Source organism: Paratractidigestivibacter sp., assembly GCF_963660155.1.
GTDB lineage: Bacteria > Actinomycetota > Coriobacteriia > Coriobacteriales > Atopobiaceae > Paratractidigestivibacter.
On record NZ_CAVKWG010000048.1, the window covers coordinates 1 to 52,835 of the forward strand.

General features: G+C 65.2%; 48 protein-coding genes and 1 tRNA gene. 13 read left to right on the forward strand and 36 right to left on the reverse strand.

All coding sequences use genetic code 11. The features are described from left to right. Window positions 1–54 precede the first annotated feature (54 nt). The 29 genes from U5709_RS09125 to U5709_RS09265 all read right to left on the reverse strand — a co-directional run bounded on the left by U5709_RS09125 (window position 55) and on the right by U5709_RS09265 (window position 31,551). Window positions 55–2,433 carry a ComEC/Rec2 family competence protein gene (locus U5709_RS09125; RefSeq protein WP_321973254.1) on the reverse strand — a complete coding sequence of 793 codons (2,379 nt, stop codon included), beginning with the start codon at window positions 2,431–2,433 and terminating at the stop codon, window positions 55–57. Next, window positions 2,426–3,028, reverse strand: a complete 603-nt coding sequence (locus U5709_RS09130; RefSeq protein WP_321970867.1) for a ComEA family DNA-binding protein — start codon at window positions 3,026–3,028, stop codon at window positions 2,426–2,428. Before U5709_RS09130 ends, U5709_RS09125 begins: the two co-directional genes overlap by 8 nt. A gap of 343 nt (window positions 3,029–3,371) precedes the next feature. Then, a complete protein-coding gene (gene thiI / locus U5709_RS09135; RefSeq protein ID WP_321970866.1) occupies window positions 3,372–4,631 on the reverse strand; it encodes a tRNA uracil 4-sulfurtransferase ThiI in 1,260 nt (419 codons plus the stop codon). A gap of 2 nt (window positions 4,632–4,633) precedes the next feature. After that, the gene (locus tag U5709_RS09140; RefSeq protein ID WP_321970865.1) at window positions 4,634–4,918 is read right to left on the reverse strand and encodes a DNA-directed RNA polymerase subunit omega; all 285 of its coding nucleotides are present in this window, start codon (window positions 4,916–4,918) and stop codon (window positions 4,634–4,636) included. After that, on the reverse strand, window positions 4,919–5,497 hold the full coding sequence (gene gmk, locus U5709_RS09145) for a guanylate kinase (protein ID WP_321970864.1): 579 nt from the start codon (window positions 5,495–5,497) through the stop codon (window positions 4,919–4,921). Between the two features lie 2 nt (window positions 5,498–5,499). Beyond that, window positions 5,500–5,808, reverse strand: a complete 309-nt coding sequence (mihF, locus tag U5709_RS09150; protein ID WP_321970863.1) for an integration host factor, actinobacterial type — start codon at window positions 5,806–5,808, stop codon at window positions 5,500–5,502. A 247-nt stretch (window positions 5,809–6,055) separates the two neighbouring features. Continuing rightward, window positions 6,056–6,778 (reverse strand): orotidine-5'-phosphate decarboxylase, encoded by a 723-nt coding sequence (pyrF, locus tag U5709_RS09155; RefSeq protein WP_321973255.1) that lies wholly within the window; start codon window positions 6,776–6,778, stop codon window positions 6,056–6,058. Continuing rightward, complete coding sequence (locus tag U5709_RS09160; protein ID WP_321970861.1) at window positions 6,772–7,698, reverse strand: dihydroorotate dehydrogenase; 927 nt, start codon at window positions 7,696–7,698, stop codon at window positions 6,772–6,774. The genes pyrF and U5709_RS09160 overlap by 7 nt, the downstream gene beginning before the upstream one ends. Further along, a complete protein-coding gene (locus U5709_RS09165) occupies window positions 7,698–8,489 on the reverse strand; it encodes a dihydroorotate dehydrogenase electron transfer subunit (protein WP_321970860.1) in 792 nt (263 codons plus the stop codon). The genes U5709_RS09160 and U5709_RS09165 overlap by 1 nt, the downstream gene beginning before the upstream one ends. A gap of 10 nt (window positions 8,490–8,499) precedes the next feature. Then, window positions 8,500–9,798 carry a dihydroorotase gene (locus U5709_RS09170; protein WP_321970859.1) on the reverse strand — a complete coding sequence of 433 codons (1,299 nt, stop codon included), beginning with the start codon at window positions 9,796–9,798 and terminating at the stop codon, window positions 8,500–8,502. Further along, entirely contained in the window at window positions 9,782–10,717 is a 936-nt protein-coding gene (locus tag U5709_RS09175) for an aspartate carbamoyltransferase catalytic subunit (protein ID WP_321970858.1), read from the reverse strand. Before U5709_RS09175 ends, U5709_RS09170 begins: the two co-directional genes overlap by 17 nt. Then, entirely contained in the window at window positions 10,717–11,286 is a 570-nt protein-coding gene (gene pyrR, locus U5709_RS09180) for a bifunctional pyr operon transcriptional regulator/uracil phosphoribosyltransferase PyrR (RefSeq protein WP_321973256.1), read from the reverse strand. Before pyrR ends, U5709_RS09175 begins: the two co-directional genes overlap by 1 nt. 205 nt (window positions 11,287–11,491) lie before the next feature. After that, complete coding sequence (locus U5709_RS09185) at window positions 11,492–12,262, reverse strand: ABC transporter ATP-binding protein (protein WP_321970856.1); 771 nt, start codon at window positions 12,260–12,262, stop codon at window positions 11,492–11,494. A 16-nt stretch (window positions 12,263–12,278) separates the two neighbouring features. Next, a complete protein-coding gene (locus U5709_RS09190) occupies window positions 12,279–13,112 on the reverse strand; it encodes an ABC transporter permease (RefSeq protein ID WP_321973257.1) in 834 nt (277 codons plus the stop codon). 140 nt (window positions 13,113–13,252) lie between these two features. After that, window positions 13,253–13,327: transfer RNA gene (locus U5709_RS09195), tRNA-Asn, on the reverse strand. 104 nt (window positions 13,328–13,431) lie between these two features. Beyond that, window positions 13,432–14,016, reverse strand: coding sequence for a hypothetical protein (locus U5709_RS09200; RefSeq protein WP_321970854.1), 585 nt, complete (start codon window positions 14,014–14,016; stop codon window positions 13,432–13,434). Next, a complete protein-coding gene (locus U5709_RS09205; RefSeq protein ID WP_321970853.1) occupies window positions 14,013–14,960 on the reverse strand; it encodes an amidohydrolase family protein in 948 nt (315 codons plus the stop codon). Before U5709_RS09205 ends, U5709_RS09200 begins: the two co-directional genes overlap by 4 nt. A gap of 31 nt (window positions 14,961–14,991) precedes the next feature. After that, complete coding sequence (locus tag U5709_RS09210; RefSeq protein ID WP_321970852.1) at window positions 14,992–15,525, reverse strand: hypothetical protein; 534 nt, start codon at window positions 15,523–15,525, stop codon at window positions 14,992–14,994. A 135-nt stretch (window positions 15,526–15,660) separates the two neighbouring features. Beyond that, window positions 15,661–17,037 carry an RNA polymerase sigma factor RpoD gene (rpoD, locus tag U5709_RS09215; RefSeq protein ID WP_321970851.1) on the reverse strand — a complete coding sequence of 459 codons (1,377 nt, stop codon included), beginning with the start codon at window positions 17,035–17,037 and terminating at the stop codon, window positions 15,661–15,663. A 48-nt stretch (window positions 17,038–17,085) separates the two neighbouring features. Next, the gene (gene dnaG / locus U5709_RS09220) at window positions 17,086–19,095 is read right to left on the reverse strand and encodes a DNA primase (RefSeq protein WP_321970850.1); all 2,010 of its coding nucleotides are present in this window, start codon (window positions 19,093–19,095) and stop codon (window positions 17,086–17,088) included. Next, on the reverse strand, window positions 19,092–20,222 hold the full coding sequence (gene ribF / locus U5709_RS09225; protein ID WP_321970849.1) for a bifunctional riboflavin kinase/FMN adenylyltransferase: 1,131 nt from the start codon (window positions 20,220–20,222) through the stop codon (window positions 19,092–19,094). Before ribF ends, dnaG begins: the two co-directional genes overlap by 4 nt. Next, the gene (gene truB, locus U5709_RS09230; protein WP_321973258.1) at window positions 20,222–21,178 is read right to left on the reverse strand and encodes a tRNA pseudouridine(55) synthase TruB; all 957 of its coding nucleotides are present in this window, start codon (window positions 21,176–21,178) and stop codon (window positions 20,222–20,224) included. The genes ribF and truB overlap by 1 nt, the downstream gene beginning before the upstream one ends. Beyond that, the gene (locus tag U5709_RS09235; RefSeq protein WP_321970847.1) at window positions 21,175–22,206 is read right to left on the reverse strand and encodes a DHH family phosphoesterase; all 1,032 of its coding nucleotides are present in this window, start codon (window positions 22,204–22,206) and stop codon (window positions 21,175–21,177) included. Before U5709_RS09235 ends, truB begins: the two co-directional genes overlap by 4 nt. A gap of 28 nt (window positions 22,207–22,234) precedes the next feature. After that, window positions 22,235–22,672, reverse strand: a complete 438-nt coding sequence (gene rbfA, locus U5709_RS09240; RefSeq protein WP_321970846.1) for a 30S ribosome-binding factor RbfA — start codon at window positions 22,670–22,672, stop codon at window positions 22,235–22,237. A gap of 3 nt (window positions 22,673–22,675) precedes the next feature. Next, window positions 22,676–25,342: a translation initiation factor IF-2 gene (infB, locus tag U5709_RS09245; protein WP_321970845.1), complete on the reverse strand. Its 2,667-nt coding sequence runs from the start codon at window positions 25,340–25,342 to the stop codon at window positions 22,676–22,678. 65 nt (window positions 25,343–25,407) lie between these two features. After that, the gene (gene nusA, locus U5709_RS09250) at window positions 25,408–26,649 is read right to left on the reverse strand and encodes a transcription termination factor NusA (protein WP_321970844.1); all 1,242 of its coding nucleotides are present in this window, start codon (window positions 26,647–26,649) and stop codon (window positions 25,408–25,410) included. Between the two features lie 15 nt (window positions 26,650–26,664). Next, a complete protein-coding gene (gene rimP / locus U5709_RS09255; protein ID WP_321970843.1) occupies window positions 26,665–27,147 on the reverse strand; it encodes a ribosome maturation factor RimP in 483 nt (160 codons plus the stop codon). Window positions 27,148–27,367: 220 nt separating this feature from the next. After that, complete coding sequence (locus tag U5709_RS09260) at window positions 27,368–30,646, reverse strand: ABC transporter ATP-binding protein/permease (RefSeq protein ID WP_321973259.1); 3,279 nt, start codon at window positions 30,644–30,646, stop codon at window positions 27,368–27,370. Between the two features lie 386 nt (window positions 30,647–31,032). After that, complete coding sequence (locus tag U5709_RS09265; RefSeq protein ID WP_321973260.1) at window positions 31,033–31,551, reverse strand: hypothetical protein; 519 nt, start codon at window positions 31,549–31,551, stop codon at window positions 31,033–31,035. Window positions 31,552–31,619: 68 nt separating this feature from the next. Here U5709_RS09265 and U5709_RS09270 point away from each other — a divergent pair, with 68 nt between their 5' ends. Beyond that, a complete protein-coding gene (locus U5709_RS09270; RefSeq protein ID WP_321970840.1) occupies window positions 31,620–32,237 on the forward strand; it encodes a SprT family zinc-dependent metalloprotease in 618 nt (205 codons plus the stop codon). A 99-nt stretch (window positions 32,238–32,336) separates the two neighbouring features. On the opposite strand, the gene U5709_RS09275 is transcribed toward U5709_RS09270, so the two are convergent. Next, window positions 32,337–33,371 carry a hypothetical protein gene (locus U5709_RS09275; RefSeq protein ID WP_321973261.1) on the reverse strand — a complete coding sequence of 345 codons (1,035 nt, stop codon included), beginning with the start codon at window positions 33,369–33,371 and terminating at the stop codon, window positions 32,337–32,339. A 288-nt stretch (window positions 33,372–33,659) separates the two neighbouring features. Here U5709_RS09275 and U5709_RS09280 point away from each other — a divergent pair, with 288 nt between their 5' ends. The 6 genes from U5709_RS09280 (at window position 33,660) to U5709_RS09305 (ending at window position 40,703) form a co-directional block, all read left to right on the forward strand. Next, window positions 33,660–34,988, forward strand: coding sequence for a circularly permuted type 2 ATP-grasp protein (locus U5709_RS09280; RefSeq protein WP_321973262.1), 1,329 nt, complete (start codon window positions 33,660–33,662; stop codon window positions 34,986–34,988). Further along, window positions 34,973–35,704, forward strand: a complete 732-nt coding sequence (locus U5709_RS09285) for an alpha-E domain-containing protein (RefSeq protein ID WP_321970837.1) — start codon at window positions 34,973–34,975, stop codon at window positions 35,702–35,704. Before U5709_RS09280 ends, U5709_RS09285 begins: the two co-directional genes overlap by 16 nt. 8 nt (window positions 35,705–35,712) lie before the next feature. Beyond that, window positions 35,713–36,525, forward strand: a complete 813-nt coding sequence (locus U5709_RS09290; RefSeq protein ID WP_321973263.1) for a transglutaminase family protein — start codon at window positions 35,713–35,715, stop codon at window positions 36,523–36,525. A 347-nt stretch (window positions 36,526–36,872) separates the two neighbouring features. After that, window positions 36,873–37,835, forward strand: a complete 963-nt coding sequence (locus U5709_RS09295; RefSeq protein WP_321973264.1) for a M14 family metallopeptidase — start codon at window positions 36,873–36,875, stop codon at window positions 37,833–37,835. Continuing rightward, entirely contained in the window at window positions 37,835–38,800 is a 966-nt protein-coding gene (locus tag U5709_RS09300) for a M14 family metallopeptidase (protein WP_321970834.1), read from the forward strand. The genes U5709_RS09295 and U5709_RS09300 overlap by 1 nt, the downstream gene beginning before the upstream one ends. A 136-nt stretch (window positions 38,801–38,936) precedes the next feature. Then, window positions 38,937–40,703, forward strand: coding sequence for a 1-deoxy-D-xylulose-5-phosphate synthase (locus tag U5709_RS09305; RefSeq protein WP_321970833.1), 1,767 nt, complete (start codon window positions 38,937–38,939; stop codon window positions 40,701–40,703). A gap of 795 nt (window positions 40,704–41,498) precedes the next feature. On the opposite strand, the gene U5709_RS09310 is transcribed toward U5709_RS09305, so the two are convergent. Then, window positions 41,499–43,337 carry a carbon starvation protein A gene (locus U5709_RS09310; RefSeq protein ID WP_321970832.1) on the reverse strand — a complete coding sequence of 613 codons (1,839 nt, stop codon included), beginning with the start codon at window positions 43,335–43,337 and terminating at the stop codon, window positions 41,499–41,501. Between the two features lie 192 nt (window positions 43,338–43,529). Here U5709_RS09310 and U5709_RS09315 point away from each other — a divergent pair, with 192 nt between their 5' ends. After that, window positions 43,530–44,069, forward strand: a complete 540-nt coding sequence (locus U5709_RS09315) for a nitroreductase family protein (protein WP_321970831.1) — start codon at window positions 43,530–43,532, stop codon at window positions 44,067–44,069. Window positions 44,070–44,126: 57 nt separating this feature from the next. On the opposite strand, the gene U5709_RS09320 is transcribed toward U5709_RS09315, so the two are convergent. Then, window positions 44,127–44,939 carry a zinc metallopeptidase gene (locus U5709_RS09320; protein WP_321970830.1) on the reverse strand — a complete coding sequence of 271 codons (813 nt, stop codon included), beginning with the start codon at window positions 44,937–44,939 and terminating at the stop codon, window positions 44,127–44,129. 168 nt (window positions 44,940–45,107) lie between these two features. Between U5709_RS09320 and U5709_RS09325 the strand changes: the two genes are divergently transcribed. Then, entirely contained in the window at window positions 45,108–46,343 is a 1,236-nt protein-coding gene (locus U5709_RS09325) for an iron-containing alcohol dehydrogenase (RefSeq protein ID WP_321970829.1), read from the forward strand. Window positions 46,344–46,577: 234 nt separating this feature from the next. Further along, window positions 46,578–47,063, forward strand: coding sequence for a DUF188 domain-containing protein (locus U5709_RS09330; protein ID WP_321973265.1), 486 nt, complete (start codon window positions 46,578–46,580; stop codon window positions 47,061–47,063). A 54-nt stretch (window positions 47,064–47,117) separates the two neighbouring features. On the opposite strand, the gene U5709_RS09335 is transcribed toward U5709_RS09330, so the two are convergent. Together U5709_RS09335 and U5709_RS09340 are read right to left on the reverse strand one after the other, a co-directional pair. After that, on the reverse strand, window positions 47,118–48,314 hold the full coding sequence (locus U5709_RS09335) for an MFS transporter (RefSeq protein ID WP_321970827.1): 1,197 nt from the start codon (window positions 48,312–48,314) through the stop codon (window positions 47,118–47,120). Window positions 48,315–48,398: 84 nt separating this feature from the next. Beyond that, a complete protein-coding gene (locus U5709_RS09340; RefSeq protein WP_321973266.1) occupies window positions 48,399–48,632 on the reverse strand; it encodes a metal-sensing transcriptional repressor in 234 nt (77 codons plus the stop codon). Between the two features lie 95 nt (window positions 48,633–48,727). On the opposite strand from U5709_RS09340, the gene U5709_RS09345 reads away from it, so the two are divergent. Further along, a complete protein-coding gene (locus tag U5709_RS09345) occupies window positions 48,728–49,282 on the forward strand; it encodes a GNAT family N-acetyltransferase (RefSeq protein ID WP_321970825.1) in 555 nt (184 codons plus the stop codon). Between the two features lie 183 nt (window positions 49,283–49,465). Here U5709_RS09345 and U5709_RS09350 read toward each other — a convergent pair whose 3' ends face one another. Beyond that, window positions 49,466–51,139 (reverse strand): acetolactate synthase large subunit, encoded by a 1,674-nt coding sequence (locus tag U5709_RS09350; protein ID WP_321973267.1) that lies wholly within the window; start codon window positions 51,137–51,139, stop codon window positions 49,466–49,468. Between the two features lie 133 nt (window positions 51,140–51,272). Further along, a complete protein-coding gene (locus U5709_RS09355) occupies window positions 51,273–51,548 on the reverse strand; it encodes an iron-containing alcohol dehydrogenase (RefSeq protein ID WP_321970823.1) in 276 nt (91 codons plus the stop codon). Between the two features lie 68 nt (window positions 51,549–51,616). On the opposite strand from U5709_RS09355, the gene U5709_RS09360 reads away from it, so the two are divergent. Continuing rightward, window positions 51,617–52,186 (forward strand): hypothetical protein, encoded by a 570-nt coding sequence (locus U5709_RS09360; protein WP_321970822.1) that lies wholly within the window; start codon window positions 51,617–51,619, stop codon window positions 52,184–52,186. 311 nt (window positions 52,187–52,497) lie between these two features. Next, on the forward strand, window positions 52,498–52,835 hold a 338-nt coding region (locus U5709_RS09365; protein ID WP_321973268.1), incomplete at its 3' end, for an ATP-binding cassette domain-containing protein.

Genomic DNA, 52,835 nt, shown 5'->3' on the forward strand with positions numbered 1-52,835 from the left:
TGCGAAAAGGGGACTGTCCCCAAACCGCAGGCCGCCTGCCCTGAGCCGCAGCGTCTATTCAGTTGTCAAAGTACGTTTAGTGCACTTGACCTGCGGCCCGTTTAAGCCTGGACTCACGGTCACGTCGCCTACGTCCTTGGTGCACAAGAAGAGCGCGCCCGCCGACTCGACCGCGTCGATGCACTCCTGCCTCGGGTGCTTGTAGCGGTTGTTCTCGCCGGCGCTCGCCACGGCCACCTCCGGGAGCAGCACAGAGGCCTCCTGTTCGGTTATCGACGCAGCCGAGCCGTGGTGGCCGACTTTAAGAAAATCGATGTCCCCCACCGCCCCGGACGAGATGACCTGCTCGAGCTGATCGCTCTCGGCGTCCCCGGTGAGAAGCGCCGTCAGTCTCCCCTGCGCCCGCTCGTAGGAAACCTTGAGCACGACGGAATCGGCGTTCTCGTCGCCTTGCACCGGCTCCTCGGGCCAGACGGCACGGGCCCTGAAGGCGCCGATACTCAAAGCCTGCCCGAACGAGATCTCCGTCGCCTCCTTGCCGGTAAGTTTGCGAATCGCAACGGAGAGGTCAGAGGGGATGTTCTTCTTGACGCCCTTTGCGACGTAAACCTGATCGCAGCCGAGCACCCCGACGAGGTCATCGAGACCGCCGACGTGGTCGTCATCGAGGTGTGTGAGGACAATGGCGTCGAGGTGAAGCACGTGGTTTCTTGCCAGAGCCGTCGCGACCGCGGAGTCGACACCCGCGTCCACCATGAGCGATGAGGCGCCGTCGCGAACCAGGACGGCGTCTGCCTGCCCCACGTCCATGACGCAGATCGATGCAGGGACAAAATACCTCCAGTGCACGAGGTAAACGAACATCGCGACAACTATCGCGGAAAGAAACCCAAGGAGTGCCCGTCTTCTTGCCTTTGGCCAAAAGACGAGCAGCAAAGTTGCGCAGGCCACGAACACGGCCCAGCACACCGTGGCGTCGCAATCCACGGACACGCAGGCGAGGGGCACCCCGGCAAAGAGGTGAATCACCTGGATGAAAACAGAACCCAGCACCGTGGCGGGGCTGAGCGCAAAGTCGCCGAACGGAAGCAGCGAGCAGCCTGCCGCTATAACGCCTGCCCCAAGCAACGGCGAGAACAGCGCCCCCAGCGCGATATTCGCGATAGGTGCGATGAGCGACAGCTTGCCGAACGCCGGAAGGCACACGGGGGCCGAGGCGAGCTGGCAGACAATCGAGGTGGCAACCGATTGAAACATGTAGTTTTTGATTCTGCGTACATGAGGCCGCGCCCACTCGGGGGCGCGAAGGACCGGCTGATCCACGCTGGTAAGGCACATGACCTGGTGCTCGGCGTACTTGCCAAAGAGGCAGATCCCCCCGACGCAAAGAAGCGAGAGAAGAAAGCCCATCTGGCCCGTTGAGCTCGGGTCCAAAAGCACAATGAGGCAGCCCATAACGCTCATGGCGGACAAGGGATGCCCACGCCTCCCGGCAAGCTCCGATGCGCCGGCTGCCATCGACATGAGCCAGCTGCGCACCGCCGAGAGCGGGCTTCCGCAGAACACGACGAAAACTCCCGTGGCCAAAATGAGCACGACCAGGCGCGCGACCTTGCCTAAGCGCGTCCGCTTTATCGCGCGCGCGAGCAGCGACGACACGAGCGCGAGGTGGCTCCCCGACACCGCGATCAGGTGCGAGGCCCCGCAAACGGCGAAGTCGTCATCGAGCCCGAGCTCTTTGAGAGGGACCGAGTAGCCGCAGACCAGACCTGCCATCAGGGCGCCAGCGGGCGTCTCTTTCCCCTCCGGGCAAAACGATTCGATGACAGCAAGGCGAAGTTTGAGAAGCTCGCCGTAGAGCCCCGCAGCCAGTTCATGCCTCGTCACGCGAACCAGCGAAACGGTGCCGCAGATGCCTTGGCCGGCCGAGCTTCTTCCCCAGTCGTCCGCAGCGTTGGCTTTATAGCGGCCCACCGCGCGCAACGTCTCGCCTCGTCCGAATTCCTCGGGGCAAGAAACCCACACGAAGCCATGCTCGCCATCTGGGCCCACGGCCCGTGCCCGTCCACGCCATGACGAAGCGCCGTGCGTCATGTCCGACACGAGTTCAAACGACCAGGAAGAGACCGCGGAGGAGCCGAGGGCGGAGCCGCACGCCTCGGTGCGCGCGGCAGCGAGCGACGCCGCGCCGCAGGATAGGAGACCAACGAAGGAGACGATGGTCAACACAGGCCCAAGGGCGCAGAGCCGGCCGCGCGCCATGACGATTCCCGCAACAGCCACGAAGGCCGTGACGCACGCGAAGGCGATGGCAACGCCGCGCCAATCCCCCTGAGCTCGCATGATCAACTGCGACACCGCGATGGCGCCGGCGAGCCCGTAAGCCGCGGCAGGTATCGCGGGGCGAGGCGGCATGGGCGGCAACTTAGACACAGATATGGCCCTTGATCTTTGCGAACTTCTTCTCGCCGATGCCCGAGACGCGCATAAGGTCCTCCGGCGACGAGAACGGCCCGTTGGCATCCCGATCATCGATAATGGCCTGCGCCGTGGCCTCCCCCACCCCCGATAGCGTCTGGAGGTCGGCTGAGGTGGCCGTGTTGATGTTGACGAGCCCGTTGCTCGCGGCGGTCGATGAGGAGGTGCCGGATGAATCGCTCGTGGCCGTCGATGGGGCCGAGCCTAGCTCCTCTGTAGTCGGGACATGCACCTTGGCTCCGTCCTCTAAAGGCGCGGCGAGGTTGATGGTCGAGGTGTCGGCCCCCTCCGTCATGCCCCCCGCGGCAAGAACCGCGTCGTTCACGCGGGCGCCCTCGACCAAGGTGAAGACGCCCGGAGCCGCCACAGCGCCGTCTACGTGGACGACTATCTGGGCTTTTACCTCTTCCCTCTTGGCAGCGCCCTCATCTGCGGCAGCAGTCTCCGCCGTTCCGGAGCGCTCGATCGTGACGCCGCCGGTGCCGCCCGCAATCGCGACCCCAACTGCGACAGCGGCCACGAGCAGCACACAGAAAAGCCCGGCGGTCACCTTCCCGCCTGTGAGGCCATATCGCCGGCCGAGCCTTCGAGCCCTTGTGATTACCCCTGGTTTATGAGTCTGAGACACCGCGACCACCCCCAAACAATCGTTGCCGATTTAGGGTCCAGCCATTGGCACGAAGACAAAAATGGTTAAATTTGTCTTGCAGAATTCTAACCGAATTCTTACCGAATTCTTACGGCGATTTGCGTTTACGCAGGTCAACAAGGAGTGTAAGAAACGTATTTTCAGAAAACATAATTGTGTTCTTCACACCTAATTCGCAAAACAAAAATGGCGCGCCCCGAAGGGCGTGCCATTTCAAACTAAGGCAAAATCGCAAGCCTAAAATCTACTGCGCCTCGCTCGCGCGCTTCTCGGGAGCGGGCCCGAGCTCGGAGTGATGGGTGCGCAGCCTACCCTTGGGCGCATGGTAGCTCGGGCACTGGCTGAAGTCCTTATACTCGATGTTGTCCACGAGCTCCTCGAGCATCGCCGCGTGATCGAAGCTGTCCCACGCCTCGAGGACCTGCTCCATGCGCGCGTGCGTCTCGGGACGGCGCGGCATAAAGAGTGTGCAGCAGTCGGGCGCCGTCTGGCAAGAGATGTCGTACGTGCCGATCTCCTGCGCGCGGCGGATGATCTCCTGCTTATCGGAGCCGATGAGCGGACGGAGAACCGGGATGTTCACGCACTCGTTGACCGCATGGATGTTCTCCAGCGTCTGAGAAGCGACCTGTCCGAGCGACTCGCCGGTTACGAGCGCCTTTGCCCCCTCGAGAGCAGCGATGCGCTCAGCGACCTGGAACATAAGCCGGCGATACATGATGATGCGCAGGCTCTGCGGCACGGCAAGCGAGATCTCGCGCTGCTTGTCGCCGATGGGACACACGTACATGCGCCCCACGACGCCGGACGGCGCCAAGGCGTCGACGATGTCTTGGCAGAGCCATTCGCTCATGTCGCTCGTCTGCGGGCGGCCCGAGAAGTGTATGGGCACGCAAACCGCGCCGCGGCGACCGACCATCCAAGTGGCCACCGGGGAGTCGAAGCCGCTCGAGAGCAGCGTGACGACCTTACCGGCCGTACCCACTGGAAGGCCGCCGACGCCGGGAGCGGAAGCGGCGTAGACATAGGTCGAGCCCTGGACGACGTGCACGACGACGGTAACGTCGGGGTTGTGCACGTCGACCTTCTTGTCGGGGAACGCCTCGCAAAGAGCCGAGCCGACGAGCTGGTTCATCTCGAGCGTGTGGCGCCCGTAGGTGGTGGAGCTGCGCCGCGCGTGCACCTTGAAGCTGTGGAACTCCCCCGCCTCGCCAAGGGCCTTGATGGCGGAGTCGATGAACTCGCCCTCATCAAGCCCCGTGCGATACGCCAAAGAGACGCGCGCCACGCCGGGCACGCGCCTAATAGCGTCGGCCATGGCCTCTGAGGCCTGGCGATCAACGGATTCCACGACCACATAGCCCGAGATGCGCTGGATATCGCGCACGTCGAACGACTTGAGTGCGCGGTGCAGGTTGGTGACGAGCTGGTTCTCGAAGGTCGAGCGATTCTTGCCCTTAAGGCCGATCTCGTGATAGTGAACCAGGCAGAGTCTCTCGGCCATCGCTAGTCGGCGATCGAGTTGGCGCCCTTGATGTCCCCGTCAAACTCTTCCTTGACGAAGCCCAAGGTACCGGACTCGACCTCCTCCATAGCGATGGAGACGGTGTCCTTGCCGGAGACGACGGTGGTGATGTCGTCGAATTCCTGGATCGCCGCGACGCGCAGGTGCTGGCCACGAATCATGTTGTTGATGTCGCAGGCGCGCTTGGAAGCGATGGAGCAAAGCAGGAACGGGTTGTGCTCGGTCTTCTCGAGCAGGGTATCGATGCTGGGCTTGGTGACGGACATCTAAAGAGACCTTTCCTTCGTCTCGTATGAATCTATCAGGTCGGCGAGCTCGCCGACGGCGCGGACGAGGTCGTCGTTGACGATGCGAACATCGTAATCGGCGGCGGCCTCAAGCTCGGACGCGGCGTTCGAGAGCCTGAGTCGAACAGTCTGCTCATCCTCGGTCCCACGGCCGCGGAGCCTTCTCTCGAGCTCCTCTGCGGAAGGGGGCTCGATGAAGACGAGCACGGTGTCGGGGCGCACCCGGCGAATATTGAGCCCGCCTTGCACGTCGATCTCGAGCACAACGGAGCGACCCTCGCCAAAAAACCTGTCGACCTCGCTCAAAAGCGTGCCGTACCGATTACCGTGGACGTTGGCCCACTCGAGGAACTCGCCCGCCTCGACGCGGCGCTCGAACTCCTCCTCGGAGAGGAAGTAGTAGGAGACGCCTTCCTTCTCCCCCGCGCGGGGAGTTCTCGTCGTCGCAGAAACCGTCAGGCCTAGGGAAGGAACACGCTGGCGCAACTCTGCGACCAGCGTGCCCTTACCTACGCCTGACGGTCCGGACACAACGAATAAATGCGGTGTCCTCGTCATTTTTACTTGGAGAGAACCTCGATGAGCTGCTCGCGCTGACGGGCGCCGAGGCCCTTGACGCGACGGGTGGCGGAGATGCCCAGCTCGTCCATGATCTTTGCGGCCTTGGCCTTGCCGTACCCCGGGAGAGACTCGATGAGGGCGGAGACCTTCATGCGGTTGGCGATGGAATCGTCGGAATCGAGGACGTCGGCAAGGGAGACCTTGCCGGACTTGATCTTCTCGCGGAGCTCAGCGCGCTCGTGGCGGGCCTGGGCGGCCTTCTCGAGGGCGGCCTTGCGCTGCTCGGGCGTAAGCTGGGGTAGAGCCATTGTGTCCTCCAAACATATAGCTGTTAAAAAGCCGTCTGCCGGCTAGAGGTGCCGGCTGGACTTGCCGTCAATTACTATGCCCATTTACCTGCCCAATTGCAAGAAGAAATCGAAAAAGCCCAGCTCAGCGGCTATAACTTTTTCACAACTGGTAGGTATTTGGACGTAAATAGCGCAAAAACCGCCGCTCACGGGACGTTTTGGGCCCCTTGACCGGCGGTTTCGCGAAAATTGTTGAACTTGTAGATTAGGCCATGAGCTCGGCGCAGATGGCGTCGAAGGCGGCCACGGGGTCGTCCGCGGCCGTGATCGGGCGGCCAATGACGAGCTTGGACGCGCCAGCCTCGATGGCGGCTGCGGGCGTGGCGATGCGCTTCTGATCGCCCACCTCGGCGCCCGCGGGGCGGACGCCCGGGGTGACGATCCACGCGTCAGGGCCGAGAAGCTCGCGCATCTCCGCGGCCTCCTGCGGGGAGCAGACGATGCCGTCGGCTCCAGCGCCGTAGGAGAGCTTGGCCAGGCGCGAGACCTCCTCGTTGATGGGGCAGGTAACGCCGATGGACTCGAGGGCGTCCTGGTCCATGCTGGTGAGGACCGAGATGGCAACCAGGCGGGTGCGCTCGCGGCCGGTCTTCTCGGCGGCCTCCTCGGCGCCCTTGCGAGCAGCCTCGATCATGGCGGCGGTGCCCAGGCCGTGGATGGACAGGATGTCCGCACCCGTCATGGATGCGGCGCGCACGGCGCCCTGGACCTGGAACGGGATGTCGTGGACCTTGAGGTCCAGGAACACCTTGAGGCCGCGCTCGTGCATGGCCTCGACGATGGCCGGGCCCTCGGCATAGAAAAGCGTCATGCCGACCTTCACCCAAGTGGCCTTCTCGCCGAGCATGTCGGCGAGCTCGAAGGCGCGCTCGCGGCTGCAGTCAAGTGCGATGATCACCTTGTCGGAAGCTTCTTCGTAGCTCAGCATTCCACAGCTCCAATCAGTTCGTTGATGTCGGATACGCCCTGCTCGGCGGCCCAAGCGGCAAGCCCGTCCACGATCTTTGAGGCCGCGGCGGGGTCATAGAAGTTGGCGGTGCCCACCGTGACGGAGGTGGCGCCTGCCAAAATCATCTCGGCCGCGTCCTCCCAGGTGGCGACGCCGCCCATGCCGTTGATCGCGATCTTTACGGCCTGCGCGGCCTCCCAGACCATGCGCACGGCGATGGCGTGGATGGCGGGGCCGGAGACGCCGCCGGTGGGCTTGGAGAGCATGCTCCTGCGCGTGCGGACGTTCAAGTGCATGCCGTTGATGGTGTTGATGAGGCAGAGGGCATCGGCGCCCTCTGCCTCGATGGCGCGGGCAATCTCGGGCACGCGCACCGGGGCCATCTTGACAAGGAGCGGGCGCTTGACGCGGGCGCGCACCGCTGCGACGACCTCGGCGGCAGACTCGGGCGTGCCGCCAACAAGGGCACCTCCGCGGGCGATGTTGGGGCAGGAGATGTTCATCTCGACGCCCGAGCACCACGGAGCGAGCTCCTCGATCTTCTCGACGGCGGCTACGTACTCCTCCACCGAGTGGCCGGCCGCCTGCAGGATGACGCGGCATCCGCGCTGCTCGAGGCCCTGCAGGTACTCCCCGCACTTGTCGAGCATGCCGGCGATGCCGGGGTTGGCGAGGCCGACGGTGTTCATCATGCCGGAGGGGACCTCGCACATGCGCGGCTCGGGGTTTCCGGTCCAGGGCTCGGCGGAGCAGCCCTTGGTAGTGATGGCCCCCAGGCGAGAAACGTCGAAGAAGCCCTCGAACTGCCAGCCAAAGCCAAAGGTGCCGGAAGCCGTGTTCACGGGGTTTTGCATCTTGACGCCGCCGAGGTCGACGGCCATGGAAACGTTGTTCTCCATTACCACGCCACCTCCTTGGCGTCAAAGACCGGGCCGTCCATGCAGCAGGACTTGTAGGTGCCGTCTGCCATGGAGACGTTGCAGGTGTTGCAGGCGCCGAACGTGCACGACATCATGCGCTCCATGGAGACCTGGCAGGAAACGCCAGCATCGGCGCACATCTTGGCGATGCCGCGCATCATGACCTGCGGCCCGCAGGTGTAGACGGTGTCGTAGATGCCGCCGGCGAGAAGCTCCGCGAGGGCGTCTGTGGTGAAGCCCTTGATGCCTGCCGTGCCGTCGTCGGTAGTGACGAGCGCCTGGCCGGCGCCGAGCTCGGAGAGGGCCTCCGCGCCCCAGAGCTTCTCGGCCGCCTGCGCGCCGAGGATGCCGTCGAACGCGACGCCGTTATCGGCCAGAAGCCGGGCGGCCGCGACCACGGGGGGAGCACCCACGCCGCCGCCGATGACGATGGAGCGGCCCTGGCCCTCGCGCACCGACCAGCCGTTGCCGGAGGGGCCGAGGACGCTGGACTTCTCGCCCGCAGCCATGCGGGAGAGGGCGCGGGTGGCCTCGCCCACAAGGGCGTAGATGATCTCGATGGTGCCGGCCTCGGCGTCCGCGTGCGCAAAGGAGAGCGGCACGCGCAGAATCTGCTTCGCACCCGGCACGAGGAAGTTCATGAACTGCCCCGGGCGGATAGCTGCCGCGAGCACAGGCGCCGAGAAGACCATGCGGTAGAGCCCCTCGGCTGCCGGCTCGTTTTCCACGACCGTGAACTCGTATTCGTGGACCTTTGAAGTGGGGGTCATGGCCTCTCCCCTACTGCGGGCTTACGACGCCGTCGGCCAGGGTGCGCTTGCCGGCGACGAAGACGTCGGTCGCGACGCCCGTGAGGGTCCGGCCGAGCCACGCGGAGTTCTTGGAGCGACTCTGGAGGTACTCGGGGGTGATCTCGACGGATGCCTTGGGGTCGATGAGGGTGAGGTCGGCCACGGAGCCCTCGGTCACGCTGACGGGGTCGAGGCGCAGCAGGCGGCGCGGGTTCACGGCCATGACCTCGACGAGGCGAGCCCAGCTCATCTTGCCGGTGGAGACGAGGTTCTGGACCATGAGCGGCAGCGAGGTTTCGAGGCCCACGATGCCGAAGAACGAGATCTCCCACTCGCAGTCCTTCTCGTGCTGGGCGTGGGGCGCGTGGTCGGTGACGATGCAGTCGACCGAGCCGTCCAGCACGCCCTCGCGAAGCGCCGCGGCATCGTCGGCGCGGCGCAGCGGCGGGTTCATCTTGAGGTTCGTGTCGTAGGCGTCGGTGATGTCGTCCTCGCAGAGGAACAGGTGGTGCGGGGTGACCTCGCAGGTGACGGGCAGGCCGTCCGCCTTGGCGGCGCGCACGAGGTCGAGGCCCTTGCGCGTGGAGATGTGGCAGATGTGCAGCGGGCACTTGGTGAGGCGAACGAGCTCGATATCGCGGTAGATCTCGAGCTCCTCGGCCAAGGCCGGCCAGCCGAACATGCCGAGGCGCGTGGAGGCGCGGCCCTCGTTGATGACGCCGTGGCCCGAGAGCGACTCGATCTCGCAGTGCGCGAGCGCAACGCGGTCGAACTGCGCGATGTACTCCATGCAGGTGCGCATCATGCCGGCGGACTGCACGCCGTGGCCGTCATCGGAGAAGGCGGCGGCGCCGGCGGAGACCATGTCGCCGATCTCGGCGAGCGACTCGCCCTTCTCGCCGCGCGTCATGGCGCCGATGGGGCGCACGTGGCAGAGGCCCGCCGCGTTTCCGCGCTCGATCTGGTAGCGGACCTCGGCGCCGGTATCGGTCACGGGGTCGGTGTTGGGCATCGTGGCGACGTCGGTGAAGCCGCCGTGGACGGCCGCGGCCGAGCCTGTCTCGATGGTCTCCTTGTACTCGAAGCCGGGGTCGCGGAAGTGGACGTGCATATCCACGAGGCCAGGGACGAGGTACTTGTCGTGCGCGTCGATGACGACGGCGCCCTCCGGAGCCTCGAGGGCCTCGGACACGGCCGCGATCTTCTCGCCGTCGATCAAAACGTCGCGGAAGCCGTCGAGGCCGACCTGCGGGTCGACGACGTGGGCGCCCTTAAGCAGAAATGCCATTGTTCTCTCCTCCCAGCAGCAGGTACATCTCGGCCATGCGGGTGAGCACGCCGGCGTTTACCTGGGTCAGAATCCTCGACTTCGCGCAATCGGCGACGTCCGCGTTGATCTCCATGCCGCGGTTCATCGGGCCGGGGTGGCAAATGATGGCCTCCGGGCGCATCTTGTTGACGCGGCTCATGTCGAGGCCCCACAGGCGGTTGTACTCGCGACGAGACGGGATGGAGGCGCCCTCCATGCGCTCGAGCTGAACACGCAGCATGTAGACGACGTCCATCTCGGGGATCACGGAATCGAAGTCGGCGGTCTGCGGCACGCCGTAGTAGTCGGGGTCGTCCACCTGGAAGGTCGGGGGGCCGACGAGCGTGACGTCTGCGCCGACCGTCTTGAGCGCGGGGACGAGCGAGCCGCAGACGCGGCTGTGAGAGAGGTCGCCAACGATGGCGACCTTCAGGCCGTCAAGGTGGCCGAAGTTCTTGCGGATGGTGTAGAGGTCGAGCATGGCCTGCGTGGGATGCTGGTGCTTGCCGTCACCGGCGTTGATCACGATGGCGTCGGTGTGCTCGGTAATCTTCTGCGGGGTACCGGCGAGCTTGGCGCGGCAGATGAACATATCGACGTTCATGGCGTCGATGGTCTGGATGGTGTCGGCCAGCGACTCGCCCTTGACGACCGACGACGTGGAGCCGCCCATGGAGAGCGAGTCGGCCGAGAGGCGCTTCTCGGCGAGCTCAAAGGAGCTCTTGGTGCGCGTGGAGGGCTCAAGGAACAGGTTCACGATGGTGCGGCCGCGAAGGGCGGGTACCTTCTTGATGGCGCGGCTGTTCACGTCCTCGAACGCGCGGGCCGTGTCGAGAATCTGGTAGATGTCGTCCTCGGTGAGGCTCGTGGTGTCGATCAGGTGCTTGACGGAAAGCATTACTTGGCACCTCCATTGTTTTTCTGGGGCTTGGTCCAAATCTCGACCGACGTGGTGTCGTCGCTGGGCTTGAGGTTGACGCGGACGTCCTCATCGCGGGAAGACGGGACGTTCTTGCCAACGTAATCGGCGCGGATGGGCAGCTCACGGTGCCCGCGGTCGACCATGACGGCAAGCTGTACGGTCTTGGGGCGGCCGTAGTCGATGAGCGCGTCGAGCGCAGAGCGGATGGTGCGCCCGGTGTAGAGGACGTCGTCGACCAAGATGATGTCGTGGTCGTCGACGTTAAACGGGATGTTCGTGCTGTGGAGCACAGGCGCGATCGCACGGCTCACGTCGTCGCGATAGAAGCTGATGTCGAGTGTGCCCACCGGCGGGCGGACCCCCTCGATCTTCTCGATCTCGTCTGCGAGCAGCGGGGCGATAACGGCTCCCCTGCTCACGATACCGACGATGCCGATGCCCCCGGCGCCCTCGTTTCGCTCGATGACCTCATGGGCAATGCGGGTGAGCGCGCGGCCCATCGCCCGCTCGTCCATGATCTGAGCCTTGAGCCTGGCCTCTTCCATGGGACTCCCTTCGACAAAAAAGATGCCCTGACCGAAGCGGTACAGGACATCCAGCATGTATATGGGTCGCCTCATGGGGCTTCTCAACCTTGCTGGTCTCTCGTACCGCGCTTAAAGGTTCTTGTTCACCTTACAACTGCGCGAGAGTCCGGGCAAGAAACAATCTGCGAAAGGACCTGCAGCCCTCTGACGGAGGGCGCGCGGCCTACTTGAACTGGTTCCCGTAAGCCTCGAGGACCTCCTTGGAGGGGCCGTCCATACGCTGCTGGCCCTTCTCGATCCAGACGCAGCGGTCGCAGATCTCGGCCACCTGCTCCATGGAGTGGCTGACAAAAAGAACCGTGACCTTACCGGAGTCGATGAAGGAACGGATGCGGTTCAAGCACTTCTCCTGGAAGAAGACGTCGCCAACCGAGAGGGTCTCGTCGACGATGAGCAGGTCGGGCTCGGTAACCGTGGCAATGGCGAAGGCGATGCGCGCGACCATGCCGCTGGAATAGTTCTTGAGCGGCATCTCGAGGAAGTCCTGGAGCTCAGCGAAGTCGACGATATCCTGCAGGTGCTCGTCGATGAAATCGTGACTGTAGCCCAGCAGGGCTCCGTTTAGGTAGATGTTCTCAAGAGCCGTCAGCTCTGCGTCAAAGCCGGCACCCAACTCGATGAGCGGCGCAATATTGCCTCGGACGGTAATATCGCCCTCAGAAGGATCGAGCACGCCGGCGATGCACTTGAGCATCGTGGACTTGCCGGAGCCGTTCGTGCCGACGAGACCGACGATCTCGCCGCGCTTGACCTTGAACGAGATGTGGTTGAGCGCGCGGAACTCCTTGAAGAAGAGCTCATGCTTCATTGCCTTGATGAAGTACTCCTTGAGGTTGGTTAGGACCTCGGAGGCCATATTGAAAATCATCGAGACGTCATTTACCTCAATGGCGTAGTCCTCGTCAGGAGAGGCCGGAAGAGAGTAATAACCCATGCTTAAAGGACCTTATCTAAATGTAGAGGATGAACTTGTGTTCGGTCTTCTTAAAAACGAGTATGCCAGCGATGAGGGCGACTAAGGCCCAGACAGCAGCGAGAAGCAGGCACATGCGCGAAGGCGTGGATTGATAAACAATAGCCGAGCGCATGATCTCAAGATAATTGAACATCGGATTGATCTTAACAACGGCAATAACAATAGCAGGGACCTGCGGGTTGTCGGTCAGTAGCTTCAGGCTCCAAAAGATTGGAGTGAGGTACATCCATGCGGTCAACATGACGCTCCAGAGGTGAATCATGTCGCGGAAAAACACGGCAAGAGAACCGATGAGCATGCCAATGCCAATGCAGAAAAGAATAAGAAAGAATAGGCCAACAAACATCCATAAAATGTGAATAGTAGGCGAGATTTGAAAGAAGAGCATGACAACGGCCACGGCAATGAGACTGAACGCGAAGTTGACCACGGCAGAGAAGACCTTCTGAACAGGAAAAACCCAGCGGTCGATCTTAACTTTTTTAAGCAGGGAAGATGCCATAATGATTGAGTTAAGTCCCCCGTTAGTAGCATCGTTCATAAGGGTGAAAGTGATGTTGCCTACGATGAGGTAAAGAGGGTAGTTAGCGATATCAGAACTCGTAAGAAAATAACTAAACACAAAGCTCATAATGATCATCATGAGCAGCGGGTTCAAAACGCTCCAAATGACGCCGAGGACACTTCGACGGTAACGAAGCTTAAAATCTTTACCGACGAGCTGCTGAAGAATAAAGAGGTCCTTAGCGAAACGACCTTTGGTGTGAGCCTTGCGCAACGTCTTTGCGTCTGCGGTACCGGAAACCAAAATTCCTCCCATATAGTCGTCGAGTCTACGCCTAATAATTCATCCCCAAAAGAATTTATCACAGGCTATCTATACCCACGTAAAAGCCGTAAACAGTGCTCAGCATATAAAAAAACCCGACAGAGCCGGGTTGAAAATTCTGGCTCCCCGGGCAGGATTCGAACCTGCGACACGCTGATTAACAGTCAGCTGCGCTACCACTGCGCCACCGGGGAATATGTTTTACGCTGTCTTTGCGCAAGAAAGTACTATACGCACATGTGACGCTCAATGCAACCCAAAATCTCAAAAAAGTTTGTGGTCAACAATAAAACGCTGCTCAGAACCCCATAAGAGCCGAAATGAGGGCATGGTTTCCGTTCTCGTCGACGATCCAGGAGCCGTCATTCTTTGTCAGCGTCACGTCAACCAAGCGCTTATCGAGCGACGCCGCGCGGATGCATTCGAGCAAGGACTTGCCGGCGGTGCCATAGAGCTCCGACTCATCGGGGTACCCCCCGTCCTCGAGCGCTTGCGCCGTGTAGGCCTCCTTGAGGGCATCGAGGACCTTTGAGAACGAGCGACAGGTCAGCGACACCTTTGCCGTGGCGATGGAGCCCTCGAAGCCCACCTCGTCGACCGTCCATCCGGCTCCGTCGAAGAGCGCGCGGACAAAATCGTCGCAGGAGACCTTGAGTTTCTCGACATCGGCCGCGCGCTCGCCGAGAAGCTCGGATCCGGAGAGCGTCGTGAGCTGGTTCAGCTGCGAGTCGACCGAGTCGCGCACGTTCTGCTCGTCCTCGCTCGTGGGGCCGCAACCGTAAAGCGAGGCCGTCGCTGCCGAGACGGCAGCGAGGCCGGCGAGGCGAAGGACGCCTCGCCGCGTGCAGACACGGCAGTTGGTCGAAGAAGCACCCGTCTTCATCGCTTCCCCGCCTCCGGAAGGCCGAGCAGGGCGCAAGCGTTGCCGTAAGCAACCGGCGCACGAAGGTCCTCGGGAAGAGCCGCATCGAGCAACTTGGCGAGCCGCACGTCCAGCGCAAGCGGCGTGAAGGGGTAATCCGATGCGTAGAGCAAACGCTCTTTCTCGGCAAGGTCAAGGATGCAGCCGAGCTGCTTTGGCACGACGGTGCCCGCGAGGTCGTAATAGAAACGCTTAAGCGAAGCCTCGACGTCGATGTCGCGCCCGCCTGCGACCATCTTCGACATGGGTGCGATGCGGTCGCAAATAATGGGCAGGTAGGCACCTGCGTGCGGCACGATCCACTTGATGTTCGGGTAGCGCTCCGGCAAGCTCTTGACCACCAGATTCACGACGGCGCGGCACGTGTCGAAGAAGAACTCCATCATCGGGAACGGCACGGTCTCGCAAACGCCCGAGGGCACGGCAGAGGGCTCCGTGGGGTGGATGAGGACAATCGCGCCGAGCTCGTCGAGCTTCGCCATAAGGGGGTCGAGACGGGCATCGCCGAGGTAGGTGCCGCGGGAGTTCGTCGGCAGGCAGAAGCCTTTGCATCCGGTGAGCTCGGCGCATCGCTGCGCCTCGGCCACGGCGGCATCCACGTCGGGCGTCGGCAGGCAGCCAAAAAACGCCAGCTTCTTTGGGCACTCGGTCGCGCACTCGCTCCCAAAATCGTTGCAGGCGCTCGCCACCTCGGCCGCCTCGGCATCGTCTCCCATGTACACGTGCGGAGACGAGACCGACATCACCGAGAAGTCGACGTCCAGCTCCTCCATAGCCGAAAGGTGCGCCTCAACCGACCAATCGGGCACGGGAAAGCCGCCGTCCAGGATGGTGAGCCCGCGTCGAGCGAGCATCTCGCGATACGCAGGCGGCAGGTAGTGCGCATGGACGTCGATCTTTCCCATAAGGTTTCCTCCCGCCTGTGGATTAGAGGAGTTATAGGCAAACCGAGTGGAGCGACTCGGACAAAGCGCCGGTCACGTCCCACTCTCCCCCATCCGTCTTGGAGATGTAGATGGTCGCTTCCTTCTGCTCGGACACGGTCGAATCGATGGCGTCGAGAATCACCTGCTTGCCCTCCTCGGCGTTGGCCTTGCCGGAAAGCAGATAGGCCTTGGCGATCGCGGTGATGGAGCGGCGCGTGAAGGTCACCTTGGCCTGAGCACTCGAGCCCGTGACGGACACCTCCCCGACCTGATAGTCGAAGCTGTCGAGATACGCGCGGCAGAGTTCCTCGTCGGTTAGTCCCACATCGTCGAGGTATTCCTGTATCCCCGCATCGGCCACAGCCTGCTCGGCGAGCGAAAAGGGCTCTCCCTCGCAGGACTTGAGCTCCGCGAGCGTGGACTCGATCTTTTGCTTGAGCGCATCGGAATCGCCCGTGGACGAGCCCGAGCAAGCGACGAGCGGCAAACAAACGAGTATCGCGAGCGCCAGGAAGACAAGGTGCGCGGCAAGTCTCTTCTTCATAACAGGCCCCTTTCGATTACAGACCCAGCTTACACACCGTGACAGCGGGCGCCGAGCAAAATCGGGCTAGGTTAGCCCAAACGTCTCGAAGTGTGCAAATAAGGCCCCGGTAAACCGGAGCCCATCAAAGGAAAGTTAGTCTTCCATGTAATCCTTGAGCTTGCCGGAGCGGCTCGGGTGGCGAAGCTTGGCCAGGGTCTTGGACTCGATTTGGCGGATGCGCTCGCGCGTGACGCCGAACTCGCGGCCGACCTCCTCGAGGGTGCGCGGGTGGCCGTCCTCGAGGCCGAAGCGGAACTTGATGACCTTGCGCTCACGGTCGGCCAAGGAGTCGAGCACCTGGTCGAGCTGCTCGCGAAGCATCGAGTCGGAAGCGGCATCAGGCGGGGCCACGGCGGTGGAGTCCTCGATGAAGTCGCCGAGGGAGGAATCCTCCTCCTCACCGATGGGAGTCTCGAGAGAGACGGGCTCCTGGCTGATCTTCTGGATCTCGCGCACTCGGTCGGGCGTCATGCCCATCTCGGCGCCGATCTCCTCGGGGGTCGGGTCGCGGCCGAGGTCTTGGAGCAGCTGGCGCTGCACGCGGATAAGCTTGTTGATGGTCTCGACCATGTGTACCGGAATGCGGATGGTGCGCGCCTGATCGGCAATGGCGCGCGTGATGGCCTGGCGAATCCACCAGGTCGCATAGGTCGAGAACTTGAAACCCTTGGTGTAGTCGAACTTCTCGACAGCGCGGATCAGGCCCAGGTTACCCTCCTGGATAAGGTCGAGGAACAGCATACCGCGGCCGACGTAGCGCTTGGCGATGGACACGACCAGGCGCAGGTTGGCGGAAATAAGCTGCTGTTTGGCCTCGAGGCCCACGGACTCGATGCGCATGAGGCGGCGCTGCTCGGCGCGGGTGAGCTCGATCTCGCCGTTCTCTGCGGCCTCGAGCTTCTCGGAGGCCTCGGTGCCGGCCTCGATCTTCATAGCCAGGTTGACCTCTTCGGATGCGGTGAGCAGGTCGACCTTGCCGATCTCCTTGAGGTACATGCGGACCGGGTCGCCGGTGAGCATGACGGTCGAGGTGTCGGTGCGGCGCGCGCGGGCGCGGCTGGAGCGCTTGGGCTTGGAGGTCTTGGCCTTGCCTACGGAGCGCATGGCCTCCTTGATGGCCTTGGCCTCGCTGACGGCCTCGGAGTCGCGCTCATCGTCGTCGTAGCCGCCGTCCTCGTCATCCTCCTCGTCATCGTCGTCATCGTCGCCGAAGTCGTCGTCGATGTCGGAATCGGAGGAGAAATCCTGGGAAGAGTCGCTCGACTCGGCCTCCACGACCTCGACGCCCTTGGAGCGCAAGCTCTCGTAGATGTCGTCGAGCTCGTCGCCGTCGACATCGATGTCCTGGATAGCGAGCTGGACATCGTCCTCGGAGACGCTGCCGCCCTTGGCGTCGCCCACGAGCCCGGTGACGATCTTCTCGAGTTCATCGGAGAGCCTGACCGTATCGTTGGTCTTCTTAGCTGCCACGTATTTCCCTTCGACGCAGTAACTTTCTAAGTATACCCGAAAAATTTCTTATGAAACGCTGGAAGAAAGGTGAATTCGCAGCTCGTTGGCGCGGGCCTGGAGCCTGGTGGCCTCGGCAAGAAGCGCGTTCTGCTCCTCATCGGGTGCGGTCGCCATCTTTGCGCGGATCGCCGCGACGCGGCGCGCGCACGAGAGCTCTTCGAGCGTGTCGACGACGAGGTCGAGCTTCTGATAGTCGCCCATCCCCTCCTCGCTCATGACCCGGCCGGCGGAGAGTATGCGCGGGGCCTCGGGCTCGACCGCTGCTGCCGCCGCCACGACCTCGGCCGGGGAGGCGCCCGCAGGCGTCGAGAGCATGGCCCAGGCCATCGCCTCGTTGCGCGAATCGGCCCAGGAGACGTCGGCGAGTCGCTCCGCGTAGGACCTCGCCGTTTCGGGCTTGGCGGCCAGGGCGCACAGGAGCTCGCCCTCGGCCTCGAGTTGCCTCCGGTCGGCCTCGGAGAGCTGGGGGATATAGGAAGGCGCAGAGCCGTAAGCGAGTCGCTCGGCCGGGGCATAGCCCTCATCGTGGGCCTCGGAGGGCAGATAGTCGTAGGCCTCGACGGGCACCTCGTCGCCGTAGGAACCGGTCCGCGCCGGCAGGTCCGCCCCGACCGCGCGGGCCTGGGACTCGGCGAAGCGGGGGTTCGAGCGCGGCAGCATTGCGGGCCCGCGGCCTGCCGCGCGGTTCCAGGAGCTGCGGCCGCGCTGAGCGGAATCGTCGCCAGAGGACTCTGGGGCCTGGCGAATAGCCTCCTTGACGTCCTCGACGTCCATGGCGAGCGTCGCCGCGAGCCGCTCTGCGTACTCGGGCATGACGACAGAGCGCTTGAGCGGGGCGAGTACACGGGCCATCTCGCCCAGTGCGGCCACGCGCTGGCCCGGCACCCCGAGGTCGACGCCAAAGAGGCGCTTGTCGAAGACGAAGTCCATGAGCGGGCGCGCCTCATCCAGAATGGAGCGCAGCTCAGAGGCATCGTGCTGGGCGAGAAACTCCATAGGGTCCTGGCCGCCCGGCAAGACGACGCAGCGGAGCTCAGCCGTGGTCTTGTCGATGAACTGCACAGCTCTCTCGGCGGCGCGCTGGCCCGCGGCGTCGCCGTCGAACATGCAGATGATGCGGTTCACGCGCTGGCGCTCCATCAGCTTGATGTGGTCGAGCCTAAAAGCGGTGCCGAGCGCGGCCACGGCATTGGTAAGGCCGTTCTCGTGCATCGAGATGACGTCGGTATAGCCCTCGCAGACAACCGCCTCGCCCGTCGCGGCCATGGTCTCCTTGGCGCGATCGTAGGCGAAGAGGTGCTTGCCCTTGTTGAACACGGAGGTGTCGCGGGTGTTCACGTACTTGGCGGTGTCCTTCTTGGGGCCGATGACGCGGCCGCCGAAGGCGATCGGGCGGCCCATCTCGTCGTTGATGGGAAACATCACGCGGTTGTAGAAGCGGTCGGAAGGCCTGCCGTTGCGATCGAGCGCGAGGTCGGCGGCCATCATCTCGGCAGGTGAGAAGCCCTTCTCGCGAAGATGGCGAACGAGGGCGCCGCGGCCCGGGGCAAACCCCAGCCCCCAGCGCCGGCACACGTCGCCGCCGAAGCCGCGCGACGAGAAATACGCGCGCGCCGAGTCGGGACCCTCCCCGCGGCCGCGCATGAGCATAGTCGCGTAGAACGACTGGGCCTCGGCGAGGCACTCGATGAGGCGGTTTCGCTTTGGCCCGCGGGAGCGCCCGCGCTCCTCGACGAGCTCGATGCCCGCGCGGTCGGCGAGGTAGCGGATGGCGTCGGGGAACTCGAGGTTCTCCCGCTTCTGCACGTAGCTGAACACGTCGCCGCCCTCGCCGCAGCCGAAGCAGTGCCACAGGCCCGTGTTGGGGTTCACCTTAAACGACGGGCTCTTCTCGCCGTGGAAGGGGCAGCAGCCCCAGAACTCCTGGCCGCGCTGGCGAAGCTCGACCGTCTCGGCCACAAGCTGCACGAAGTCGGTCGATTGGCGGACCTTCTCCTTGTCCTCGTCGCCGATCATCGCTCCACCTCGCCCTCGTCGATATGCACGCCGGCGTCGCCGAGACAGCCGCGGACCCAGTCGATATTGCCGAGGACGGTCCGCTTGAGCTCCTCGAGCGAGTCGAAAGGCCGTGAGTCGCGCAGCCACCGGATCAAGGTGACGGCGACGTCGGAGCCGTAGAGGTCGCCCTCGTAGCCGATGAGGTTCGCCTCCAAAAACGACACAGCGGTCAGGTCGAGGTCGGAGTCTTCCCAAAGAAACGTCGGGGGGAGGCCCACGTTGATGGCGGCAGGATAGGCATAGAGGGGGTACTCGCCGAGAGGCGTCACGAAGCCGGCGTAGACGCCCTGCTCAGGCAGGCAATTGTGCATGTCGGTGATCACGTTGGCAGTCGGGAAGCCAAAAGACGTCCCCTCTCCCCTGCCGCGCTCCACGTGTCCCGTAAAGGCAGGGCAGCGGCCCATGAGACCGGCCGCCGCCTCGACGCTACCTTTGCGCACAAGGCCGCGGATACGCGTCGCGGTAACGGGGGCGCCGTCCTCGCCGAGAAGATCGAGGCCTATGACCTCAACGGAGAGCTCGCGGCCGAGGGCGCGGAGCGCATCGACGGTGCCCGCGCCGTGGGCGCCCATGCAAAAGTCGGAGCCGACGACGATGGCGCGTGCGTCCACGAGCTTGAGGAGCGCCTCGCGCACGAACTCGTCGTAGGTAAGGGCGGAGAAAGCCTCGTCGAACTCGAACTCCAGCACGCCGTCGGCGCCGCCGCGAAGCAGCAGCTCGGCGCGGTGGCGGGTGTCCATGAGCCTGCTTGCGGGCGCGGGGCTCCCCAGCACCTCGGAGGGATCGGGCGAGAAGGTGACGGCGCAGACGCGGGCGCCGAGCGCCTCGGCCTCTTTGCGGGCGCGGGCAATAAGCGCCTGGTGGCCGAGGTGGAAGCCGTCGAAGGCCCCCACGGCGCAGACCCAGGCGCCGCTGAGGTCGCCCTGGCCGTAGAAGGTGCCGCGAGCGCGCCCGTCGCAGCGCGAAAACGCACAGTTGACGTTGTCATAGTCTGCAACGCCGGGATAAGCCCCCACGAGCTCGGCGGCGCGCTCGGGCGAAAGCGGCGCGGACTCGCAAAGCGCGAGGATCTCTTCGTCGAGCATCAGCGCACCCCCTCGATGGCCTGCGGGAAGTTGACGGAACAGGCGAGCTCGAGCCCGCGGCGCTCCCAGATGCCCACGAGCGCATGGTCCCACACGAGCGCGACAGACTCGCGCGGCTTGGGTTCACGGCTCAATGCGCCGCAGGTCACGATTCCCATCGGAATCTTTCGGCCGCAGGCGATGTCGGCTACCTCGCCCACTTCGACGGCGCGGGCGGCAAGCCCCAGCGCGGCCACGGGGTCGAGGCCTCGCTCGGACACGAGCACGGCGCCCTTCTCGGTGAGCTCATCGAGCCCCACGCAGTCGGCGAGCCCGATGCCGCCGGCGCTCGTGCGCACAAGGCCGCAGAGATGGGCGCAGGTGCCGAGCGAGCGGCCGAGGTCGCGCGCGATGCTGCGTATGTAGGTGCCCTTCGAGACGTCGAAGTCGCAGGTCCACACGATCGGCTCGCCGTCGCGGCCCCCCTCGACGCAGACGAGCCGGGCGGCATGGATGGTCACGCGGCGGCTCTTGAGCTTGACCTCCTTGCCCTCGCGGGCCAAGGCGTAGGCGCGCTTGCCGCTCACCGAGATAGCGGAGTATGCGGGCGGGATTTGGTCGGTCTCGCCCACAAGATGTGCCACCTGACCTGCGGCGTATTCGGCGTCGAGAAGCTCTGGGGCAACCTCGGCGCGCTCGATGACCTCGCCTTGCGCGTCGTCGGTGTCGGTCGCGGAGCCGAACTCTATGCGGGCCCGGTAGCCCTTGCGGTCGAGCACGAGCAGGCCCAAGAGCTTCGTCGCCTGCCCGATGCCGACGACGAGGACGCCGGAGGCGTCGGGGTCGAGCGTGCCGGCATGGCCGACGCGCCTCTCGCCCACGGCGCGGCGCACGCGGTTGACCACATCGTGGCTCGAGAGGCCCAGCGGTTTATCGACGGCGATGAGCGCGTTCACCGCGCTCGGGCCGCGCCTCAATTGGCCTCCCCTTGCGCCTCGCCGGCCTCGACGAAAAGCTGGTGCAGGCGGGGCAGGGCGGCTGCGAGGGCGTCGTCGATGGTGCCCTCGACGGTAAAGCCGGCAGCCGCCTTGTGGCCGCCGCCGCCGAGCTCGCGCGCGATGCCCGAGATGTCCAGGTCGCACTTGGAGCGCAGGTTGCCGCGGACCTTGCCCCCGGGAACCTCCTTGAGGAAGAGCGCGACCTCGGAGCCGTCGACGCAGCGCACCAGGTCGATCAGACCGTCGCACTCGGCAAGCGGCACGTCGTTGGCCTTGAAGTCCGCGGCGGTCGCGTAGCTGTAGGCGATCTTGCCGTGCCCGAAAGTCGAGATGCGGGCCATGATGACGGCGCACAGGTGGATATAGGCCAGACGGTCGCTCTGATAGACGTGCAGCGCGATCTCGGAGGGAGAGGCGCCCGCGTCGACGAGCATGCTCGCGACCTCGAAGGCCTCGCCGTCCGCGTTCGAGTACTGGAAGCGGCCCGTATCGGTCACGATGGCGCACATGAGGTTCTGGGCCATCGTGGCGGTAAGCCCCGTGCCCACATGCAGCGCGAACTCGGCAACGATGACGCCCGCGGCCGCTGCGTCCGGGCGCACGACGCCGGCGTCCCAGAAGCACTCGCTGGAAGGGTGGTGATCGAGCACGGCGACCTTCTTCGCGCGCGCCAGCACGGCCTCGGCGAGGTTCAGGCGCGAAGGCTGCGAGAGGTCGACGCAGATGAAGAGGTCCGGGTCGCGGTCGTAGTCGGCCACGTGCACGTGCCGCTCGACGCCCGGCAAGAACGAATACGTGCGCGGCACGTCGTCGTCATCGGCAAGAAGCACCGTGACGGACTTGTCCGGCCACTGGCTCTCGATGATCTCGGCGAGGGCGAGGCACGAACCGATGGCATCGCCGTCCGGCGACGTGTGCGCGCAGACGGCGATGCCGGATGCCTCTTCGATGAGGGCACGGACGCGGTCGAACTCGGCCGCCTCCTGCCCGATGTTTGAGGTGAGCATCAAGGCTTTGGTCCCCTATTCCTCGTACTTATGCCTCGTCCTCGGCGACGTCGCCGTCGCCTTCGTCGGCATCGTCGGCCACGTCCGCCTGGACGGGGTAGCCGAACTCGTCTTTCTCGACGCCGATGGTCGGGGGAACGACCTCGAGGGCGCGGGCGATGCGCTCGGCCTCGTCGGTGGATGGGTCGATACGGAAATCGAGCTCCGGAGTCACGCGCCAGCCGAGGCTGCGGCCCAGAAGCGAGCGGATGCGCCCCCTGGCGCGCGCCAGGGCCGCGCCGACCTCATCGTAGCGGTCGGCGTCGCACGCGACGTAGGCGCGCATGAAGGACTTGTCGACCGAGACCTCCACGCCCGTGATGGTGACGAGCGAGAGCTCGGGGTCGGAAATCTCGAAGAGCAGGATGTTGGCGAGCTTCTCGCGCGCCTGCTCGTTGACCCTGCGGGAGTTGCGGTTCTGCTTCATCTGCTACTCCGTACGGGCGACCCGGTCGATACGGTAGCCCTCGATGAGGTCACCGGGCTTGATGTCCTGGAAGTTCTCCAAGCCGATGCCGCCCTCCATGCCGGAGCGCAGGCTCTTGGCCTCGTCCTTGTAGTGGCGCATGGAAGCGATGGCGCCGTTGTAGACGACGATGCCGTCGCGCACAAGGCGCACGGAGTCGGTCGCGGCGATCTCGCCCTCCTCGATGCGGACGCCGGCGGCGATGCCGACCTTGGGCACCTTAAAGGTGTCGAGAACGGCGGCGGTGCCGGTGGAGACCTCGACCTCGGTCGGCTTCAGCATACCGATGCGTGCGGCGTCGAGGTCCTCGAGAGCCTTATAGATGACGTCGTAGCAGCGGATCTCAACGCCGTCGCGGTCGGCGGCGTTGCGGGCCTTGGCGTCCGGGCGCACGCCGAAACCGATGATGATGGCGTTGGAGGCGTCGGCCAAGGTGACGTCGGTCTCGTTGATGGCGCCGACGGCGGAGTGGATCGTGTTGATGCGCACCTCGGACTGGTCCATCTTGTCGAGCGAGTCCTGAAGAGCCTCGATGGAGCCCTGGACGTCGGCCTTGATGATGAGGCTGAGCTCCTTGACCTCGGCGTCGGCCATGGTCGCGAAGAGGTTCTCGAGGGTGACGTGCTTGACGCGGTTCTGCTCCTCGATGCGGGCCTTGAGGGCGCGCTCGTCGGCTAGGGCGCGGGCCTCGCGGTCGTCCTGGAAGACGCGGAACTCGTCGCCGGCGTTGGGCACCGACTGCAGGCCTAAGATCTCGACGGCGTCGGATGGGCCGGCCTCGGTCACGGGGTTGCCCTTGGGGTCGAGCATGGCGCGGACACGACCGAAGGTCATGCCGGCCACGAGGGCGTCGCCGACGCGCAGGGTGCCTCGGGTGACGAGGACGGTGGCCACCGAGCCACGGCCCTTATCGAGCTTGGCCTCGAGGACGTTGCCGGAGGCGAAGGTGTCGGGGTTGCCCTTGAGCTCGAGGACGTCGGCCTGCAGAAGGACGGTCTCGAGCAGCTCGTCGATGCCGACCTTCTTCTTGGCGGAGATGTTGACGAACATGTTCTGGCCGCCCCACTCCTCGGGGACGATGCCGTACTCGGTGAGCTCCTGGCGGACCTTGTCGGGGCTGGCGCCGGGCTTGTCGATCTTGTTGACGGCAACGACGATGGGCACGCCCGCGGCCTTCGCGTGGTTGATGGACTCGATGGTCTGGGGCATGACACCGTCGTCGGCGGCGACGATCAGGATGACGATATCGGTCACCTTGGCGCCGCGGGCACGCATGGCCGTGAAGGTCGCGTGGCCAGGGGTGTCGATGAAGGTGATCTGGCGACCGTTGATGTGGACCTGGGAGGCGCCGATGGCTTGCGTGATGCCGCCGGCCTCGCCCTCGGCGACGCCGGTGTGGCGGATGGCGTCGAGAAGCGACGTCTTGCCGTGGTCGACGTGACCCATGACGGTAACGACGGGGGCGCGGGGAACGAGGTCCTCGGGGTTGTCGTAGAAGGTGAAGGAGTTCTCCTCTTCCTTGGTCATGACCTTGACGTCGCGGCCGAGGTCTTCGGCCACGAGCTCGATGAGCTCGTCGGACATGGACTCGGTGAGGGTGAGCGGGGTGCCAAGCAGGAACAGGCGCTTGATGATGTCGTTGGCGGGGACGCCCAGGAGCTCGGAGAGCTCGGCCACGGTGGATCCCTGCGGGACCTTGACGATGTCGAGCTGCGAGAGATCCTGGTCGTTGGCGATGGCCTCCTCGATGCGCTGCTGCTCAGCGGCGCGCTCGGCCTGTTTCTGGCGGCGCTCCTTGCGTTTCTTGCGGCGGCCGGAGGACTCGCGGGAAGCCTCCTCGACGGCGGCGCGGGCGTCCTCGAAAACCTTGCTGCGGTTGTAGGCCTCGGCCTCGCGGGCCATGCGGGAGTAGCGGTCCTCGCCGCCCTCCTCGCCGCGGCGGCCCTTCTTGCCCTTGCGGCGACCGTCGGCGGCGCCGGCGTCGGAACCGTTGTCGCGGGCGGGGGCGACGGACTCGGAGCCGCGCTGGGCGGGGGCGCCGCCACGCGGGGCGGGGGCGCCGCCGTGCTTGGCGCCGCGGTCGTCGGACTTGCGGCCACGGCCGGACTTGGCTGCGGCCTTGGCGGAGGCGGCCTCCTCGGCCTGCTGCTTCAGGACCTTCTCCTGCTGGGCGATCTGGTCGAGCAGGCTCGTGAAGGACGGCGCGGACTTGGGCGCGGTGTCCTTCACGCGGTTGCGCTCGGCCTCCTCGGCCGCGGCCTTCTCGGCGGCGAGGCGCTCCTCCTCGGCCTTCTTGCGGGCAGCCTCCTCGGCGGCGCGGCGGCGCTCCTCCTCGGCGCGCTCGGCCTCGCGGCGCTTCTCAGCCTCCAGGCGCTCCTTCTCGGCCTGCTCGCGGGCGATTCGAGCCTCCTCGGCGGCCTTCTCGGCGGCGGCCTTCTTCTCGGCCTCGATCTCGGCGGCGCGGGCCTCCAGGATGGGCTTGAGCTTCTTGCGTACCATGGCCACGTAAGCGTCCTCGAGCGTGGAGGAGGCGGACTTGGCGGGGATCTTCATGTCGGCGAGGTGATCGAGCATCTCCTTGCTCGTCATGCCGTATTCCTTGGCGAGGACATTTACGCGTGTCTTAGGCATGTGACCTACTTTCCTTGACTGCGGGCGCTGCCCGGGTGGTTATCGAGCTTGATCGGGCTTTGCGCTTAGATCAGGGAATCGGGGTCGTCGGAGACCTCGACGGAGTCCATGTTCTCGTGGACGCCGCAGAAACGCGAGCCGGGGCGCGCCATGTTGCGGCACTGGATGCCCGAGGCCCCGACGTACTCGCAGCGGTGGGCCTCCTCATCGTCGATGAGGGAGTCCTCGACGGTGGCCTGCGGGACCTCGCGGAGGATGCCGGCGGCCATGGACTCGTTCTTGATGTCGATGTGCATGCCGGTGAGGCGGGCGGCGAGACGGGCGTTCTGGCCCTCCTTGCCGATGGCGAGGGAGAGCTGGTCATCGGGCACGACGACGGTCGCGTAGTTGTCCTCGACGTCGACGATCACGCGAGAGACGCGGGCCGGGGAAAGGGCGGCCGAGACGCACTTGGCGGGGTCGTCGCTCCACAGGACGACGTCGACGCGCTCACCGCGGAGCTCGGAGACGACGGTGCGCACGCGGCTGCCCTTGGGGCCGACGCAAGCGCCGACGGGATCGAGGTGGTCGTCGTTGCTGGAGACGGCGACCTTGGAGCGCACGCCCGACTCGCGGGCGACGGAGCGGACCTCGACGATGCCGTCGTAGACCTCGGGGACCTCGAGCTCGAAGAGGCGGCGCAGAAGGTCGGGGTGCGTGCGGGAGACGACGATGGAGGGGCGCTGGCGCTCGCCGCGGACGGTCGGCTGGGCGGCGTTGGGGTCGCGCACGCCGATGATGATGGCCTTGACGCGCTGGTTGTGCATGTAGCGCTCGCCGGCGGGGCGCTCGTTCATCTCCTCGGGGTGGCGGCGCTGGTCGAAGTGCGGCAGCTCGGCCTCGACGCCCTCGCGGATCTTGATGATGGTGAAATCGGGCGTGGTCTGCAGCACGGTGCCGGTGATGATATCGCCGACGCGCTGGGAGAACTCCTGGTAAATCTGCTCGCGAGCCGCGTTGCGCACGATCTGACGGATCTCGGCCTTGGCGTGCTGGGCGGCGATGCGGGAGGTGTCGGCCGGGGTAACGTCGACCTCGTCGAACTCGGCGTAGTCGCCGTTCTCGTCCTCCTCGCCCTTGGGGACGAGCTCATAGACGTAGACGTTGCCGGTGGCGCGGTCGATGGTGACGCGGGCGCCGAAGGGCAGGTGCATGATATCGGCGTAGCTCTTGGCGAGCGACTGCTCGAGGCGGTCAATCAGGTAGAGCTGGTCGATGTGCTTCTCCTGGCAGAGGAGCTCGAGGGCTTCCATCATCTGAGATGCCATGTGGGTGGTTCCTTCCTACTTCTTCTTCTGGGCGGAGAAATCGGGCTTGATATTGCACTTCTTTACCTGGTCGAGCGGGATGCGGACCTGTTCGCCGTCGGCCTCGAGGATAACCGCGCCCTCCTCGAAGCCCTTAAGGGCGCCGGTGTACTTGCGGCGGCCCTCCGTGGTGGTCAGGGTCACGTCGTTGCCGGCGAAGCGGGAAAAGTCGCGCTCGCGGCGAAGAGGGCGCGCCATGCCCGGCGAGCTCACCTCAAGGGTGTAGGCGGCGGGCAGCGGATCGAGCTCGTCGAGCAACTCGCCGATCCAGCCGGTCTCGGCGGCGACCTCGTCGAGCGTGATGGTCTCGGCTTCCTCGTCGGCATGGTCTATATAGACGCGCACGCACGGGTTCTTGGTGGCGCCGACGACCTCAACGGCCACGACGTCGACGCCGTGGTCGGCCGCGCGGGCCTCGAGGGCTGCCAGGATCTCCTGGTCGATGCCAGCTTTGGGCATGTGGCCTCCTTCTCGCACAAGCATGGTGTGAACATACAGAAAGGAAGCGGGGCGAGACGTTCCACCCCACTTCCTGCGTTTAAAGCATCAATTACGTTGCTAGGATAACAAATTCGCAGCTCACGTCAAGGATTTATGCGCGGCATGGACGCTCGCTCTTCACGATAAACGCACATGAGGGGCGATCAATGGATAAGACACGGGGACAATCCCCTTCGCCTTATTCGGAGCGGAGGGCCTCGACGGGGTCCTTCTTGCTGGCGCTATGGGCGGGAAGAAGGCCCGCGACCACCGTGAGGACGATCGAGATCAAGATGAGGATGCCCGCGGCCGCCGGCGGCAGGCTCATGATGTTCTCGACACCGTAGCCCTCGAGCACGGCGGCGTTCACCGGGATGCTCACGAGGACGACGACGAGGATGGCGAAAACGCCGGCGATGAGACCTTCGATGAAGGTCTCGGCGTTGAAGACGTTGGCCACGTTGCCCTTGGAGGCGCCGATGGCGCGCAGGATGCCGATCTCCTTCTTGCGCTCGAGCACGCTGATGTAGGTGATGATGCCGATCATGATGGAGCTGACCACGAGGCTGATGCTCACGAAGGCGATAAGCACGAGGCTGATCATGTTGACGATGTCGGTGACGGAGGTCATGAGCATGCCCACGTAGTCGGTGTAGACGATGGCTTTGTCCTCGTCGCCTGCGGCCTTGACCTGCTCGTTATACGCGTCGATGTGGTTGAGCACGCGCTCTTTGGCCTCGAAGTCCACAGGGTAGATGCTCACGGAGCTCGGGTCGGACTCGTCAGCGTAGCCGAGCGTCGAGAGGTTGTTCTCGTAGGTGAGCTTGTTCGCGTTGGAGTAGCTCGAGATGAGCGAGGCCAGGTCCTCGGCGTCCATGTTGAAGGTGATGGCCGAGGCGAAGGCGTCGGAGTCGACCGAGAAGGCCGACTCGAGGTTGGAGAACGCGCCGCTCAGCTGCTCGGTGTAAGCCGTGATGGATTCCGTCATCTGGGTGGCGATCTGGTCCATGACCTGCGTCATCGCCGCTTTAATCTGGATGGAGACGGCCGAGGCGATCTCCTCGCTCATCTTGCTCATGGCTTGTTGCAAGGATTGCTGCAAGTAAGGCGCGAAGGTGTTCTGCATGTAGTCGGACATGGCCGCCTGGAGCTTCTCGGCAACGGAGGCGCCGCCGATGGCGCCGATCTGCGTGAGGATGGTCTTCGCGTCCTCGTTCTCGGCGAGGTACTTCTGATAAGCGGCGTTGACCTCCTCGGTGTTGGTCGGGTCCTTGACGGACTTGAACTCATCGGACTGAAGGAATCCCTGGTAGAGGGCAACGGAGAGCTGACCCACGGCCTGCATCTGCTCGGCCGTGAGCTCGGTGTCCTTAAAGACCTCGGTAAGGTCGGGCGCGGGCGCGCCGGAGGAGATGCTCGAGAAGTCGATGTCGGAGCCGACACCCGAGAGGTCGATGTTCATGCCCGAGAGGTCGATGTTCGAGAGGTCCATGCCGGAGAGGTCCATCTCGCCCGTGAGGCCCGAGATCGCCGACTCGTCGAACTTGAAGGCCTGTTGGATGGCCTCCTCGTCGATAGAGAACATGTTCTCGAGGTCGACGCCCTCCTTCGCCTCGTCCTGCAGCTCCGAGAAGGTCTTGCCGGTAAAGACGTCGCGGTCGGGGTCGGAAATCTGCTGCTGCACGATCTGGGAGCCCGCCGCGCGCTCCATGAGCTCGAGCGAGAGCGCGTGGGTGTAGGCGACGCCTGGCGAAAGCGTGCTCGAGCTGTCGTCGTTTGGCTGCACGACGCCGACGATGCGCAGGTCAAGGCCGCTCTCGACCTTGTCGACCATGTACTCCGAGTCGTCGGACATATCGGTCCAGCCGCCCGTCTCGTCGTTCTTGCGATAGCAATCGGAGGCGGAGAGGACCTTGAAGCTGCAGCTCAGGGCGTCGTCGTAGGTGAAGGTCGCGTCCTCGGACGAGAGGGTGACCTCGCCGGTGTTGCCGGAAAGCGAGTCCTGGACCAGGTCGTTCATCTCCTCGATGTCGAGGGCGCCGATGCTATAGAGGGTGTAGTCGCTCACAGAGCCGTTCTTGGACAGCACAAGCACGGCCTCGTCGGCGGACTCGGCCCAGCGCCCAGCCACGACGTTGTACTGGGAATGCACGAGCTCGGGGTCGTCGAGCATCTCATTGAAGACGTCGGTTCCCGACGTCGAGCTCGACATCATGGAGGCCATGCCCGTGGAGAGGGATTCCGTCATCCGGTTGGGCACGAGCTTCTGCGCAGACGCGTCGCCCGTGGCGGCCTTGTAGATGATGGGACTCACGTCGTAGCTGTACTGGACGGAGTTGACGTCGGCGTCCATGCCGTCCCAGCCGGCGTCGAGGAACTCCTTGAAGTCCTTCATGTCGTTGGACTTGACGCTGCCGAACATGTCCTTGACGGAAGTGACGACCGAGATCTGCCCGTTCTGCGCGGTCGCCTCGGAGGCGCCGGTCTTGTCAGAGCCGGCACCCGACGAGTCGTCGGACGAGCCGTCGAGCATGCTCGACATGTCGTAGCTCTGCTTGGAGATGGTGAGCGGGTAGCTCGAGAGGGTCTCCTCCTCGACGCGCGCGATGTACTCGTTGACGCCGTTCGAGAGCGCAAGGATCGCCGCGATGCCGATGATGCCGATTGAGCCCGCGAAGGCCGTCATGGCCGTGCGGCCCTTCTTTGTGAGGAGGTTTCGGGCCGAAAGGCCGAGGGCGGTAAGAAAGCTCATGGACGTGCGGCGCCCGGCCTTGGCCTCGCGACGGGGCGCCAAGTGGGCGTCGAAGGGGTCGGAGTCGTCCATGACGCGGCCATCGGCCAGGTTGACGATGCGGGTGGCGTATTGGTAGGCGAGCTCGGGGTTGTGGGTGACCATGATGACCAGGCGGTCTTTGGCAACCTCCTTGAGGAGGTCCATGACCTGCACGGACGTGACCGAGTCGAGGGCTCCCGTGGGCTCGTCAGCAAGCACAATCTCGGGGTCGTTGATAAGAGCGCGTGCTATGGCCACGCGCTGCATCTGGCCACCGGAGAGCTGTGCCGGGCGCTTGTCGACGTGCTGCCCCAGGCCGACCTTTTCCAGGGCCTCGCGTGCGCGCCGCCGGCGCTCGGCACGGCCCACTCCAGAAAGCGTGAGGGCGAGCTCGACGTTCTCGAGGATCGTCTGGTGAGGGATGAGGTTGTAGCTCTGGAAGACGAAGCCGATGCGGTTGTTGCGGTAGGCGTCCCAATCGCGGTCGCGGTAGTTCTTGGTCGAGATGCCGTCGATGAGCAGGTCGCCGTCGTCGAAGTGGTCGAGGCCGCCGACGACATTGAGCATGGTGGTCTTGCCGGAGCCGGAGGGCCCGAGGACGGCGACGAACTCGTTGTCGCGGAAAGACACGCTGACGCTGTCGAGCGCGACCTGGGTGAATGACTGGGTGACGTAGCGCTTACTGATGTTCTTGAGCTCCAGCATGGGTGGGGCGCCTCTTTCTATTGGGGGTACTACCATCGATTGTTACCCAAAATTCCGTGCGCTCATATCGGGGGGGGCGGCGGAACGCGAGAAAACCGTTGCGGGGCGCCGTGCCGGGCGAGCGGGGCCGCTAGCGCCAAGAACTCGCGCCGCGTTGGTCCCCCGGGGTCAGGGCCGCAAAGAAAACGCGCCGCGTTGGTCCCCAGGCAGACGGGCCGCCAAGAAATCGTGCCGCGTTGGTGAAAAATCGCGGGCGGCGCAGAGAAAACGCCCCCGCTTGGTCGATTTTCTCCTCGAGAAGACCAAGCGGCGGCGTTTTCTTTGCAGCCGGGGCGGCTGCGCACCAAGCGGCGGCGTTTTCTTTGCAACCGGGGCGGCGGGGCTGCCTAGCGGGCCATCTCGGCGGCGCGAACGGCGGCCGCGCCGGCGCGGGTCAGCAGCTCGTGGTCCACGAAGCCTGCTCCGAGGGCCGCCAGCGCATTGGCGAGAAGGACGTCCACGTCGTCGTCCATGCGGCCGAGCTCCATGGCGCAGTAGACGTCGGCAGCCATGCCGCGGACGGCGGCCAGCAGAAGGGCGGCCTCGGGGGTGTCGCAGGCGGGGGCGGCAACGGCGCCGGCCTCGACGCCGCGGTGGGCGCTCACGTGCTCGCTGCGGTCGTGGACGGCCTCGATGATCTGGTCGAGCTGCTCGACGCTGCCGCAGGCGACGCTCGCGTAGAGGCCGTCGATCACGACGCCGAAGGCGTGGCCGCAGGGTACGAAGCCCGGCACGGCGGCCATGGCACCCGTCATCGTTGCCCCCAGGCCGCAGAGCTCGGCGAGAAGCTCGTCTCGCTTGCCGTAGATGGCGGGGCGGGTGGTCTCGGTGGCCTCGACGGGGCCGTGCTGCACGGGGTTGGTCATGTGCTCGTTCCTTTCTTTGCTTCTGATACCGGGACAAGTTTACGGGACCCGCGTCGTAGAATGGCCCCATGGCGAGCCGATACACATATATCCTGCAGGTCGCCGGCGCAGACGTCGAGGTCGAGCGCCGGGCCGTGCGCCGCATCAACCTGCGGGTGCGGCCGGACGGCAGCGTGCGCATGAGCGTGCCGTGGCGCGTGGGCCGCGCCGAGGCGCAGGCGTTTCTCGATGCCCACGCCGCGTGGGTCGAGCGCGCACGCGAGCGATGCGCGAAGAAGGCGGAGGCCGCGAGCGAGGCCGAGGATGGCCGCGTCATGCTCTGGGGCAAGAAGGCCGAGGTCGCGCCCGGCACAGACGTCGCCGCCCTCTATCGGGCCGAGGTCGCCTCCGCCCTCCCCGCCGTCGTCGCCCGCATGGAGTCGGCGTGCGGCCTCCATGCAAGCGGCTGGCAGCTGCGCGACATGAAGACCCGCTGGGGCTCGTGCACGCCTGCGACCGGCCGCATCCGGATCAACATCCGCCTGGCGGCCTACGACCCCGTATGCCTCGACTACGTGGTCGCCCATGAGCTGACGCATCTCGCCGAGCCGAGCCACAACGCCCGCTTCCATGCCCTTCTCGACGCCGCCTTCCCCGAGGCCGACCGCGCCCGCAAACTGCTCCGCCGCCCGCCGGCCCCCGAATGACCCTCCGTCGAGTTGCCCCGTTTGGGCGTAAAACGTACGTTTCTTGCCGGATTTCGACCCCGGAATGTACGTTTTGCGCCCAAACGCGGGTTCAGGAAGCTAATCGAGACCATAGGCGGCGAGAGGGACCTCGTCGAAGCGCGGCGGCTCCTCAACGGATATGCGCGCAGGCCGATCGCGCGGCACGCCGAAAGTCTCGAGCAGGCGCGCGAACCCGGCGGAATCGGCGACCATAGCCGGCGAGAAACGCACGACGGCATCGACGAGCGCGGTCAAACGGGACTCGCGCAGCCTCTCTTGCCGCATGACCGCCTCGACGGGGCGACCGCCCGTCATCCGGGGGTCGACGTACTTCTCGCCGCCGTCCAGCTCGCCGACGATCACGCGCCCCTCGGGAGTGCGCCAGCAGAAATCGGCGAAATACCGGTGCCCGCCCACCGGCTCGACAAACTCCGTCTGAAGGTCGGGCGCCGCGAACCCAAGCTCCCACATGGCCGCGCGCGCGACGGACTCCCCGCCCGAGCCGGAGCGCCCGTCCGCAAAACGAGCGGCAAAGCGCGCCCTCGCCGACCCCTTGCGGCCCGGCTTCGAGTCCACATAGGCAATGAGCGCCTCTTTATCGATAATCCCCATCCTTAAAGCGGAATCCAGGATGGCGACGGAGTCCCTCAGGGGCAGCGACCGGGCGCAGTCGAACAGCGTCCGCTCAACCGACGTGACGGGCAGGCCCCGCGCAAAAGCGCACGGCTCCTCGTCTATGTCGGCATGATGCGCCCGAACGGCGCCGCCGTGGTAAGTCCTGGTCCCGCTCGGGCTCATGACCTCGATCGTGTCCAGCAAACGGCGAGAGACGCTGAGCCCGTAGAGCAGCGCCGCGGATGTGCCGCAGAAAATCCACTCGCAGTGGCGGCTCACCAAGCCCCGCATCTTCGCAATCGCGCGGCCCTCCGGAGTCAGCCCGCGCCAGAAATCGGCGGCGGCGTACAGATGGGGCATGGGCGAGACGAGCCCGCCCGAGTCGAGCCTTCGCCGAAGGTAGCGTCGGCACGCGTCGGTATACGGATAGGTGCACGCCCCTCTCGCCGCGTCTTCCGCCAGCGTGACCCTTACCTGCTCATCGATTTTCTTGCTCATCGGCCGCCCCACCATCGCAATCGGTGATGCGAGTCTTCCCAGCTAGAAGCCCTTTAATGCACCTCTTTGCAAGTTAGCTACCTGAAATTACGTTTGGGCGTAAAGCGTACGTTACTCGCCGGATTTCGGCCCCGGAATGTACGTTTTGCGCCCAAACGCGGGCGGGGACGGACGTTACATTTCGGAACCAAGCGTTCACGGGAGGGAAACGAGCGGCCATTCAGGGCGTAACACGTGATGCCCAACATAGGGAGCGTACCGTCGGCAAGACCCAGGAGAGGGGTGCCTATGCCCTCAGAAGCTCCGGTGTACGAGAGCCTGCTCTCGCATACCCCGAAGATCAACCAGCAGCTCGCGCGCTACGGCGTCAAGTTCGGTTTGTACAAGAACGGCCAGTTCAATGAGCGGCTCTTCCCGTTCGACGCCATCCCGCGCGTCATCAAGTCGAGCGTCTGGGCGGAGCTCGAGCAAGGCCTCGCGCAGCGCGTCGACGCCCTGAACGCCTACCTTGCCGACATCTACGGCGAGAAGCAGATCGTGCGCGACGGCATCGTCCCCGAGGACTTCGCCTTCGCGAGCTCCGGCTACTTGCCGCAGTGCGAGGGCATCACGCCGCCGGGCGGCATCTACAGCCACATCAGCGGCATCGACCTCGTTGAGGGCGAGAACGACGAGTGGTTCGTCCTCGAGGACAACCTGCGCATCCCGTCGGGCGCCTCTTACCCGCTCGTGGCCCGCGGCCTATGCCGCCGCTGCGACGCAGAGACGTTTCGCACCGCCCCTTTGCGCGACAACCGCGACTACGGCGAGCGACTCCGCCGCGTCATGGACCACGTGAACACGGGCGGCTTGAACGTCATCCTCACCCCCGGCCGCTTCAACGCCGCCTACTTCGAGCACACCTACCTGGCCGAGAAGGCCGGCGCCGTGCTCGCGGAGCCGCAGGAGCTCTTCGTCGAGAACGAGCGCCTGTATTACCGCGGCGGCGCGGGCAACCAGCTCGTCGGCGCCGTCTACCGCAGGCTCTCCGACGAGTTCCTCGACCCCCTGTGCTTCCGCGCGGACTCGCTCATCGGCGTCCCGAACCTGATGAGCGCCTATCGCGCGGGCAACGTCGCCGTCATCAACGCGCCCGGCAACGGCGCGGCAGACGACAAGGGCATCTATTACTTCGTGCCCAAGATGGTCGAGTACTACCTGAACGAGAAGCCCATCCTCAAGAACGCGCCCACGTACCTGCCGTTCTACCCGGACGACATGGCCTACGTGATGGAGCATGCCGACACGCTCGTCATCAAGGACGTCGCCGAGGCCGGCGGCTACGGCGTCGTCTTCGGCAGCAGCCTGGAGCCGGATAAGCTCGAGGACCTGAAGGCCCTCATACGCCGAGAGCCCAGGCGCTTCATCGCCCAGGAGGTCGTCGATTTCCTCTGCCTGCCCACCTACATCGACGGGCAGATCGTCCCGCGCAAGGCGGACCTTCGCGCCTTCGTGCTCTCCGGCGAGAAGACCGAGGTCTGGCCGAGCGGCCTCACCCGCTACTCTCGCGAAGAGGGCTCCGCAATCGTCAACTCGTCCCAGGGAGGGGGCTTCAAGGACACATGGGTGCTTCAGTAACTTCGTTCGGCGGCGCGGCCGTCGCGCAGGCCACGACCACCATTTCCCTCGAGAAGGCTGATCATTTGCTGTGGCTCGGCCGCTACGTCGAGCGCGCCTACACGACGCAGAAGTTCATCCTGGTCGCCTACGACGCCGCCCTGGACGCCGAGGGCGACGAGTGGAAGGGCCAGCTCGCCGAGCTCGGCTTCGACAGCTGCGCCGAGACGCCGCAAGAGTTCTTCCAGACGTGCCTCTTTGACCGCGATTGCCCGGCCTCGATCGCCCACTCGCTCGACGCCGCCTACGACAACGCCGTGCGCCTGCGCGACGTCCTGGGGACCGAGTCCATCTCGTACATCCAGATGGCCTGCGACGCCCTGCAGGCATCGAAGAAAAGCGACGCTCCCCTGCTTGACCTGCAGCTTATTCAAGACAACATCATGGCGTTCAAGGGCTGCGTCGACGACTTCGTGGAGTCCGACGCCGCGAGGAACCTCATCAAGTGCGGCATCTCCGTCGAGCGCATCGACCTCTACGCGCGTCTCTCGTACAGGCTCGGCCGCGTGCGCCAGGAGGTCCACCGCCTCGCCGCGCGCGTCAACCGCACGGGCACGCCCTACAGCCAGGCCGACATGAAGGCGCTGGTCGAGCTCGTCTACGCGCCGACATTCCCCGAGGCCGTGACCTATGACCAGCTGGGCCTCATCCTCGTGCACGCCGCGCGCGTCTTCTAGGGGCGGCCATGAAGATCCTCAACTATTTTTTTGAGACGACGCTGGAGTTCAGCGAGCCTGTGCGCGCCCACGATTTCGTGCTTCGCTGCATGCCGCCGAACACCGGGTCCCAGACGGTCATGGACTCCCAGCTCATCGTCGAGCCGCCCGTGAGGGTGAGCGAGCAGGTCGACGGATTTGGCAATAAACTGCAGGTCGGACGCCTTGATGGGCCGCACGACAGCTTCACCTTCATCTCGTCCGGCATGGTCATGGTCGACACGGCGCAGATTCACGCGGCGGCGGCGCATCCCGTCTATTCTCGCCAAAGCGAGCTCACGCAGGCAGGGCCTCACATCAAGGCGTTCGTCGACGACGCGCTGCGGGTCTGCGCAAACGCCCCCGCGAGGGACAAGGCAGAGCGGCTCGCGGGGCTCCTCTCGCAGGTCATGACCTACGGCCGCGGGAACACCGGCGTGAAGACGACCGCGGAGGAGGCGCTGGCCGGCGGTCGCGGGGTCTGCCAGGACTATGCACATGTGCTCATCTCGGCCTGCCGCGAGGCCGGCGTTCCCGCGCGCTACGTCAACGGATTTCTCCTCGGCGAGGGAGAGACGCACGCCTGGGTCGAGGTGCACGACGGCGTCTGCTGGCGGGGCGTCGACCCAACGAACCGGCGAGAGGCGGACTGCAACTACATCACGCTCTCGCACGGCCGCGACTTCTCGGACTGCCCCATCGAGCGGGGCGTCTTCGTCGGGCAGGCGTCGCAGGCGCAATCCGTGCGCGCCCAGGTGACCGACGACGCCGCCTGGGCCGCCCTCGGCACGTACAGCAGCTGATTATCGGTCGTGCCCGCCCGCGCCTGCGATTTGGGGACAGTCCCCTTTTTGCACACGTGCGAAGGCTGAAGCGCCGTCGCCGAATCGTTGGGCGAGCCGCCCGAAGCGGCGGTTCGTGTACAAAAAAGGGACTGTCCCCAAATCGCAGGCAATCTGTCGCCCGGTGCAGGTCTGTCCCAAAACCGCTGCAGAAAGGGGACTGTCCCCAAATGGTAGGCGGCATGTTTCGTTTTGTTTCGGCGGGTTTGGCGCTGGTTAACAACACGCGATGCATAACCGCCGCACGTCGCGCGACCGCCATACTCTAATGCGGAATTTGAAAACAAAGCGCAGATAGGAGTACCCGCATGATCGAGACGGTCTTTGCCTCGGAGCTCCCCGTGGGCGAGCGGCTGCTCATACGGAAGCACCGCATCGAGGGCACGGCGGCCACACCCTTCGGTGGCGAGGCGGCTAAGCGCGGCCACAAACCCCGCATCGCCGTCGTGACGGGCATCCACGGAGACGAGCTCGAGGGCCAGTACGTCGCCTTCAAGCTCTCGCAGATCCTCGAGGAAAACCTCGATAAGCTCTACGGCACGGTGGACATCTACCCCGCCATCAACCCGCTCGGCATCAACTCGATCGAGCGAAGCGTCCCCATGTTCGACGTCGACCTCAACCGCACCTTCCCCGGCAAGGCGGACGGCGACCTCACCGAGACCCTCGCCCGCGCCGTCTTCGACGACGTGTCCGGCGCCGACGTGGCCATCGACATCCACGCCTCGAACATCTTCCTGCGAGAGATGCCGCAGGTCCGCATCAACGAGATCTCGGCGGACGAGCTTCTTCCCTTGGCGCCGCTGCTCAACGTGGACTACGTGTGGGTCCACGCCTCGGCCACCGTCCTGCAGTCCACCTTCGCCTACGCGCTCAACACGACGGGCACCCGCACGCTCGTCGTCGAGACGGGCGTCGGAATGCGCGTGACGAACGCGTACGGCGAGAGCCTCACGCAGGGCATCCTGCGCCTGGCCGCCCACCTCGGCGCCTGGGGCGGGGACTTCGTATCCGCCGAGCCGCCCATCATCTCGAACGACGGCGAGGTCAGCTACCTCAACGCGGGCGCGGGAGGCATCTTCTTGCCCGAGGCCGAGCATGGCACCATGGTCAAGGAAGGCCAGCTCATCGGCATCGTGGCGAACGCCCTCACCGGCGAGGTGGCCGAGCGCGTGGTCGCGCCTGCGTCCGGCCTTCTCTTCACCCTGCGCGAGTACCCCGTCGTCTACCCCGGCTCGCTTCTGGGCCGCATCCTCAAGGACGTGAACTGATGAGAAAGGTGAACCTCTTTACCCTCGACACGCCCTACCGAGAGCCGCTGACCGTGCTCGGCTACGAATTCGGGCGCCAGGACGCAGAGAAGTGCGTGGCCATCGTGGGCTCCATGCGCGGCAACGAGGTCGAGCAGACCTACGTGTGCGCCGACTTGGTTCGCCGCCTCGCCGTGCTCGAGGAGAAGGGCGCCATGGACCCGGGCAAGCGCGTGCTCGTGGTGCCCTCGGTCAACGCCTTCTCGATGAACATCTCCGAGCGCTTCTGGCCGGTGGACAAGACCGACATCAACCGGATGTTTCCGGGCTACGACCTCGGCGAGACCACGCAACGCATCGCCGACGGCCTCTTCTCGGCCGTGCAGGGCTACGCCTACGGCGTCCAGCTCTGCAGCTTTTATTTACCGGGCGACTTCCAGCCGCACGTCCGCGTGACCGACGCGGGCCCCATCTCGCAGGAGTCGCTCCGGATGGCGGACGCCTTCGGCTTCCCCTACGTCGTGGCCAAGAAGCCCTCGAGCTTCGACACGACGACGCTCAACTACAACTGGCAGGTCTGGGACACGCATGCCTTCAGTGTGTTCGTGCGCGACATGGGCTCGCTCTCGACGCACAACGCGACCGAGGTGGAGGACTGTATCCTGCGCTTCCTCGACGACCGCGGGGTCGTTCGCTTCACCCTGCCGGGCGGCTTTCGCTCGACGCACCTGGACGAGTCGGCCTTAGTCGACGTCCGCAGCGAGCGGGCGGGCGGGTTTTTCCTGCGCGACGTGGAGCCCGGCGAGCGCGTGCGCGCCGGGCAGACCCTCGGACAGGTGCTCGATGCGGGCGACGCACACGTCAAGGAGATGCTCGCGGCGCCCATCGACGGCCGCGTCTTCTTCTGCCACGTGGATCCGTTGATCAACCAGTACACCATCGCCTTCAAGATCGCGGCGGAGACGACCTGGTCGCACGCGGAGTAGAGGCGCTGCGGCGCATTCGGCTAGCGCGGCCCGGGCAGCGAAAATTTCGCGCCCGGGCCGCGTTTTTTTCTTGACCTGAAGCGCGCTCCAAGTTGTTCAATAGCATGCGGCAAATACCCGATTTGGGAGGAGACCCATGTACCTCGAGAAGATCAACGGCCCCGCCGACGTCCGCGCGCTTTCGCCCGAAGAGCTCCCCGGCCTCGCCGCCGAGATCCGCTGCGCCCTCGTGGCCAAGCTCGCCGCACACGGCGGCCACGTCGGCCCGAACCTCGGCATCGTAGAGACAACCATCGCCCTGCACCGCGTCTTCGACTCCCCCACCGATAAGCTCGTCTTCGACGTGAGCCACCAGACCTACGTGCACAAGATGCTGACCGGCCGCGCGGCTGCCTTCACCGACCCCGAGCGCTACGACGACGTGTCCGGCTACTCCGAGCCCTCCGAGTCCGAGCACGACCACTTCGTCATCGGGCACACCTCCACCTCGGTGAGCCTCGCCTGCGGCCTTGCCAAGGGGCGCGACCTCGTGGGCGAGAGCTACGACGTAGTCGCCGTCATCGGCGACGGGTCGCTTTCCGGCGGCGAGGCGTTCGAGGGCCTCGATTGGGCCGCTGAGCTCGGAAGCAACCTCATCATCGTCGTGAACGACAACCAGATGTCCATCGCCGAGAACCATGGCGGCCTCTACGGCAACCTGGCGGAGCTCCGCGCGACCAACGGCGAGTGCGAGAACAACTACTTCCGCGCGCTCGGCCTCGACTACCGCTACGTGGCCGACGGCAACGACGAGGGGTCCGTCGAGGCGGCCTTGGCCGAGGTCCGCGGCATCGACCACCCCGTCGTCGTGCACGTGAACACCGAGAAGGGGCACGGCTGGCAGCCCGCCGTCGACCAGAAGGAGCGCTTCCACTGGGACGGCTGGTTCGACGAGAAGACCGGCGAGAGCAAGCTTCCCGCAGGCGGCGAGCCCAGCTACAACGAGCTCACCTACCAGGCGCTCAAACGCCACATGGAGGCCGACCCGCGCGTCGTGGCCATCTCGAGCGCAACGCCGACGGTCATGGGCTTCACGGCGGAGCGCCGCGCCGAGGCCGGCCGACAATTCGTCGACGTGGGCATAGCCGAGGAGCACGCGGTTGCGCTCGCGAGCGGCATCGCGGCCGCCGGCGGCGTGCCCGTCTACGGCTTCTACGGCACCTTTATCCAGCGCGGGTTTGACCAGCTCATGCAGGACCTCTGCGTGAACGGCAACCCCGCCGTGCTCCTCAGCTTCGCGGACTCCGTGTGCGGCATGAACGACGTCACGCACCTGGGCATCTTCGACATCCCCGAGCTCTCCGCGATCCCCGGGCTCACCTATCTGGCGCCCACGAGCCGCGAGGAGTACCTGGCCATGCTCGACTGGGCGATCCTGCAGCGCGAGCGCCCCGTAGCCATCCGCGTGCCCGCAGCGGGCATGGTGAACCGCGAGGTCAACACCGCCGCGGCGGACTGGGCGACGACGACCGAGACCGTGCGCGAGGGCGCGGACGTCGCGATACTCGGCCTCGGCTGTGCCTTCGGCATCGCCGAGGAGGCCGCGGGGCTTCTCGCCGCCGAGGGAGTGAGCGCGACGCTGGTTAACCCGCGCGTGGCGTCGGGCCTCGCTGACGAGTACGTGGAGAAGCTTGCCGCCGCGCACAAGGCCATCGTCACCGTGGAGGACGGCCAGCTCGAGGGCGGTTTCGGTGAGAAGGTCGCGCGCCAGGCGGCGGCCACCTGCCCCGTTTACTGCGCCGGCGTGCCGCGCGGCTATTACGACCGCTACGACCCCGAGGAGCTCAAGGCGAGCTGCGGCCTCACGCCCCAGGCCGTCGCGGCCGCGGCAATGAAGCTTCTCGCCAAGGCGAACGGTCGCTAGCGAACGGGCGAAAACCGGCGGCGAACGACCAAGAACGCCCCAAACATAGTTAAATTCGCAATGTTGACGCACCCCTCGCGCGAGCAAGCATCGAATCGGTTCGACATCCTTTGTACAGGCCGTCATTCGATTTTAAGGAGTCTTTCAGGGGCAAGTTCGTCATCACTTAGACCGACGTAGGCTTCAACTTCGTCCTCGAGGCCGCCAACAGCGAGGTCGTCGCCTCCCAGGCCTACACCTCAAACAGGCCTGCAAGAAGGCTATCGATTCCGTCAAGGCCAACGCCGCCGATCCCCCCGTTGTCGAAGCCGGGGACAAGCAACCTGACCCCCACGCAAGCATCAGCCCCGCCGGCCACACAAGACCGGCGGGGCTATTTTTGTCGCGAGGACATAGCGAAAACGCTAAGTATGTGATCAAATTGGCGATTGGCGAGTATCAAAGAAACGACCGAGCTTCTGACCTGCGCTTTTACGGAGCAGGTGTTGTCTTCTACTCTGCAAACCCAAATTTGATTGCATACATAGCTGCTGACGCCCCTATTTGGCACCGTACGGGACCGTTTTCTTTGCAAAACCGACCAAGGCGAGCCATTTTCTTTGCGGACGACGGGGGCCCGTCAGCGATGACTGGCTCGGGCTGCGTGCGCAGGGGCGCGGAGAGAGGGGCGGCGAGTCATGAAGCCGACGGCTCGCCGCCCGCAAGGATGTGCGGCCCCGCGCCTGTCACCAATGGCGGGCCGGACGGCCGGCGACCGGCCGCGCCGGCACGAGGCAAGGGGAAGGGGTCGCGGGGCTATTCAGCGGCGGCGATATCGCTGACCTGCGGCGCCACGGCGTCGGCATCGGCCGCGGCCACGTTCTTGCGGCCGAGCTCGGTCCACTCGAGCTCCTCATCGGCCATGCTGCCGGGCTCGCGGCGGCGCATCTCGGCGATGCAGTGGTAGGCCACGATCAGGCCGAGCACCACGAGCAGCACGGCGAAGACCAGCTGCAGCGCGGTGTTGAACACGTTGGCCGCGCTGCCGGAGGCGAGCGCTGTGGCACAGCCGATGAAGGACTGGACCAGCGACGTGAAGGTGCACACCAGAAGGAACGCGACGGGGATCTGCAGCATGAAGCCGCGGCGGCCGGTGCACTTGCAGAAGACGGCCAGCATGATCATGGTCAGGCCGCCGAGCAGCTGGTTGGAGGCGCCAAAGAGCGGCCAGATGGCGTTGTAGCCGCCGAAGGTCAGCGCCAGGCCCGGGATCAGCGTGACCACGATGGCCAGCCACGGGTTGCCCATGAACCTCATGATGCCGCTGCGGTCCTGGATGGCAAGCGCGTCGTTGCTCGCCGCGAAGAACTCGGAGAAGGCGGTGCGGCCGATGCGCGCCACGGCGTCGAGCGAGGTCAGCGCCAGCGCGGAGACGTTCATGGTCATGAAGACGGTGGCCACGGTGGAGTCGATGCCGAAGGCGGTCATGCCGCGCGCCACGCCGGCGGCGAAGATCTGGAACGGCGTGGACGCGACGCCCGCGTTCAGGGCGCCGGTGCCGGCGGTGTTCATGTCGGAGTACATGATGCCGGCCACAACGATGACGATGATGCCCACGAAGGACTCGAGCACCATGGAGCCGTAACCGACCTTGACGGCGTCCTTCTCGTTGGAGAGCTGCTTGGAGGAGGTGCTGGTGGACACCAGGGAGTGGAAGCCGGAAAGGGCGCCGCACGCCACGGAGACGAAGAGGACCGGGAACATCATGCCGGACTTCGTCGAGAAGCCGGTGAACATCGGGGCGGTGATGGTGCCGCGGCCGGTGACGCCCAAGACCACGATGCCCAAAACGGCGCAGACGATCATGGCGACCATCATGATGGCGGTCAGGTAGTCGCGCGGGGTCTTGATGACCTGGATAGGCACGACGGCAACGAACACCAGGTAGACCATCACGACGGCAATCCACTGGTTGAGGTCGAGGTAGAGCGGGAACTGCATGCCCAGGGCGAACATCACCACGATGGACACGGCCGCGGCAACGAACTCGGCCACGCCGGTGAGGTTGAGCTTGCGCTGCACGTAGCCGAAGGCGATGGCCACGAAGGTGAAGAGGATCGAGATGGTGCCCGCGCAGCCGGCTGCGTAGGACTTGGTGAAGTCGATGCCGCCCGCCTCAGCGGCGGTGTACTTGAAGGTGCCGCAGACCATCGAGGTGAAGGCGGCGATGACGATGATGCAGAACAGCCACTGGAACAGCAAAAACAGGCGGCGGCCGGTGACGCCGATGTACTTATCGAACAGCTGCGCGAGCGACTTGCCGTTGTTCTTGATGGAGGCGTACAGGGCGCCGAAGTCGTGGACGGCGCCGAAGAAGATGCCGCCGACGAGGACCCACAGCACGACGGGCAGCCAGCCAAAGGCCATGGCCACGATGGTGCCCGTGACGGGCCCTGCGCCGCAGATCGAGGAGAACTGGTGGGCAAAGGCGGTGAAGCCGGAGGCCGGCGAGAAGTCCTGGCCGTTCTCCATGCGGCGAGCCGGGGTGATGGCGTTCTCGTCGACTCCCCACTTGTTGGCGAGCCACCTGCCGTAGAGCAGGTAGCCGGCGGCCAGCACGACCGCCGCGAGGACCATCAGTACGATTCCGTTCATTGCTAACGAACCTTCCTTTGAGGGACAAAACGTCTGCCACTATGGCTGCATCATCTACACAACTTGCTCACAGGCCGTGATCGATAACACGTCTGAAACAGGGATTTCAACCATTTGTCGATTAATTAATGCCATTGGGCGACACGTGTTTTGTAACATGCAAAACATCTGCATCTAGCAACAGGAGGTTCCATGAGCATCGTCGACGTCATGCGCGACCGTTACTCCGAGAGGCGCTTCTCGCCCGAGCCGGTGGAGGAAGAAAAGCTGCGGGCGATCCTTGAGGCAGGAAACCTCGCCCCCACCGCGGAGGACCGGCAGCCGCAGCGGATCCTCGTGTTGCGCGGCGACGAGGCGATGGCCGAGGTGGACGCCTGCACGCGCTGCCGTTTCGGCGCGCCCGTGGCGCTCGCGCTCGCCTACGACATGGCCGAGGCGGCGAGAAACCCCGACGTGGCCGACTTCGGGCCCGTCGATGTGGCCATCGTCGGCGACCACATGGCGCTCGCCGCGGCCGAGCTCGGCGTCCACAGCTGCTGGGTGGGGCTTATCGACCCCTCCGAGATCCGCCGCCGGTTCAGCGTGCCGCCCACCTATCGCATCGTCGCCCTCATGCCGCTCGGCTACCCCAGCGACAAAAGCCGCCCCTCCCGTCTGCACCGCAGGCGAAAGGGGCTGGAGGAGACGGTCTTCTTCGACTCGTATGCGCCGCGCGAGGAGGCGGGCGCCTAGGTGGGAGAGGTGACAGTGCGGCACGCATGACCTGCGCCTGGTTCGCCGCGTCGGCGCTTAGTCGGACGACTTGCTGCCTGAGCCGTTGACCGCGGCCATGATCTGCAGGGCGCGATAGAGGATCTCGAGCATCGAGAGCACCATGTTGTTGATGTACTCGATGTTGTACAGGCGGAAGAGCTTTCGCAGCATCCGGATCTCCTCGTCGGTGGCCATGCCGTTTGCCGCGAGGATCTGGCACGCGCGGTCCTGCGCCTTCTTCTCGGTCTTGAGCGTCCTGAACTGGAAGACGAAGGCGAGCACATAGAAGATGATGCCGATGCCGCAGGCAAGAAGCGTCACGTTGCCCTGGCCGTTGTTGATGATGATGTCGAGCACGGCGCCCACGACCAGCAGCGGGATGAAGGCGATCGGGCCCATCATGCCGATGACGGCGAACTTGTTCCTGACCTTCATGTCCGGGTCGCCCTCGCGGTCGAGGACGGCGAGCGACGCCTTCTGGGCGCCCATGCCGAGCGACGCGACCGAGGTCTTCTCGATGGTGCGGCGGCGCAGGCGGACCTTCTTGAAGTAGTGGCTGTAGGAGTTGCCGAAGAGAAGAGAGCCGGATTTGGACACCTCGATGTCGGAAAGGCCCGCGGAGTCGAGCACGCGGCGCGCGACCTGCTCGCCGTTGAGGCCGCAGGAATCCTGGCGGCGGTTGTACTTGACGTAGCGCAGCGCGAGGTAGCCCGAGACGAGAAAAGCGAAAAGGGTCACCACGAGCATCGCGACGATGACGACGAGGAAAATGCTCTGCAGGTGAGCGGGCAGGTTTTGGTAGATCTGGCCGGCCTCGGTGCCGGAAAGCGATTGAGCGATGGTATCCATAAGGTGCCTCCTGGTTGTTGCCCGCGGCTTGTTGCCCGCGGCTTGTTGCCCGCGGCGGTTGCCCGCGGCTTGTTGCCCGCGGCTTGTTGATACTATAAATGGGCTGCGCACCACTAGCGCACCAAGGCGACAAACGACGGCCGGCGCGGCCGCTCAAAGGAGATGCCCATGAACGACTTCACCTATCAGGTTCCCACCAAGTTCGTCTTCGGCCGCGGGGCCGTGGACGAGACCGGCTCCGAGCTGGCCGAGCTCGGCTACGAATGCGCGCTCGTCGTGTACGGGAGGGGCTCTGTCGTGCGCACGGGCACGCTCGACCGCGTGCTGACGTCGCTGGACAAGGCTGGCGTGCGCCACGCACAGCTCGGCGGCGCTCGCCCCAACCCCGAGGTCGGCCTCGTGCGCGACGGCGTGGCCGCGGCGCGCGCCGACGGCTGCGACGTGGTGCTGGCCGTCGGCGGCGGCTCGGCCATCGACACCGCCAAGGCCATCGCCCTAGGCGTCCCCTATGGGGGCGACGTCTGGGACCTCTATATGAAGAAAGCCCAGGTCGTGGCCGAGGGCAAGCTCCCCGTGGCCTGCGTGCTCACCATCCCGGCGGCGGGGTCGGAGGCCTCGGCGAGCTCCGTCATCCAAAACGACGAGGTCGCCTTGAAACGCGGGCTCTCAACCGAGCTCAACCGCCCGCAGCTCGCCGTCATGGACCCTGAACTCACCTTTACCCTGCCCCCCTACCAGACGGCGGCCGGCGTAACGGACATGTGCGCCCACATCATGGAGCGCTACTTCGGCTCCACGGGGCCCGTGCCCGTGACCGACCAGATCGCGTGCGGCCTTGTCCGCTCGCTCATCGAATGCGCGCCGCGCGTCATCGAGGACCCCGAGGACTACGACGCCCGCGCGAACATCATGTGGGCGGGCACCCAGGCGCACAACGACATCGCCGGCCTTGGGCGCGGCGCCAAGCCCAACAGCCGCGCAGGCGGCTGGGAAAGCCACGCGCTCGATCATGAGCTCTCGGCCCACTTCCCCCAGGTGACCCACGGCGCAGGCCTTGCCGTCGTCATGCCCGCGTGGATGCGCTACGTGTGGAGAAGCGCGCCGGAGCGCTGGCTCTCGTTCGGGCGCGACGTCTTCGGCATCGAGCCGGTCGACGTGGTGGAGGATTGCATCGACGCGACGCCCGAGGAGGCCATCGAGGACGCGGTGCTGGCCACGATCGACGAGATCCAGGCGTTCTTCTGCTCGCTCGGGATGCCGCGCACGCTGGGCGAGCTCGGCGTCGGCGCGGGCGACATCGACGCGCTGCTCGAGACGCTCCGGCAGAACAAGGGCGCCGAGATCGGCGAGCTGCAGCGCCTTACCATGGACGACTGCCGCCGCATCTACGAGAGCTGCCTGTAAGAATGCAGCCCGGCGCCGAGCCGGCGGCCCGCTCGCCCAGGCCCCGTCGCGGGCCAGCGGCCCGCCGCGGCCTCTCCCCTAAAGTTCGGAAGGCTTCCAAACTTTTTCGACGCGTGGTCAATTTTTCGACACGGGCTTTTACCTGCGGTTATAGAGGTTTTAACTAAAGTTCGGAAGGCTTCCGAAGTTTGGAAGCCTTCCGAACTAAAGGGGAGAGCGAAGAAGGAGGTGCGGATGGGCAGGTTGTTCATCGACGCGGATGCGTGTCCGGTGACGAAGGAGGCGCTTGGCGTGGCAAGGCGGGCGGGGGTCGGCGTGATCATCGCCGGCAACACGACGCAGAACCTCGAGCGTCACGTGCGCGCGGGCGACCCGCGCGATGAGGCCTCGGCCAAGCACGGGTTCTGGGTCGACACGCTCGTCGCGAGCACCGGCGCGGACTCCGCCGACTTCGCCATCGTCGAGCGCCTCGAGCCGGGCGACGTCGTGGTCACGCAGGACATCGGCCTTGCGGCCATGGTGCTCGGCCGCGGGGCCCGCGCCATCGGGGTGCGCGGGCGCGTCTACTCCACCGCGACCATCGACTCGGACCTCTTCATACGCGCCGAGGAGAAGAAGGTCCGTCGCGCCGGCGGGCGGACCAAGGGACCCGCGGCCTTTACCGACCGCGACTGCAAGCACTTCGTCGAGAACCTCGAGGGCCTTCTCGGCATCTGGTGAGGTACGGCCGCCGAGACGCGCGCCCGCCGAAGCCGCGAGGCTGCCGGGCCTCCCCTACTCCCCCGCGGCGTGCCTCGGCTCGAGCTTGGCCGCGGCCGTCGCGCAGGCGCAGGCCGCAAGCGCCATGACGGCGCCGACCAGCCCGACCATGCCGAGACCCGCGCGGCTCACCACGACGCCGCCGATGGCCGTGCCGACCGAGATCCCGATGTTGAACGCGGCGGGCTCGAGCGAGCTCGCGAGCGTCAGGGCCTTGGTATGGCGCTCGCTCGCCATGCGCATGAAGAGCGTCACGCACGGGACGCTACACATATACATGAGCAGGCCGAACACCATGATGACCACGAGCGCCGCGGGCATCGCGCTGCCGACGGCCCACATGCACGTAAGCACGACGGCCTGCACGAGGAAGACGGCGATGTTCGCCTTGAGGCCGAACTTCTCGTCGAGCACGCCGGAGAGCATGTTCGACGCGAAGAGTATCGCGCCGTAGACGAGCAGGACCAGGCTCGCCTCACCCGAGCTGAGCCCGAGGAACTCCTCGAGGTACGGCGTCACGTAGCCGTAGAACACGTAAATCGAGCCGATGCCGAAGACGAAGACTCCGATGCACGCCACGACGGACGGCTCAGCCAAGAGCGGCAGCTGCTCGAGGACGCCGGCGGGCTCGTCGGTCGCGCCCTCGTGGGGCAAGAACGCGATAACGAGGGCGCACGCGGCGATGGCGAGCGCGAGGCACGCGTAGACGACGGAGCGCCAGCCAAGAAGCGACGCGAGCATCTTGCCGGCCGAGGTGGCGAGCACCATGGCCACGCTGAAGGCACCATAGACGACGGCGACCGCGAGCGAGGTCTTCTTCTCGCCGACGAGCTCGGGCAGAAAGGTGACGGCGAGGGCGAGCAGGCCGCCCGACACGAGGCCGCAGACGGCGCGCGAGGCGATAAGGACGCCGAGCGTGGGCGCGAAGGCGGCGAGCGCGTTGCCCGCGATAAAGACCCCGGAATACGCGAGCAGCAGCGTGAAGCGACGGAAACGGCCTGTTACGAGGGCGAGCACGGGCGTCGAGACCGCGTAAACGATGGCATAGACGCTGATGAGGCGCCCGACCTCGGCGAGGCTCGCCCCGAACGCGTCGGCGAGCTCGGTCTCGATGCCGATGACGGAGAACTCCGTGCAGCCGAGGGCGAAGGCGAGCAGGACGAGCAGGCCCACGCAAAGCTTCGCACGGGCCGCGGGGGCGGCGTTGTTCATGTGAATCGCTCCTAGGTCGTAAACGTGACGTCGGGGTACGGGCCGAGAGGCCACGAGCGGCCCCGACTTCCGTCCACGCGAAACCTAGCCTAACGGCGCGCACCGCCCGGCGCCGGCGCCGGCCGCGCTTCTCCACAAGTTCTGGGCAAGAAGGCCGCGGCGGTGCAGCGCGGACTTGGCGGCGTTTATCTGCGAGAGGATGTCTTCGCAGGGCACGTCCTCGTCGGCCATGCGGTCGATGTCCTGGACCTGCCCGACGATCTTCTTGAGGCGGCGGTGGAGGCTGTCTGCGCCCATGCACTGCATGAAAGAATTCATAGGATTGCTTCGGAGATGATGCGGCGAGCCGCCCCACCCGGCCGTCGTTAGGCGATAATCAACCCGCTAAAAATTAGAACGAAAGGCAACCACCGATGAGCAACCTCGAAGTTAAGTCCGCAGACTGCGACATGCGCCCCGCCACCGTCGACGACGTCCCCGCCATCATCGCGACCCTCGAGACCGGGCGGGCGCTTCTTGCCGCCGACGGCATCGACCAGTGGCAGCACGGCACGGGACCCAGCGTCGCAGACGTGACGAACGACCTGATGCAGGGTTGGGGCCGCGTCTTCTGCGTAAAGAACCAGGTGGCGGCGACCGCGGCCCTGATCCCCGGGCCCGATGCCAACTACGACGTCATCGAGGACGGCCGCTGGGACAAGACCGGCAACCCGAGCGGCGTCTACGCGACCATCCACCGCGTCGCCGTGTCGCCGGCGTACCGCGGCAACCACATCGCTCGACGCTTCTACCTGCGACTTATTGAAGAGGCTCGCGTCCGCGGCTTCGCCGAGGTGCGCGTCGACACGCACGAGGACAACGTTCGGATGCGCCACGTGATCGAGGGCTGCGGCTTCGCCTACGCCGGCCGCATCTACATCGACGGCGACCGCACCCAGCCCCGCCGCGCCTACCAGCTGTTCCTCTAGCGTTTTTCTCGGCCCTTCAGCCAACCATGCGGCCTAGCCCACGCTAAGCATGTAATCAAAATCGAGTTCGGCGAGTATACGCAAAACCCGCAAGTCTCTGACCTGCGGGTTTTCTTCTAAAGAGCGTCAGACGATCGATAACTCCAAATCGGCTCGCATGCTTAGCGAGGTCTAGGTCAAATGCTAGTTGTAGGCGGCGCGGAGTGTGCGGGTGAGCTCCATGTTGGCGCTGTAGTCGACGGGCACGACGACCACGCTGGGAGCGTCGGTGTTCTCGAAGGCGCGCTCGAGCGTGGGGATAAAGTCCTCGCAGCTCCCCACGCGGTAACCGTGGCAATGCATAGCCTCGGCCAGGGCACAGAAGTCGGGATTCGTGAAGCCCACGCCAAAGACGTCGCCGAACTGCTCCTCTTCCTTCCACTTGATCAGGCCGTAGTGCGCATCTTCCCAAATCAGGGTCACAAACGGGACCTTCTCGCGCACGGCGGTCTCCAGCTCCTGCGAGTTCATCATGAAGCCGCCGTCGCCGCTGACGGCCAGCACGCGGCGCTCGGGGCGCAGCATCTTGGCCGCGAAGGCGCCCGGCACGGCGAAGCCCATGGATGCGAAGCCGTTGGAGATGAGGCACGTATTGGGCTCGTAGCAAGGGTACTCGCGGCCTATCCAGATCTTGTGGGCGCCCACGTCGGAGACAAGAATGTCGGAACGTCCGAGCACCTTACGGATGTCGGAGATGAGGCGACCAGGCTTCATGGGGAACGAGTTGTCCTTCCCCTGTTCCTCGAGCTCCTTGTGGAGGCGACAGCCCACCGCGAGCATGGACTCGGGCTCGGGCTTATCGTCGCGGCAAGCAGTGCGCAGGATCTGGTAGATGCTGTCGGACAGGTTGCCGACGACCTCGATCTCGGGCTCGTAGAGCTGGTTCACGTCGGCGGGCAGCGCGGCGATGTTGATGATCTTCATGTCGTCGTGCGTGTGCCATTTCTTGGGCGAGCACTCCACAAGGTCGTAGCCGATGCCGATGACGAGGTCGGCCTGGTCGAAGGCGTCGATGATGTAGTCGTGCTGGGGAATGCCGACGACGCCCATACGGTACTTATTGTCGCAGGGGATGATGCCCTTGCCCATCATGGTCTGGACCACGGGGATGTGCAGGCGCTCGGCCATGGTGGTCACAGCTTGGGCGGCATGGCCGCGAACGGCCCCTGCGCCGGCGAGAATCACCGGGTTTCTCGCCTCCGAGATCATGCGCGCGGCCTCGGTCACGGCCGCGGGATCCGCGTAGAGCGCGGGCGGCTGCTGGCGGCGCAGCGGCTTTGCCGGGCAGGGCATGTGCGCGATGTTCTTGGGCAGGTCGATGTGGGTGGCGCCGGGCTTGCCGTTCTCGGCATACTTAAAAGCCAAGCGGCAAATCTCGGTCACGGTGTCCGGGCGCATGACCACCTTGGAGCGCTTGGTGATCGGCGAGAACATGGCCGAGAGGTCCAGATACTGGTGGCTCGTGAGCTGCATGAGCTCCGTGGAGACCTGGCCCGTGATGGCGACGAGCGGCGCGCCGTCGAGAAACGCGTCGGCCACGCCGGTGACGAGGTTCGTGGCACCCGGCCCGAGCGTCGCCAGGCACACGCCCGCGCGTCCGGTGAGGCGCCCGTAGACGTCGGCCATGAAGGCCGCGCCCTGCTCATGGCGCGTCGGGATGAAGCGGATGCCCGCCTCCTTGATGGCGAACATGAGGTCGAGGTTCTCCTCGCCCGGAATGCCGAAGATGACGTCGACGCCCTCTGCCTTCAGGCAGTCGACGAGCACCTGCGCGGTGGTCTTCTCGGTGGTCGTGTCGTGCTTCTGAGCTGCGCACATATGAAATTACTCTCCTATCGGTTGCGTTGCCGATAAGGGAGTCTAACACCCGTTGTGGCGCAGTCTGGAAACGCCGTTGTTTCGCGCACGTTAGCGGCCGCTGTCGAGCAGATAAGACGAAGGGACAGTCCCTTCAGCCCTCGTTGCGCGCGAGCCAGCCGCCGTCGTTGACGGTCTGGCGCAGCGGGTTCGGCTCGATGCGGTCGAAGAGCACATGGGAGACGCCGGCGCGGTCGAGCTCGGCCAAGGTGCGGTCCAGGTGGCCGTTGGCCTTGGCGGACTTGCCGCCCGTGGTCACGACGAGGGCGCGACTGCCGGAAAGCGTCTGGTCGCCGAGCTGGCCGAGCTTACCCGGCCCGAACAGGACCTTGTTGCCGGTGATGAAGTTGCAAGAAAGGGTATCGAGCATTCTTGCCTCCAAGTGAGTACGATTTGTACTGAGGGTACCGCCTCGCTCGACAACCGAAAGGAATCGCCGTGGATCGAAACAAACGCCCGCAAAAGGTCGCGCTGATCAACTTGGCGCGGGCGAATGACGCGCGGATAGAGCTCGGGCTGCTGCTTGACGACGCGGCCGAGGCGGGCGCCGTGTACGAGAGGCGCTCGGGGCTGGAAACGCAGACGGCGTTCGAGCTGGTGGAACGCACGGCGGCGTTGGCCAGCCACGAGGCCGTCGTGCTGGGGCTCGACCTTGGCGACGCGAGTTTCGATGAGGCCCTGGCAGCGCTCGACGAGGGCACGATGGTCTATGTTGTGCTCTCGTGCGGGGACAACCCGGCCGAGCAGGCGCTCGGTGTCCTGAGCATCTTCGGCGAGATTTGCGATGAGCGGGGGCTCGTTTGGGGCGGCGGCATTGCTGTGGCGCACAGCCAAGTCGTGGCGGCGTTCGAACAAGCGCCTCGGCTGGGTTTTTGGCGACGGGCGACGTCTTCGGCCATCGATGAGCTGCTGCTCCGGATCCGCTGCGGCGAGGAGGCAGGCAATATCCCGGCGAGACAGGGGTGGCTGCGGCGGGCCGCGGCGGCGATTGTGCTGCGGCTGCGGTAGGACCTGCTATTTGGGGACTGTCCCCAAATAGCAGGTCAGCCCCCAAGTGCAGGCACACAAAGAAACCCACCGGGGCGCAAGGCCCGGCAGGTTTCTTGCAACAAACGTTAGCTGCGCTTACTTGCGGGGGCGGAGCCAGAAGATGCAGGCGGCGGCAATAATCACGACTACGCCAACGATCTGTAGGCCCGCCCCTGAGAAATCGTCAAATAGCACACGAAGCTTGATAATGGCAGGTCCATAGTCTATAAGTTTGCCTGGGTAAACTTATTGCCAGGGCATACGTCCCTACTGACGGATTGGAGCGACCCATGAAGGGCAACACCCCTTACCTCGTGGTCGACGGCCTGATGAAGCACTACGGCGACGGCGAGGCCCGCGTCCAGGTGCTCGACGGCATCACCACCACCATCAACAAGGGCGAGGTCTGCGTCATGCTGGGGCCCTCGGGCTCGGGCAAGTCCACCTTCCTGAACCTCATCGGCGGCCTTGAGGCCGCAGACGGCGGCAAGATCTGCGTGGCGGACACCGAGCTCACCACGCTTTCGGCCGGGGAGCTCGGCGAGTACCGCCGCCGCGAGCTGGGCTTTGTCTTCCAGTTCTACAACCTCGTGCCCGACCTCACCATCCGCGAGAACATCGAGGTCAC

Bases quoted from the DNA above. Each gene is read 5' to 3' on its own strand.
- thiI (WP_321970866.1), bottom strand. From the start codon at position 4,631: ATGGCCGAGAGACTCTGCCTGGTTCACTATCACGAGATCGGCCTTAAG.
- U5709_RS09140 (WP_321970865.1), bottom strand. From the start codon at position 4,918: ATGTCCGTCACCAAGCCCAGCATCGATACCCTGCTCGAGAAGACCGAG.
- gmk (WP_321970864.1), bottom strand. From the start codon at position 5,497: ATGACGAGGACACCGCATTTATTCGTTGTGTCCGGACCGTCAGGCGTA.
- mihF (WP_321970863.1), bottom strand. From the start codon at position 5,808: ATGGCTCTACCCCAGCTTACGCCCGAGCAGCGCAAGGCCGCCCTCGAG.
- pyrF (WP_321973255.1), bottom strand. From the start codon at position 6,778: ATGCTGAGCTACGAAGAAGCTTCCGACAAGGTGATCATCGCACTTGAC.
- U5709_RS09160 (WP_321970861.1), bottom strand. From the start codon at position 7,698: ATGGAGAACAACGTTTCCATGGCCGTCGACCTCGGCGGCGTCAAGATG.
- U5709_RS09165 (WP_321970860.1), bottom strand. From the start codon at position 8,489: ATGACCCCCACTTCAAAGGTCCACGAATACGAGTTCACGGTCGTGGAA.
- U5709_RS09170 (WP_321970859.1), bottom strand. From the start codon at position 9,798: ATGGCATTTCTGCTTAAGGGCGCCCACGTCGTCGACCCGCAGGTCGGC.
- U5709_RS09175 (WP_321970858.1), bottom strand. From the start codon at position 10,717: ATGCTTTCCGTCAAGCACCTGATCGACACCACGAGCCTCACCGAGGAC.
- pyrR (WP_321973256.1), bottom strand. From the start codon at position 11,286: ATGGAAGAGGCCAGGCTCAAGGCTCAGATCATGGACGAGCGGGCGATG.
- U5709_RS09185 (WP_321970856.1), bottom strand. From the start codon at position 12,262: ATGGGTTATTACTCTCTTCCGGCCTCTCCTGACGAGGACTACGCCATT.
- U5709_RS09200 (WP_321970854.1), bottom strand. From the start codon at position 14,016: ATGAAGACGGGTGCTTCTTCGACCAACTGCCGTGTCTGCACGCGGCGA.
- U5709_RS09205 (WP_321970853.1), bottom strand. From the start codon at position 14,960: ATGGGAAAGATCGACGTCCATGCGCACTACCTGCCGCCTGCGTATCGC.
- U5709_RS09210 (WP_321970852.1), bottom strand. From the start codon at position 15,525: ATGAAGAAGAGACTTGCCGCGCACCTTGTCTTCCTGGCGCTCGCGATA.
- dnaG (WP_321970850.1), bottom strand. From the start codon at position 19,095: ATGATCGGCGACGAGGACAAGGAGAAGGTCCGCCAATCGACCGACTTC.
- ribF (WP_321970849.1), bottom strand. From the start codon at position 20,222: ATGCTCGACGAAGAGATCCTCGCGCTTTGCGAGTCCGCGCCGCTTTCG.
- U5709_RS09235 (WP_321970847.1), bottom strand. From the start codon at position 22,206: ATGCTCACCTCAAACATCGGGCAGGAGGCGGCCGAGTTCGACCGCGTC.
- rbfA (WP_321970846.1), bottom strand. From the start codon at position 22,672: ATGAAGCAGAACCGCAACTCCCGCAGGGTCAACGAGCAGGCGCGCGAG.
- infB (WP_321970845.1), bottom strand. From the start codon at position 25,342: ATGCCTAAGACACGCGTAAATGTCCTCGCCAAGGAATACGGCATGACG.
- nusA (WP_321970844.1), bottom strand. From the start codon at position 26,649: ATGGCATCTCAGATGATGGAAGCCCTCGAGCTCCTCTGCCAGGAGAAG.
- rimP (WP_321970843.1), bottom strand. From the start codon at position 27,147: ATGCCCAAAGCTGGCATCGACCAGGAGATCCTGGCAGCCCTCGAGGCC.
- U5709_RS09260 (WP_321973259.1), bottom strand. From the start codon at position 30,646: ATGCTGGAGCTCAAGAACATCAGTAAGCGCTACGTCACCCAGTCATTC.
- U5709_RS09265 (WP_321973260.1), bottom strand. From the start codon at position 31,551: ATGACCAACCCCGTGCAGCACGGCCCCGTCGAGGCCACCGAGACCACC.
- U5709_RS09270 (WP_321970840.1), top strand. From the start codon at position 31,620: ATGGCGAGCCGATACACATATATCCTGCAGGTCGCCGGCGCAGACGTC.
- U5709_RS09275 (WP_321973261.1), bottom strand. From the start codon at position 33,371: ATGAGCAAGAAAATCGATGAGCAGGTAAGGGTCACGCTGGCGGAAGAC.
- U5709_RS09280 (WP_321973262.1), top strand. From the start codon at position 33,660: ATGCCCTCAGAAGCTCCGGTGTACGAGAGCCTGCTCTCGCATACCCCG.
- U5709_RS09285 (WP_321970837.1), top strand. From the start codon at position 34,973: ATGGGTGCTTCAGTAACTTCGTTCGGCGGCGCGGCCGTCGCGCAGGCC.
- U5709_RS09290 (WP_321973263.1), top strand. From the start codon at position 35,713: ATGAAGATCCTCAACTATTTTTTTGAGACGACGCTGGAGTTCAGCGAG.
- U5709_RS09295 (WP_321973264.1), top strand. From the start codon at position 36,873: ATGATCGAGACGGTCTTTGCCTCGGAGCTCCCCGTGGGCGAGCGGCTG.
- U5709_RS09300 (WP_321970834.1), top strand. From the start codon at position 37,835: ATGAGAAAGGTGAACCTCTTTACCCTCGACACGCCCTACCGAGAGCCG.
- U5709_RS09305 (WP_321970833.1), top strand. From the start codon at position 38,937: ATGTACCTCGAGAAGATCAACGGCCCCGCCGACGTCCGCGCGCTTTCG.
- U5709_RS09310 (WP_321970832.1), bottom strand. From the start codon at position 43,337: ATGAACGGAATCGTACTGATGGTCCTCGCGGCGGTCGTGCTGGCCGCC.
- U5709_RS09315 (WP_321970831.1), top strand. From the start codon at position 43,530: ATGAGCATCGTCGACGTCATGCGCGACCGTTACTCCGAGAGGCGCTTC.
- U5709_RS09320 (WP_321970830.1), bottom strand. From the start codon at position 44,939: ATGGATACCATCGCTCAATCGCTTTCCGGCACCGAGGCCGGCCAGATC.
- U5709_RS09325 (WP_321970829.1), top strand. From the start codon at position 45,108: ATGAACGACTTCACCTATCAGGTTCCCACCAAGTTCGTCTTCGGCCGC.
- U5709_RS09330 (WP_321973265.1), top strand. From the start codon at position 46,578: ATGGGCAGGTTGTTCATCGACGCGGATGCGTGTCCGGTGACGAAGGAG.
- U5709_RS09335 (WP_321970827.1), bottom strand. From the start codon at position 48,314: ATGAACAACGCCGCCCCCGCGGCCCGTGCGAAGCTTTGCGTGGGCCTG.
- U5709_RS09340 (WP_321973266.1), bottom strand. From the start codon at position 48,632: ATGAATTCTTTCATGCAGTGCATGGGCGCAGACAGCCTCCACCGCCGC.
- U5709_RS09345 (WP_321970825.1), top strand. From the start codon at position 48,728: ATGAGCAACCTCGAAGTTAAGTCCGCAGACTGCGACATGCGCCCCGCC.
- U5709_RS09350 (WP_321973267.1), bottom strand. From the start codon at position 51,139: ATGTGCGCAGCTCAGAAGCACGACACGACCACCGAGAAGACCACCGCG.
- U5709_RS09355 (WP_321970823.1), bottom strand. From the start codon at position 51,548: ATGCTCGATACCCTTTCTTGCAACTTCATCACCGGCAACAAGGTCCTG.